Consider the following 53,519-nt stretch of genomic DNA (forward strand, 5'->3'; position numbering starts at 1 on the left):
GGTAGAGCAGGATGGCCCCGGACTCGAACAGCGAGAGCGGTTCGCCGCCGTCCGCCGGCTCGTTGTCGACGATGGCGGGGATGCGGTTGTTGGGGGCGATCTTGAGGAAATGCGGCTGGAACTGTTCGTCCTTGCCGATGTTGATGGGGTGGATCCGGTAGGGGAGGCCGGTCTCCTCGAGGAACAGGGTGATCTTGTGGCCGTTGGGGGTGGTCCAGTAATACAGGTCGATCATGGCGGGACTCCTCGGAACAGCGCTGGAATGGGGCGGTCAGCCTAAAGGAAACCCGGCAGATACGAAAAGGCCCGTACTAGACGGGCCTCCTTGTGCGGGTGCAGATCAGGCACCGTGGCACTTCTTGAACTTCTTCTGGCTGCCGCAGGGGCAGGGGTCGTTGCGGCCCACTTCCTTCAGCGGGTTGCGCACGGGCTCCTGGTGGCCGTGGTTGCAGTGCGGGCCGTGGACGTGGTGGTGATCGTGGTCATGGTCGTGGTTGCAGTCAGGACCATGGACGTGTTCGTGCTGGCTCATGGGGTGGATCACTCCGGGATGTAGTTGCCCGGGATTATCTCGCCATTGCGGGCGAGGTGCACGCTCTTGCCGAACATGAGGCCGGTCTTCACTTCGCCTTCGAGGCGGTAGCGGATGACCTCGTTGGGCTTCTCCAGCAGCTTGACGATGTACTTCATGTGGCGCCACAGGTTGGTGCGCACCGGCACTTCGAAGGTCTCGCGGCCCAGGGCGGGGACGGTGAACCAGGTGTCGGACTCGCCGGTGGCGAGCTTCACGTCGTTGAGGTAGACGGTGTAGGCCAGGCCACGGATGGGCAGGCTGACGTCGTTGGGGTTGTCCACGCGAAAGCGCAGCAGGAACTGTTGTTCGAGGAGACGGGCCTTGATCACGTCGACCTTGACCAGTTGCACGTCGGGATCGCGAAAGCCCCCGGTCAGCCAGGTGGAACAACCGGAAAGGCCTGAGGCAGAGAGGGTCAGCAAAACCAGTAGGCTGAGAATTCTTATCGTTTGCGCCTGATAAAACATCGCGATACTCCGAAGACGCTCAAGTGTAACAAGCAACTGCTCGGCTGCAACTTGTTGTTGGCAGAAAAAAACCTGCGCCATACTGCGGGCTGTTTTGGACAGGAGTGTGACCGATGAGCCGCTACGAGATCGCCTTCTCCGGCCAACTGGTTCCCGGTGCGGATGCCGACCAGGTGAAGGCCAACCTCGCCAGGCTGTTCCAGGCCGACGCACAGCGCATAGCCTTGCTGTTTTCCGGCCGGCGCATCGTGATCAAGAACAATCTTGATGCGGCCGGGGCGGAAAAATACCGGGTGACGCTGGAGCGGGCCGGGGCGCGGGTGGATGTGCGCGACATGGACGTGGAGATCGAGGAGGTGGAGCTGGCGCCCCCGCCACCCGCCGAGCCGGCGGCGCCTGGCGTGGCACCGGTGCCCGCTGCTGCGGCCCCCGCAGCCGCACCGGCCGGACGCCTCAAGGTGGCCCCGCGGGACGAGTACATGGCGGCCTTCATGGACGTCGACGCGCCGGACTTCGGCATCGCGCCGGTGGGGGCGGACCTGCAGGACGCCAAGGCCGAGCCGGTGGCGCCGAAGGTGGACCTCAGCCAGTTCAGCCTGGCGCCGGTGGGCAGTGACATGGGCCAGGCCAAGGCCGTGCCGGCTGGCCCGCCGCCGGACATCTCGCACCTGAAGCTGCAGGAATGAACGAAAGAGCCCGCCGACCTGGCGGGCTCTTTCGTTCCGGCCGTTGCGCCCTGCCTCAGCCTTGCGGGGCGGTGCAGGTCTGCTTGGCCTTGTCGGCGTCGTACTTGCGGATGGAGGTGTAGAACAGCTCGCAGGTCTGCACCTTGTTGGTCACCTGCCAGGTCTGCTTGCAGCTGGAAAGGGTGGTGGACGGGTCGGCGCCGGGGGTGCTGCCCAGCTTGGCCTGCCAGCAGGCAGCGCTGAGGTCCTGGCCCATCACCTTGAGGCCGGCGGCGTTCGCCTTGGCTTCGTCGCCGTCGTAGTTGTCCGGGTTGGCGGCGTACCAGATGTAGCTCGGGTGGTTGCTGCCCAGCACCGGGACCTTCTGGTCCTTGCCGAGATCGATCTGCCCGAGGCCGAGCACGCCGATGCTGACGTTGTACTGCTTCTTCACCCAGTCCCGGACCGGCTTGCCGAACGCCACCATGGGCAGGGCCGGCTTGCCGGCGGTGAGCTCCTGGACCATCCGCGTCTGGTAGGGGGTGAAGTAGTCGTAGACGGTTTCCAGGGTGCTGCCCGCGTCGGCCGGGGCGGCGATGGGGGCGATGTCGATGATGGTCTGGTAGCCCGGGGTCGCGTCGGCGGCCACGCCGTTGACCACCAGCAGGCTGGCCCAGCGATTGGTGGTGGAGGACTCGAGGTAGTCCTGCGCCTTGGTCAGGGAGTAGTCCGGCGGGAAGTGCAGCAGCTCGACGCTGCGGCGGTTTTCCAGGGCCATGCCCAGCGGCAGGAAGAAGTACCAGTTGTACTGCCACTGCTTGTCATGGTTCAGGCGCTTGGCGCCTTCGTAGGCGCTGTCGCCGGCATCCAGCAGCTTCATCAGCGGCTTGCCGTAGTCGGCCGGCACGCCGGAGAAGTTGGCGTAGACACCGTCCTTGTCGCGGTGGACCTTCACCGAGGCCTTGGCCAGGCCGTCGCGGGCCAGGCTCTGCTTGAGGTAGTGCTCGACCGTCTGCTCCAGGCTCCAGTCGCGGTAGCAGATGACGTTGCAGTTGTTGGGGTAGGCGAACAGGCGGGTGACCCGCTCGGCGCTGCCGAGTCCGAGATGGACTTCGGCGGCCTGGCTGGCGCAGGCCATGGCGGCGAGCAGGGGGATGAGCAAATGGCGCTTGGCCATGGGTGTCTCCTTCTTGGGTTGGCGTGGATTCCTTTCGCTGCGCAGCCGTGTCTAGAGATACCCCGCGCAGCATTTCTTGAATTTCTGCCCGCTGCCACAGATGCAGGGGTCGTTGCGGCCCGCCTTCACCGGCACGGTGGGGTCGATGAAGTACCAGCGCCCGTCACGTTGGACGAAGGACGAGCGCTCGCGATGGGCGTGCTCGCCCTGGCTGTCGTGCCAGCGGGCGGTGAAGGTGACGCGGGCGTGTTCGGGGGCGCCGCCGAGGACTTCGCTGGCCTCCACCTCCAGGCCCAGCCAGGTACTGCCCAGGCTCCAGGTCTTGATCGACTCCTGGTCCAGGCCCGCCTGCTGGCTCGGCAGGGTGGTGGCGACCAGGTAGTCCACCCGGCCCAGTACGTAGGCGCAGTAGCGCGAGCGCATCAGCGCCTCGGCGCTGGGGGCCGGCTGGCCGGCGTGGTAACGGCCGCAGCATTGGTCGAGGAGGTTGCCGCTGCCGCAGGCACAAGGGGTTGCGCTCATGGTCACCACCAGTACTTGCCGAAGTTTTCCGGGTTGGCCCAGAACTTGGCATTCAGCCAGTCGGGCACCTGCTTGTATTCGTGCAGGTCGTAGGTGAACAGGTGCAGCACCTGGCCTTCGCGCTGGAAGGTTTCTGTGGCCTGGAGGGCCAGGGCGAAGAAGTCGGTGTCCTGCCAGCCGCAGGCCGCGAGGTCCACCAGCACGGCGATGCGGCTGGCGTTCAGGTTGCGGATGCCGCCCAGCAGTTCCAGGCCGGTGCGCTTGGGCAGGTGCTCCAGGCAGTCGGCCAGCAGCGCCAGGTCATAGCGTTGGGCCGCCTGGGCGCTGGGCAGCGGGGCGGCGGGGGCGTGTTCCACCTGGCTGTCGGGGTGGGCGGCGGCAAAGGCTTCGGCCGCCGGCAGCGGGGTATTGCCCACCAGCAGCAGGCGGGCCGGGGCATAGCGGTCGAGCAGGGCGGCGACGGCCTGCTGCGGAGTGCGGGTGGAAAAGCTCTGGGTCATCGTGGTTCCTCGGACAGGTTTGCGAAGACTAGCTTGCCCGTGGGGCCAGGCCTAGTTGTGCCGGGTGCCTGGCTGGCAGTTTGCAGGGGCCGCGTCTTTACTCCCCAGGGATCGGCTTTCCGGGCCGACAACCACGAGGAGACAGGCATATGAGCATCACAAGGACAGCAATACCCTTGCTACTTGTGTCGACTCTGCTGACCGGCTGCGCCGGCCTGCAGAAGACCGACTGGCCCAAGTGCGCAGCAGTAGGCGGTGTAGGCGGTGCGGCGTTGGGTGCGATCGAGAGCAGTTCCTGGGCGGGTTGGGGGGCGTTGCTCGGTGGCGGCCTGGCGGCCGGCTACTGCTGGTCGCACGGCGACGGCGACGAGGATGGCGACGGCGTACCGGACAGCCGCGACAAGTGCCCCGGCACGCCGCGCGGTACCGTGGTGGACGCCAACGGCTGCCCGCCGGCGGCCCCGGTGGTGGAGCAGGTGGAAGAGGTGGTGGTGGTCAAGGAGGAGACCATCGTGGTCCGTGACCTGCTGTTCGCCTTCGATTCGGCCAAGCTCAACCCGGCCGACAAGGCCAAGCTGGACACCATCGTCGCGCGGCTGCGCAACGAGGCCCCCAGCGCTCGCCTGAGCGTGACCGGGCACACCGACAGCGTCGGCAGCGATGCGTACAACCTCAAGCTGTCGGAGAAGCGCGCCAAGTCGGTGGCGGACTACCTGGTGGCCTCGGGGATTCCGGCGGACAGCGTGCAGTCGGTCGGCGGGGCGGGCGAGAGCCAGCCTGTGGCCGACAACAAGACCGCTGAAGGCCGCGCGCTGAACCGCCGCGTGGAGATCGTCATCCACCGCTAGGCCACGGCCCGCGTGGCCTGCGGCTTGGCAAGCGCAGCGCCGGGGTCTTTACTCCTGTGTTGCCGGCATTCGGTCGGTGACACAGGAGAACTTCATCATGAGTACCTTTCCACGGGTGGCTCTCTTTCTTCTGGTCGGCAGTGTTCTTTCCGGTTGCGCCTCGACGTCCAGTACGGGCGACGCGCCGCTCAACCAGGGGAACTGGCCAATCTGCAGTGCGATCGGTGCCCTGGCCGGCGGTGGGCTGGGGGCGATCGAGAGTTCAGCCTGGGCTGGGGGCGGGGCCGTCGCGGGTGCGGTGGTCGGCGGCCTCATCTGCTATGCCCAGGACGGTGACGCGGACGGTGACGGTGTCTTCGACCGCCGCGATACCTGCCCCAACACCCCGGCCGGCATGAAGGTCAACCACAACGGTTGCCCGCAGCCGAGCTATCCCGACACGGTGCGCAACGAGCCGCCACCACCCCCGCCGCCCGCCGAGGACGAAGTCATCGTGCTGAGCGACCAGGGCAAGGTGTTGTTCGCCTTCGACTCGGCCGAGCTCACGGCGGCCGCCAAGCAGGAGCTGGCCACCATCGCGACCCGCCTGAACGGCGCCTCGATGGTGTCGGTGAAGGTGGTCGGGCATACCGACAGCGTGGGTGCCGATGGCTACAACCAGCGGCTTTCCGAGCGCCGGGCCCGCAGCGCGGCGGACTACCTGATCAGCCAGGGCGTGCCCTCGGGCAAGGTCACCACCGAAGGGTTCGGCGAAAGCCAGCCGGTGGCGGACAACGGCACCGACGCAGGACGTGCGCAGAATCGGCGGGTGGAGATCCACGTCGACCGTTGAAACATGTCAGACCATCGAAGGGGCCGGCAGGCCCCTTCTTTTTGCCTGTTATCAACCGTCGGCATCTGGCTTATGAAGGGAGGCGCAAAGGTCGCCAGGACAGGATGTCCGTCGCTGCAATTTTATTTCGACGGGGGTATTTGGCTGTGGCGACGTTAGGGGTAAGGTCGCCCCACTAGAAAAACAAAGGGGGTGACATGAAATTATTCCTGGGGGTGGGCAAGTCCGTTGCCCTGCTGTTCTGGCTGGCGGTGCTGGCCAATCTGTTCGAACCCTTCGCTCGACCCTTCTCCACACTGCTCAATGGCCTCGCCCTGCTGGTGCTCGGGCTGCACGTGCTGGAAGCGCTGCTCTACAACGCCCAGCTCCGGGCACGGCCGCACCCCTGGCGGGACCGCCTGCAACTGATGCTCTTCGGCGTGTTCCACCTGGCCGGACTGCCGAAGCAGGAGGCCAGCCATGCGTAGACTCTGTCTCCTCGCCCTGCTGGCCAGCCCGCTGGCCCTCGCTGAAACCAGCGTGACCGTCGACACCAACAGCTTCATCAAGCTGCCGGCCCTGACCGGCATCCTCAGCCTCGATCGCGTGGTGATTGCCGACCACGGCACCCTCGTGGTGCCCGCCAGCATCACCGAACTCAAGGTGGGCGAGTTGCGCATGGGGCGTGATGCGCGCATCGGCATTGCCTCGGCTGATCAGCCCTTCCGCCTGGAAGTCACCCAGGGTGAGATCGCCACCGGCGGCCACATCACCGCCTCCGGCGCAGCCGGCAGCATGAAGAAACCGGCCAGCGACGGCCGCGACCTGACCCTGCGCCTCGGCACTGTCGCCGTCGACGAACTCACCGTGGATGTACGCGGCGGCATTGGTGCGCCGGGCTACAGCGGCCTGGCCGGTGCCGATGGCAAGCCCGGTGGCTGCCTCTGGGGCCAGGCCAGCCGGGGCCACGATGGCCAGAACGGCGGCAACGGCGGGGAAGGGGGCAAGGGCGGGCACATTCGCCTGGAAGTGGCCCAGGACTTCCCGCTGGAGCAGGTACGGGCCCGTGTCGAGGGCGGTGCCGGCGGGCCGGCCGGTGAGGCCGGTGCCCCCGGCGCGGGTGGTGCCGCCAAGGGCTGCCTGGTCTACAGCACCGACCGTGGCCAGAAAGGCCGCGCCGGCCAGCCGGGGCAGGCAGGCCCGGCTGGCACGAACGGTCGCATGGACGTGGTGCGCTACTGACCTCAGAAGCTGGGGCGGGCGGCGGCGATGGCCACCAGCAGCAGCCCCAGCAGCAGGTTGATCCCCACCAGCCGACGGATGCGCCCCAGGGCCGCGCCGCCGGCTGGCCAGTCTTCCGCCGCCACGGCGCGCTTCAGTTCCGGTAGCTGCAGCAGGCTGACCCGCAGGAACAGCGCCAGCATCGCCAGGTACAGGCCCACCATGATGTGCACGTAGCGCGGCGAGCCGTCGAAGCCGGCGAAGCGCAGGTGCATCATTCCCACGCCGCTCAGCGGCAGCGCCAGCACGGCGACCCAGACCCAGACGAAGAACCGGCGGAACACCTCGATCCACAGCTTCAGGCGCTCTGGCGGTTGCAGCGTGGTCACGGCCGCCGGGCGCAGCACCATCCAGGCGAAGAACATGCCGCCGACCCACACCAGGGCGGCGAGGACGTGGGCAGCGTAGAGCGCGGCGAAGGGCGTCATCGGGTTTCTCCAGTCGGAAACAGGGCGCGGTATGATAGCCGCCCTGTTAAAGTACTGAAAATTTATCCAGCTCTCCGGCGTCCGCAACCTCCCCATGCTCAGCACCGAACTCAAGTCCCAGATCCAGGGGGCCTACTCCCGTTTCCTCGAAGCCAAGGGGCTCAAGGCCCGCTATGGGCAGCGCCTGATGATCGCCGAGGTGGCCAAGGTGCTCGGCGCCATCCCCCAGGATGACGAAGGGCATCGCCAGGGCGAGCCGGCGGTGGTGGCGGTGGAGGCCGGCACCGGTACCGGCAAGACCGTGGCCTACAGCCTGGCGGCGATTCCCTCGGCCAAGGCAGCGGGCAAGCGGCTGGTGATCGCCACGGCCACCGTGGCCCTGCAGGAGCAGATCGTCCACAAGGACCTGCCCGACCTGATCCGCAACAGCGGGCTGAATTTCAGCTTCGCCCTGGCCAAGGGGCGCGGTCGCTACCTGTGCCTGTCCAAGCTCGACATGCTGCTGCAGGACGGCCAGGCGCAGAGCGCCACCGCGCAGCTGTTCGCCGAGGAAGGCTTCCGCATCGACGTCGACGAGAGCAGCCAGAAGCTGCTCAACCAGATGATCGAGCGCCTGGCCGGCAACCGCTGGGACGGCGACCGTGACTCCTGGCCCGAGGCCATCGAGGACCAGGACTGGGCCCGCGTCACCACCGACCACAGCCAGTGCACCAAGCGCCATTGCCCCAACTTCCAGCAATGCGCCTTCTACAAGGCGCGCGAGGGCATGACCAAGGTGGACGTGATCGTCACCAACCACGACATGGTCCTGGCCGACCTCGCCCTGGGCGGTGGCGCCGTGTTGCCCGACCCGCGCGAAACCCTCTACGTGTTCGACGAGGGCCACCACCTGCCGGACAAGGCCATCGGCCACTTCGCCCACTACACCCGCCTGCGCTCCACCGCCGACTGGCTGGAGACGGTGGCCAAGAACCTCACCAAGCTGCTGGCCCAGCACCCACTGCCGGGGGACATGGGCCGCCTGATCGAGAACGTGCCCGAGCTGGCGCGGGAGATCCGGGCCCAGCAGCAATTCATGTTCACCGCTTGCGAAGAGCTGGCCGACTTCCGGGCCGGCGAAGACATGGAAGGCCGCGAGCGCCCGCGCCACCGCTTCGAGGGCGGCGTGGTGCCGGAGCACCTGGTGGAGATGGGCATCGAGCTGAAGAAAGGCTTCGCCAAGCTCAACGACCTGTTCACCCGCCTGGCCGAACTGCTCAAGGAAGCCATGGACGGGGAAGGTGCCAACGGCCTCTCCAGCCAGCAGGCCGAGGAGTGGTACCCGCTGTTCGGCAGCCTGCAGACCCGCGCCCAGAACAACTGGGAGCTGTGGACCGCCTTCACCACCGAGGACCCGGAGGAAAGCCCGCCCATGGCGCGCTGGCTGACCCTCGCCGAGTTCGGCGCGGCCTACGACATCGAGGTCAACGCCAGCCCGATCCTCGCCGCCGAGACCCTGCGGCGGAACCTGTGGAACGTCGCCCACGGCGCCCTGGTGACCTCGGCGACCCTCACCGCGCTCGGCACCTTCGACCGTTACCGCATGCGCGCCGGCCTGCCGCGGCAGTCGGTCACGGCCGTGGTGCCCAGCCCCTTCCACCATGCCGATGCCGGCCTGCTGCGGGTGCCGGACCTCAAGGCCGACCCCCGTGACGCCGCCGCCCACACCGCCGCCATCACCCGCGAGCTGCCACGCCTGGTGGAAGGCGCCCGGGGCACCCTGGTGCTGTTCGCCTCGCGCCGGCAGATGCAGGACGTGTTCGACGGGCTGGAGCGCGACTGGCGCAAGCGGGTGCTGATCCAGGGCAACCTGTCCAAGCAGGAGACCCTCAACAAGCACAAGGCTCGGGTGGACGACGGCGAGCCCAGCGTGCTGTTCGGCCTGGCGTCCTTCGCCGAGGGTGTGGACCTGCCGGGTGCCTACTGCGAGCACGTGGTGATCGCCAAGATCCCCTTCGCGGTGCCGGATGACCCGGTGGAAGCGGCCCTGGCCGAGTGGATCGAGGCCCGTGGCGGCAACCCCTTCATGGAGATCGCCGTGCCCGATGCCTCCCTGCGCCTGGTGCAGGCCTGTGGTCGTCTGCTGCGTACCGAAAGCGACCGCGGCACCATCACCCTGCTGGATCGCCGGGTGGTCACCCAGCGCTATGGCAAAGCCATCCTCAACGCGCTGCCCCCCTTCCGACGCGAGATCGAATGACCGGACGGTCCCCGGCGCTTGACGCCGGGCTTGCCTCTGCGATCATTGCCCGCTCGCGCGGACACGGATCGCTCGATCAGCGGCAACATTCGCCGGATCCGTTGTCTATGCACTGACTTTTCTTGGGGATCGGCTTGATGTTCTCGACACCTAAACCGGCACGCCTGCTGCCCATCGTGCTGGCCCTGGCCGGCATGAGCGCCTCCGTCCAGGCCGACACGCTGTTCAATTTCGTGCGTCCGCTGGACGCCGTCACCGTCACCACCCAGGACGCTGCCCTGCCCAGCGTCACCGCGGAAACCACGCCCGAGGGCGAGGTGCTGCGTCGCCTGACCTTCAACCCGGCCGAGAAGCCCAGCCTGCGCCTGGCGCCGCAGAACGGCACCTGGGACTGGAGCCAGGCCGGCGTCATGAGCCTGCGCCTGCAAAGCGCCCAGGACTGGGCCATCACCCTCGACGTCACCGTCGAAAGCGCCGATGGCAAGACCTTGCGCAGTCGCATCGCCCTGCCGGCCGGCCCTGCCCAGACCCTGCTGCTGCCCCTGGCCGCCACCTCGCCCCGTGCCCAGGGCATGCGCGCCGCGCCGCCCCAGCCCTGGGTGAAGGATGGCAAGCGCTACCTGCTGGCCACCGAGGTGGAAGGCGAGCTGGACCTGTCCAAGGTCACCGCCGTGACCCTTTCCCTGGAGCACCCGGACGCGGCGCAGAACATCCTCCTGGGCCGCTTCGGCACCGAGGACAAGAACCCCCAGGCTGATTTCTACGCCGGCCTGATCGATGCCTACGGCCAGTACACCCGCGCCGACTGGCCGGAGAAGGTCAAGAGCGACGAGCAGCTCAAGGCGGCCGCCGAGAAGGAGCGCAAGCAACTGGAGGAATGGAAGGCCAAGCTGCCCGAGCAGGACGCCTACGGCGGTTGGCTCGGTGGCCCGAGCTTCGAGGCCAGCGGGTTTTTCCGCACCGAGAAGCGTGACGGGCGCTGGTACCTGGTCTCTCCCGAAGGCCATCCGTTCTTCTCCCTGGGCGTCAACACCGTCACCCCGGACAACAGCCAGACCTACGTCGAAGGCCGCGAGGGCATGTTCACCGCGTTGCCCAAGGACGGCGAACCCCTCGCCAACTGGTACGGCAACGGCGACAGCCGCCGCGAGACCGGCTCCAACAAGGGCCGGGCCTTCGACCATGGCCGCTGGTACGACTTCTACCGTGCCAACCTGGAGCGCACTTACGGCCCGCAGGAGCCTGCGCGCTGGGTCGAACACAGCCTGGATCGCCTGAAAGCCTGGGGCTTCAACACCGTGGGCAACTGGAGCGCCGGCGAATTCGGCACCGCCCAACGCATGCCCTACACCCTGCCGCTGTCGATCCATGGCGATTTCGCCACCATCAGCACCGGCCTCGACTGGTGGGGTGGCATGCCCGACCCGTTCGACCCGCGCTTCGCCATGGCGGCCGAGCGGGCGATTGCCATTGCCGCCCGTGACCACCGCGACGACCCCTGGCTGATCGGCTACTTCGCCGACAACGAGCTGGCCTGGGCCGGCCCCGGCAGCGATCCCAAGTCCCGCTACGCCCTGGCCTACGGCACCCTGCGGCTGACCACCGACGTGCCGGCCAAGCGTGCCTTCCTCAAGCAGCTGCGCGACAAGTACCGCAACCAGCAGGGCCTGTCCCAGGCCTGGGGCATCGAGCTGCCGGCCTGGGAGCTGATGGAGGACCCGGGCTTCGAGGCACCGCTGCCCAATCCCGAGCACCCGGCCATCGAGGAAGACCTCAAGCGCTTCCAGCGCTTCTTCGCCGACACCTACTTCAAGACCATCGCCGAGTCGATGAAGTGGCACGCACCGAACCACCTGCTGCTGGGCGGACGCTTCGCCGCCACCGTGCCGGAGGCCGTGGAGTCATGCGCCCAGTATTGCGACGTGCTCAGCTTCAACTTCTACACCCGCGAGCCGCAGCAGGGGCATGACTTCGAGTTCCTGCACAAGCTGGACAAGCCGCTGCTGGTCACCGAGTTCCACTTCGGTTCCCGCGACCGGGGCCCGTTCTGGGGCGGTGTCTCCGAGGTCTACAAGGAAGAGGAGCGTGGCCCGGCCTACGCCAACTTCCTCAAGAAGGCCCTGGAGGAACCGCTGATCGTCGGTGCCCACTGGTTCCAGTACCTCGACCAGCCCGCCAGCGGTCGCCTGCTGGATGGCGAGAACGGCCACCTCGGCCTGGTGGCCATCACTGACCGCCCCTACGAGGGCTTCGTCAAGTCGGTGCGCAAGACCAACCTCGACATCGCCGCGCAACTGGCCGCTCCCGCTCCGGCAGCGAACGAGTCGGCCAAGCAGCCGGCCAGCGCACCGAAGGCAGCGCCCGCCAAGCCCGAGACGCCGAAGGCCCAGGCACCCAAGCCTGAAGCCGCCAAGCCGGAAGCCCCGAAGACCGAGCCGGCGAAGCCCGAGGCGCCGAAAGCCGAGGCACCCAAGGCCGAGCCTGAGGCCAGCGAAGCGCCGAAGCCTGAGGCGTCCAGCCCCGTGCCGGCCCAGCCTGCACCCGAGGCCAAGGATGCAGCGCCGGCACAACCCGCCGCGAACTGAGGCCACCCGCGCCGAACTTCAGCGGGGTTCACAGCAGACGGCGGCATCGCAACAATGCCGCCGTCGTCTTTTTTGAAGGAGAGTGATGGTGCAGATCCAGGGTTACTTCGACTTGCGTTTCGAAGCGGTGCGCGACCAGTTCGCCGCCCTGTTCGAGGGCTCCCAGGAGCGCGGGGCCGCGCTGTGCGTGCAGGTGGGCGGGGAGACCGTGCTCGACCTGTGGGCCGGCACCGCCGACAAGGACGGCCAGCAGGCCTGGCACAGCGACACCCTGCTGAACCTCTTCTCCTGCACCAAGACCTATGCCGCCGTCACCGCCCTGCAGCTGGTGGGGGAGGGCAAGCTCGACCTCGATGCACCGGTCGCCCGTCTGTGGCCGGAGTTCGCTGCCGCCGGCAAGGAGCGCATCACCCTGCGCCACCTGCTCAGCCATCGTGCCGGCTTGCCGGCGATCCGCGAGCCGTTGCCGGCCGAGGCGCTCTACGACTGGGACGCCATGACCACCGCCCTGGCCGCCGAGCAGCCCTGGTGGACGCCGGGCGAGGGCCATGGCTACGCGCCCATCACCTACGGCTGGCTGGTGGGCGAACTGATTCGCCGTGCCGATGGCCGTGGCCCCGGTGAATCCATCGTGGCCCGTGTGGCCCGGCCCCTGGGGCTGGACTTCCACGTCGGCCTGGACGATGCCGAATTCCACCGTGTCGCCCACATCGCCCGGGGCAAGGGCAACCTGGGGGATGCGGCGGCCCAGCGCCTGCTCAAGTGCATGATGAGCGAGCCCACCGCCCTCAGCACCCGCGCCTTCACCAATCCGCCGTCGATCATGACCAGCACCAACAAGCCCGAATGGCGGCGCATGCAGCAGCCGGCGGCCAACGGCCACGGCAATGCCCGCAGCCTGGCCGGCTTCTATGCCGGCCTGCTGGATGGCAGCCTGCTGGACTCGGCACTGCTGGCCGAGCTGACCCGCGAACACAGCCTGGGTGACGACCGCACCCTGCTGACCCAGACCCGTTTCGGCCTGGGTTGCATGCTGGAGCAGCCCGATGTGCCCAATGCCACCTACGGCATGGGGCGCCTGGCGTTCGGCCATCCGGGTGCGGGCGGTTCCATCGGTTTTGCCGATCCGGAGCGCGACGTGGCCTTCGGCTTCGTCACCAACACCCTCGGTCCCTATGTGCTGATGGACCCCCGCGCCCAGCACCTGGCACGTACCCTGGCGAGCTGCCTGTAGCGCCACTCGTCAGCTGGAACGAATATCCCTTTTCGGATTAATGGGTTGCGTCCAGAATTTCAGCCTGAATCTGAGATTGATGCGCCATCACGCGATGGCGCATCGGCTTTCTTCACCCCTCCTGTCACGGGTCCTTTCCATGAAGCTGTTCAAGTACTCCACCTTGATCCTCTGCATGACCGTTGCTGGTTGCAGCACCTTCAGCCATGACAAGCAGCCGGCGGAGGCCCAGGCGCAGAACAGCGGCACCCACCACTGGTGGTGGCCGTTCGGTGGGGGCGAACAGAAGGCCGAGCCGGCCAAGGTCGCCAAGATCGACACCCAGGCCACCCAGGCCTGGCTGGACCAGTACGAGCCGCGTCTGCGTGAGGCGGTGAAGGGCTCGCGCATGGAAGTGGAGCGCCGCGACAACGTGCTGGTGGTCACCGCGCCGGTGGACGGTTCCTTCAACCCGGACCGCCCGAGCATGCTGCTGCCGATCTCCCTCGGGCCGGTGTCCCGCGTTGCCAAGCTGGTGGAGGGCGATGCCAAGACCGGCGTGCTGGTGCTCGGCCATGCCGATCCGTCCGGCGACGACGCCAAGAACCGCCAGCTCAGCCAGGAACGGGCCCAGGCCGTGGCTGCCATCTTCCGCCTCAGCGGGCTGCAGCGTGACCGCCTGTCGCTGAAGGGCGTGGGCTCCGACATGCCGCGCGCCGCCAACGACAGCAAGGACGGCCGTGCCCTGAACCGCCGTGTGGAAATCGTCCTCACCCCGCAGGACACCCTGGTGGCCCTGCTGGCGCGTTACAACCAGCCGCCCAAGGTCGCCCAGCAGGCGGTTGCGGCAGATCAAGGCAAGTGAGCGATCCTCGGATAGGCTAGCGTTTTCCCTTTCCGGAGAGCCCCCATGACCCAGACCCTGGCCGATATGCGCCGCGACTACACCCGCGACGGACTCAGTGAGGAGCAGGCCCCCCAGGAGCCGCTCGCGCTGTTCCACCGCTGGTTCGACGAGGCGGTGAAGACCGAGCAATTGCCCGTCGAACCCAACGCCATGACCCTGGCCACGGTGGACGCCGATGGGCGCCCCCATTGCCGGGTGCTGCTGCTCAAGGGGCTGGATGAGCGTGGCTTCACCTTCTTCAGCAACTACGACAGTGCCAAGGGCGAGCAACTGGCGGCGCGGCCGTTCGCGGCCATGACCTTCTTCTGGCCCAGCCTGGAGCGCCAGGTGCGCATCGAGGGGCGCGTGGAGCGGGTGACTCCGGCGGAGTCTGACGCCTACTTCCAGGTCCGCCCGCTGGGCAGCCGCATCGGCGCCTGGGCCTCACCGCAGAGCCGGGTGATCGCCGATCGCGCCGAACTGGAGGCCTTGCTGGCCGACACCGAGCGGCGTTTCCTCAACCAGTCCCCCACCTGCCCGCCGCACTGGGGCGGCTACCGGCTGCTGCCGGAGCGCGTCGAGTTCTGGCAGGGGCGCCCCAGCCGGCTGCACGACCGCCTCAACTACCGCCTGGTAGATGGGCGCTGGCAGCGCGAGCGCCTCGCACCCTAGGACGCCTGGGGCGGCTGCGGGTAACGGCTGGCCGCCTGCTCCAGCCAGGCCTGCAGCGCCTTGCGCTTGATCCCCGCAGCCTTCGCCGCCTCCAGTTGCTCCAGCATGTAGGCGCGGCGCTGCGGGTCATCCCCCGCCATCGACAGGGCCAGGTCGCGGTCCACCCAGCGCTTGATGCGCACGTAGATCCACCAGTGGAAGTACAGGCCCGCGACGGTGGTGACGACGATGATGAAGTAATCCATGGACTAACCTTGCTGCTCGGCACCCTGGCGTCGTTTCGTTGTCCGATGGCCGTGGCTGTACGGAAACTGAACGAGTCTGCACTTTGGCCGAGCGTCGAGTGACAGTTGAAGGTGCCGCGCAGTCTAATGGAGGCGCATCCAATCTGGAGGAAAAATCATGCGTAAATCCGTTCTGCTGGCCGCTTCGTTCGCCTCGATGGCGATGGTTCTGAGCGGCTGTCAATCGAGCCTGACCGGAGACACCTACTCCCGCGCCGAGGCCCGCCAGGTGCAGACCGTGCGCATGGGGACCATCGAATCGCTGCGCCCGGTGAAGATCGAGGGCACCAAGACCCCTATCGGCGCTGGTGCCGGTGCGGTGGTAGGCGGTGTCGGTGGCAGCGCCATCGGCGGTGGCCGTGGCAGTGTGGTGGCCGCCGTGATCGGCGCCGTGGCCGGTGGCCTGCTGGGCGCCGCGACCGAAGAAGGCCTGACCCGCACCCAGGGCGTGGAGATCACCGTGCGCGAGGATGACGGTTCCATGCGCGCCTACGTGCAGGAAGTGCAGGAAAACGAGATCTTCCGTGTCGGCGAACGTGTTCGCATCATGACCGTCAATGGCACCAGCCGCGTGACCCACTGATCCATCCCCCCGCAACCGGCGGGCTTTCCGCCGGTTCGTCCCCTACGCTTCATCTCACCAGCCAACCGGCAGGCGATTCATGGCTCTGTAGAGCGGGTCGCCTGTTCCGGCTTGCTAGGTTTTGAAATAATTCATGCATGCGCGGTGATCGATAGTTCTGGATAATCGATCACCGCATCGCCATTGCCGTGCTCAGCGCTGGCAGGCCGAAAGAGGAGGATTTCGATGCTACTGGCGCTGATCGTCGCCCTGCCATTCCTGGGAACCCTGTTGCCGCTGCTGTTCGGCCGCCATTGCCGCACCCGTGCCGCGCTGGCAGCCGCCGTGGCGCCGGCCATCGGCCTTGGCCTGCTGCTCGCCCAGGCCGGCACCGTGCTGGGTGGGGAGGTCCTGAAACTGTCCATCCCCTGGTTGCCGCAGCTGGGGCTGAACTTCAGCCTGCGCCTGGATGGGCTGGGCTTCCTCTTCGCGCTGATGATCCTCGGCATCGGCCTGCTGGTGATCCTCTACGCCCGCTACTACCTCTCCGAGCGCGAGCCCTGTGGCCGCTTCTTCGCCTACCTGCTGCTGTTCATGGGCGCCATGCTCGGCGTAGTGCTGTCCGAGAACCTGCTGCTGATGCTGGTGTTCTGGGAGGCCACCAGCCTGTCGTCGTTCCTGCTGATCGGTTTCTGGGGGCACCGCTCCGACGCCCGCAAGGGCGCGCGCATGGCGCTGGCGGTCACCGGTGGCGGTGGCCTGGCGTTGCTGGCGGGCATCCTCCTGCTCGGGCAGATCGCCGGCAGCTTCGAGCTGACCGAGGTGCTGGCCCGGGGCGAGCTGATCCGCCAGCACAGCCTCTATCCGGTGATGCTGTGCCTGGTGCTGCTGGGGGCGCTGACCAAGTCGGCGCAGTTCCCCTTCCACTTCTGGCTGCCCCACGCCATGGCCGCGCCGACCCCGGTGTCCGCCTACCTGCACTCGGCGACCATGGTAAAGGCCGGTGTGTTCCTCCTGGCGCGGCTCTACCCGGCCCTGGCCGGCACCGACCTGTGGTTCTACCTGGTGGGCCTGAGCGGCCTGGCGACCCTGCTGCTGGGCGCCGGGATGGCGCTGTTCCAGCATGACCTCAAGGGCCTGCTGGCCTATTCCACCATCAGCCACCTGGGCCTGATCACCCTGCTGTTCGGCCTGGATACCCCGCTGTCCAACGTCGCGGCGGTGTTCCACATCATCAACCACGCCACCTTCAAGGCGTCGCTGTTCATGGCGGCCGGCATCATCGACCACGAGACCGGCAGCCGCGACATGCGGCAGATCAACGGCATGTGGCGCTACCTGCCGCACACCGCTGTGCTGGCGATGGTCGCCTCCCTGGCCATGGCCGGGGTGCCGTTGCTCAACGGCTTCCTCAGCAAGGAGATGTTCTTCAGCGAGACCCTCGGGCAGGACCTGCTGGGCAGCTTCAGCTGGCTGATCCCGGCCGGGGCGACCCTGGCGGGCGTGTTCTCGGTGGCCTATTCGCTGCGCTTCGTCCATGACGTGTTCTTCAACGGCGAGCCGCGCCAGTTGCCCAAGTTCCCGCCCCACGAGCCGCCGCGCTACATGAAGGTGCCGGTGGAAGTGCTCGTCGCCCTGTGCCTGCTGGTGGGCATGGCGCCCAACTTCAGCGTCGCGCCCCTGCTGGCGGCCGCGTCCTCGGTGAGCATGGGCGGCACGCTGCCGGAGTACAGCCTGGCGATCTGGCACGGGCTCAATCTGCCGCTGCTGATGAGTACCCTGGCACTGGTCGGCGGCGTGCTGATCTACATCGGCCGCAAGCCGCTGTTCCGCTGGTACGAAGGGCTGCCGGACGCGGACGCGAAGGAAATCTTCGAGGCAGCCGTCCAGCGGGTGATCGGCGTGGCTGCGCGCTTCATCGCCGCGCTGGAGAACGGCTCCCTGCAGCGCTACATGGCGGTGCTGCTGCTGGCGGCCATCGTCGTGGTGGTCGTGGCCCTGGCGCCGCTGACCTCGCTGACGGGCTCGCGGCCGCTCACCGGGCTGGATGGCGTGACGGCGGTGGGAATGCTGGTGCTGGCCGCCAGCGGTGTGCTGACGGCGTTGCTGCACCGCCAGCGCATGGTGGCGCTGCTGGTGCTGGGCGTCGGCGGCCTGCTGGTGGCCCTGGCCTTCGCCCGCTTCTCCGCGCCCGACCTGGCACTGACCCAGCTGACGGTGGAGGTGGTGACCCTGGTGCTGCTGATCCTCGCCATGTACTACCTGCCCTCGCGTACCCCGGCGGAAAGCTCCAGCCTGCGCATCCTCCGCGACCTCGGCCTGGCCGGCGCCGGCGGCACCCTGGTGGGCCTGCTGACCTACGCGGTGATGACCCGCCCGTACACCACCATCGCCGACTACTTCATCGCCAACGCCATCCCCGGCGGCGGCGGGCACAACGTGGTCAACGTCATCCTCGTGGACTTCCGCGGGTTCGACACCCTGGGCGAGATCACCGTGCTGGCGATCGCTGCGGTGGGCGTGCATGCGCTGCTGTCCGGGCTGTTGCTGCGCAACCCCACCTGCGATCCCCAGGGCCGCAACTGGGCACGGGCCAAGCACCCGCTGATCCTCGAAACCCTGTCGCGGCTGCTGCTGCCCCTGGCGCTGATGGTCTCGGCCTTCATCTTCCTGCGCGGGCACAACCTGCCGGGCGGCGGCTTCATCGCCGGCCTGATCACGGCCGTGGCCCTGGTGCTGCAGTACATCGCCAGTGGTTCGGCCTACGTCGAATCGCGGCTGCCGCTGCGCTACCAGCGCATGGCCGGCTGCGGCGTGCTGCTGGCCGGCCTTACCGGGCTGGGCAGCTGGGCCTTCGGCGCACCGTTCCTGAGCTCGGCCTTCGACCACTTCCACCTGCCGCTGGTGGGTGAGTTCGAACTGGCCACGGCACTGGCCTTCGACCTGGGCGTCTACCTCGCCGTGGTCGGCGCCGTGATGCTGATCCTCTCCGGGCTCGGCAAGCTGAGCCTGCACCCGCCCATGACCGAGGAGGTCCACTGATGGAAGCCCTGTTCGCCGTCACCCTCGGGCTGCTCACCGCCAGCGGCCTGTACCTGCTGCTCCGGGCGCGCACCTTCCCGGTCGTGCTCGGGCTGACGCTGTTGTCCTACGCGGTCAACCTGTTCCTCTTCGCCATGGGGCGCCTGGCAGGCGACGCCGCCGTGCTCGGCCAGGGCGGCACCCCGGCCGACCCGCTGCCCCAGGCGCTTGTGCTCACCGCCATCGTCATCGGCTTCGCCATGACCGCCTTCGTGGTGGCCCTGGCCCTGCGGGGCGTCGGCGAGCTGGGCAACGACCATGTCGATGGCCGCCGTGACGGGGAGGGCCGATGAACCACCTGCTCATCCTGCCGATCCTTCTGCCCCTGTTCGCCGGGGCGGCGCTGCTGATGCTGCCCTCGCTGGAGCGCATCAAGCGCACCCTGTCGATCCTTGCCTGCCTGGCGCTGATTCCCGTGGCCCTGTTGCTGATGCGGCAGGCGGCGGAAGGTGACCTGCAGGTGTACGCACTGGGCGGCTGGCAGGCACCGTTCGGCATCGTGCTGATGCTGGACCGCCTCAGCGCGCTGATGCTGCTGGTCACCGCCGTGCTCGGCACCGCCGTGGCGATCTATGCGGCCCGGGGTGATGACCGCCGGGGCATGCGCTTCCACGCGCTGCTGCAGTTCCAGCTGCTGGGCCTGAACGGTGCCTTCACTACCGGCGACCTGTTCAACCTCTTCGTGTTCTTCGAGGTGATGCTGATCGCCTCCTATGCGCTGCTGTTCCATGGTGGCGGTGCCGAACGGACCCGCGCCGGTTTGCACTACGTGGTGCTGAACCTGGTGGGCTCGGCGTTCTTCCTGATCGCCCTGGGCGTGTTCTACGGCATCACCGGCACCCTCAACATGGCCGACCTGTCGGTGAAGGTGGCCGCCGTGGCACCCGCCGATGCGCCGTTGCTGGCGGCTGCCGGGCTGCTCCTGCTGGTGGTGTTCGCCCTCAAGGCGGCGTTGCTGCCGCTGCACTTCTGGCTGCCGCGTGCCTATGCCGTGGCCAGTGCGCCGGTGGCGGCGCTGTTCGCGATCATGACCAAGGTGGGCGTCTACTCCATCGTGCGGGTCTACCTGCTGGTGTTCGGTGCCGGGGCGGGTGAGCTGGCCCACCTGGGCAACGACTGGCTGTGGCCGCTGGCGCTGCTGACCATGGCGGTGGCCGCACTCGGTGCCCTGGCTGCTGCCAGCCTGCAGGCGCTGGTGGCCTACCTGGTGCTGCTCTCCGCCGGCACCCTGCTGGCGGCCGTGGCCCTGGGCACGCCGGCCTCCCTGGGCGCGGCGCTGTACTACCTGGTGCACAGCACCTGGGCAGCGGCCGGGCTGTTCCTGCTGGCCGACCTCATCAGCCGCGAGCGTGGCGAACGCCGGGGCGCGCTGGTGCAGGGGCCGCTGCTGGAACACCCGGCCCTGCTGGGCGGCGCCTTCTTCTTCGCGGCCATCTCGGTGGCCGGCCTGCCGCCGTTGTCCGGCTTCATCGGCAAGCTGCTGCTGCTCAAGGCTGCGACGCCGGGCCTGCCGACGGCCTTGCTGTGGGGCGTGCTGCTGGGCGGCAGCCTGCTGTGCCTGGTGGCCCTGAGCCGGGCCGGCAGCACCCTGTTCTGGCGCACCACCGGGGCTGATGCGCCCGGCGGCGAGGGGCTCGACGGCGTGCGCCTGGCCGTCACCCTTGCGCTGCTGGGCCTGGCGGTGCTGCTGGTGGTGCTGGCCGGCCCGCTGATGGGCTACCTGGAGGCCACGGCCACCCAGCTGCACGATGTTGATCTCTACCGGCAGGCCGTCCTGCCAGGAGCGGGCGCATGATCCGTCGTCTCTTGCCCCATCCGGCCACCAGCCTGCTGCTGCTGGTCACCTGGCTGCTGCTGGTGGATTCCCTGTCCTTCGGCCAGTGGCTGCTGGGGGGCGCGCTGGCCGTGCTCATCCCGCTGCTGTGCAACCCGCTGATGCTGGAGCACCCGCGCGCCTGGCGCCCGGCCCGCCTGGCCCGGTTCATCCTGCTGGTGCTGTGGGACATCCTGGTGGCCAACTTCCTGGTGGCCCGCCAGACCCTCGGCCCGATCCGGCGCCTGCAGCCGGGGTTCGTCGAGGTGCCGATCGACCTGGACAACGAAATGGCCATCAGCCTGCTGGTGTGCGTGGTGTCCCTGACCCCGGGCTCGGTGTCCGCCGACCTCAGCGGCGACCGCCGCATCCTGCTGGTCCACGCCCTGGACGTGCCCGATGCCGACGCGCTGGTGGCGGAGATCAAGCAGCGCTACGAAGCGCCCCTCAAGGAGGTGTTCCCATGCTCGCGTACGTGATTCCCGTCTGCCTGGGGCTGCTGGTGGTGGCCATGCTGCTGACCCTGGCCCGCCTGGTGCGCGGGCCCTGCCTGCCCGACCGGGTGCTGGCGCTGGATACCCTCTACGTCAATGCCATCGCCATGCTGATCCTGCTGGGCATCTGGCAGGGCACCAACCTGTATTTCGAGGTGGCGCTGCTGATCGCCGTGCTGGGGTTCGTCGGCACGGTGGCGGTGGCCAAGTACATGCTGCGCGGAGACATCATCGAATGAACATCGCCGACCTGCCCCTGTGGGCCGAGATCCTGGTTTCCCTGCTGCTGCTGTTGGGTGCGCTGTTCGTGCTGATCGGTGCCATCGGCCTCTATCGCCTGCCGGATTTCTTCATGCGCCTGCACGGGCCGACCAAGGCCACCACCCTGGGTGTGGGCAGCCTGGTGATGGGGTCGCTGGTGTACTTCTCCTGGGTGTCCGGTACGCTCAGCTTCCACGAGCTGCTGATCAGCCTGTTCCTCTTCATCAGTGCCCCGGTCAGTGCCTACATGCTGGCCAAGGCCGCTGTGCTGCAGCAGCTGCCGCTCACGTCGCGGACCCGCGGCAAACCCTGGCAGCAGTAACAGTTTTGCCGGGCGGCTGTGCCTGTCGGGGGCGCCTGCCGCCCCCTAGACTGTCGATTTTTCCGGAGATGGGGCATGGCGCAGCAGGCTCGGTGGGTGGCAGTGGTCTGCCTGGTGCTGGCCATGGCGCTGTGGGGCAGCTCGTTCATCGCCCTCAAGTTCGCTTTCCGCGAGGTGCCGTCGATGTGGGTGATCTTCGCCCGCATGGCCCTCGGCAGCCTGGTGTTCCTGCTGGCCTGGCGCTGGCGGGGGAGGGCTGAACCCCGGCCCGGCGACTGGAAGTACTTCCTGGCCCTGGGCGCCTGCGAGCCCTGCCTCTATTTCATCTTCGAAGCCCTGGCGCTGGAGCACACCAGTGCCTCCCAGGCGGGGATGATCACGGCGCTGTTGCCGCTGCTGGTGGCGATGGGGGCCTACCTGTTCCTCCAGGAGCGCATCACCCGCACCACCCTGGCCGGCTTCCTGCTGGCGGTGCTCGGCGCTGTGTGGCTGAGCCTGGCCAGCGAGTCGGATGCCCATGCCCGCGCGCCCCTGCTGGGCAACTTCTATGAATTCCTCGCGATGCTCTGCGCCACCGGCTACACGCTGCTGCTCAAGCACCTGTCGTCGCGCTACTCGGCCTTCCACCTGACGGCCTTGCAGGCGTTCATCGGGGCCGGGTTCTTCCTGCCGGTGGCGCTGTTGGGCGAACCCTTGCCCGCCGTCATCAGCCCGCTGGCGCTGGGGTCGATGGTCTACCTCGGCATCGTGGTCACCGTCGGCGCCTATGGCCTCTACAATTTCGGCGTAGGGCGCCTGCCGGCCAGCCAGGCCACCGGCTTCATCAACCTGATCCCGGTGTTCACCCTGATCTTCGCCATGCTGCTGCTGGACGAACGCCTCAGCCCTGCCCAGTTCTGCGCCGCTGCCCTGGTGTTCGCCGGGGTGGCCCTCAGCCAGTGGCGCAGCGCCCCGCCGGCCCCGGCCGGCATCCTCGATTGAGTACACACCATGCCCGCTGATTTCCGCCGTTGGACCCGCGATGCCATCCGCCTCATCGAGGCCGACTTCCAGCGCAGCGCCGATACCCACCTGATCCCCCTCGCGCTGCCGGGCTTCCCGGGTGTCGACCTGTATTTCAAGGACGAGTCCAGCCACCCCACCGGCAGCCTCAAGCACCGCCTGGCCCGTTCGCTGTTCCTCTATGCCCTGTGCAACGGCTGGCTGAAGCCAGGAGCGCCGGTGATCGAGGCCTCCAGCGGCTCCACGGCGGTGTCCGAGGCCTACTTCGCGCGCCTGCTGGGGTTGCCGTTCATCGCCGTGATGCCGGCCAGCACTTCCCCGGAGAAGATCGCCCAGATCGCCTTCTATGGCGGCCGCAGCCACCTGGTGAGCGACCCGACGCAGATCTATGCCGAGTCCGAACGACTGGCGCGGGAGAGCGGCGGCCACTTCATGGACCAGTTCACCTACGCCGAGCGCGCCACCGACTGGCGGGCGAACAACAACATCGCCGAGTCGATCTTCCAGCAGATGCGCCACGAGCCGCACCCGGAGCCGAGCTGGCTGGTGTCCAGCCCCGGCACGGGCGGCACCCTGGCCACCCTCGGGCGCTACGTGCGCTACCGCCAGCACCCGACCCGGGTGCTGTGTGCCGACGCCGAGCGTTCGGTGTTCTTCGATGCCTATGTGAGTGGCGACCGCAACCTGACCCTGGGCTGCGGGTCGCGCATCGAGGGCATTGGCCGGCCTCGGGTCGAGGCGTCCTTCCTGCCCCAGGTGATCGATGCGATGGCCAAGGTGCCGGATGCGCTGTCCCTGGCGGCCATGCACTACCTGGCGCAGCGCCTGGGGCGGCGGGTCGGTGGCTCCAGCGGGACCAACCTGGTGGGGGCCTTGCGGGTGGCTGCAGACATGGCGGCCAAGGGCGAGCAGGGCTCGGTGGTGGCGATCCTCTGCGATGGCGGCGAGCGCTACGCGACCACCTACTACGATCCGGCCTGGCTGGCGAGCCAGGGGTTCGACCTCGAACCCCTGGTCGCGCAGATCGCCGCCTGCGCCGAGCAGGGCGCGCCCCTGCCGGATTCGCTGGCGGTGGCCGGGCTCTGACAGGCTGTTGAAACGCACACGGCGCTGCCGCAGCGCCGTGTGCGTCATTCAACGGCGTGCCGGGCCTCGCCCCCTCGCCAGGCGAGGGCCACATCCAGCATGCGGTGGGCGAAGGCCCACTCGTTGTCGTACCAGGCGAGCACCTTCACCAGCTCGTCCTGCACCCGCGTCTGGGTCAGGTCGGCGACGCAGGACACCGGGTAGCCGTTGAAGTCCACCGACACCAGCGGCAGCTCGTTGCAGCTCATCACCCCCTCCGGCAGGCGGAAGGCGCCTTCGCGCAGCGCGGCGTTGACCGCCTCGCGCGTGGTGGGGCGCTCGGCGATGAAGCTCAGGTCCACCAGCGAGACGTTGGGGGTCGGCACCCTGACCGCCAGGCCGTCGAGGCGCCCGGCCAGCTCCGGCAGCACCAGGCCGATGGCCCGTGCCGCGCCGGTGCTGGTGGGAATCATCGAGAGGGCGGCGGCCCGCGCGCGGTAGAGGTCGTCGTGGGTCTTGTCCAGCAGGTTCTGGTCGTTGGTGTAGGCGTGCACCGTGGTCACCAGGCCGCTGCGAATGCCCACGGCGGCATGCAGCACCTTGGCCAGGGGCGCCAGGCAGTTGGTGGTGCAGGAGGCGTTGGAGACGATGCGCTGGTCGCCCAACTGGTCGTGGTTGACCCCGTACACCACCGTCAGGTCGGCGCTGTCCAGCGGGTGGGAGAGCAGCACGTGGGAGGCCCCGGCGGCCAGGTGCCGTTCCACCTGTTCGCGCTTCTTCATCCGCCCCGAGCATTCCAGCACCAGGTCCACCCCCAGGTCCGCCCAGGGCAGGTTGCCGGGTTCCGGCTCGGCCAGCAGGCGGATCGCCTGGGTACCGACGTGCAGGTGGTCCTGGCGCAGTTCGAGGGGGCCGGCGAAGCGGCCGAAGGTGGAGTCGAAGCGGGTGAGGTGGGCGAGGGTGGCGAAATCGCCGAGGTCGTTGATGGCTTCGATCCGCACCTGCTGGTCGAGGCCCCGTTCGAACACGGCGCGGACAATGGCCCGGCCGATGCGTCCATACCCGTTCAATGCGATGCGCAGCATGACGTTCTCCTTCTTGCGTGTCCTGCCTGCAAGCTTAGGAGGTCATCGGCGAACGGGGGCCGCTCCGGCCCGGGGAACGGGCCGAGGCGGGGGAGGGAAACAACGGTTCAGTCGTTGCGGGCGCCGCCGAAAGCGGCACAGCCGCGCAGGGTCTTGCCGTCCAGGCGTAGTTCGGCGGAGAGGTGCTCGACGGCGCCACTCATGCTGTCGACGCAGCGTTTTGGGGCGATCCACAGCTCCACCCGGCGGCCGTTGGCTTCGCTGGTGAGGTTGAAGCGGCCGTCGGGCAGTTGTTCTTCCATGTAGGGGATGGCCAGCGGCGGCTGCTCCGGCTGTTCCAGCACCAGGCCGGCGTTGCTGACATTGACGTTCCAGGACGGCTCGTTGCCGCTGGCACGCAGCAGCAGGCGGCGGAAGTTCGGGTCGTCGCAGCCGTGGCCCTCGCGCTGCAGGCGGTACAGGCGGCGCACGTCCAGCTGGCCATCGGCACCGGCTTTGCTCGCACCTAGCTGGCCGCCGAGGTCGGCGAACAGCGGGCCCGGCCCGTCGTCCAGGAGGGTGGCAGCTTCCTGCAGGATGCCGGTGGCGCCCACGTCGGTAATCACGAAGCGGCGCTGCTCCTGGCAGGGGCGGAACACCAGGCGTCCATCGCTGGCCTCCAGTTCGCCCTGCATCCGCTGCTGCGGGAGTTGCGGTGCCTTCTCCGGGCCGGTGAACACCTGGCAGCCGGCGAACAGGGGGATCAGACTGAACAGCAGGGGACGAACGATGCGCATGGGGGCCTCCTTGGGAAGCGGCCACGTTACCGGGGCGCCTCGGCGAGCTCAAGGGCGAGGAGGACGGATGATCCAGTGCAAGCGGGTTTATGAACCCTGGGATGAAGGCGATGGCCAGCGGGTGCTGGTGGACCGGCTGTGGCCGCGCGGTTGCCGCAAGGAGGCGCTGGGGCTGGCGCTCTGGCAGAAGGCGGTGGCGCCTTCGGATGCGTTGCGCCGCGACTTCTGCCACGACCCCGAGCGCTTCGATGAATTCCGCCTGCGCTACCGGGGCGAGCTGGCGGCGCACCCGGAGCACTGGCAGGGGCTGCTGCAGATGGCGCGGGAAGGGACGCTGACTCTGCTCTACGCCGCCCGCGACGAGCAGGCCAACAACGCCCGTGTGCTGGCCGAGTTCCTCGAGGAGGAGCTGGACCGCGAAGGGCCGTCCAGCTCCCCGGTGTGCTACGCCGGCGAGGTGTAGCGGCTTACCAGACGCGGTACACCTGGCCGGTCTGGCCGCCTTCGGCGCTCTTGGCATAGGCCAGGGCTGCGACGGCTGCCGGCACGGCCTTGAAGCCGCGGAAGAACGGGCCGTAGGACGGCAGGGCTTCTTCGATCACCGTGGGGCTGACGCTGTTGATGCGCAGGCCGCGGGGCAGTTCGATGGCGGCGCTTTTCACGAAGCTGTCGATGGCGCCGTTGACCATGCTGGCCGAGGCGCCGGCGCGGATCGGGTCGTCGCTCAGCACCCCGGAGGTGAGGGTGAAGGAGCCGCCGTCGTTGATGAACTCACGGCCGATCAGCACCAGGTTCACCTGGCCCATCAGCTTGTCCGCCAGGCCCTTGGCGAATTCCGCTTCGCCCATTTCCGCCAGGGCGCCGAAGTGCACCTTGCCGGTGGCGCTGATCAGCGCGTCGAAGTGGCCGGTCTGTTCGAACAGGCGGCGGATCGAGGCGGCATCGCGGATGTCCACCTGGAAGTCGCCGCTGTTGTGGCCGACGCGGACGATCTCGTGGCGCTCCTTGAGCTCGTTGTCGATGGCTTGACCGATGGTGCCGCTGGCGCCGATGAGAAGGATCTTCATGAAGGGATTCCTGTGGCTGAGGGATGACGGAATCCAGTGTAGAGTCGCTTTTGTTTCCGATAAGCGGGGTAATCGGAAACCTTGGGTTTTCATTTGGAAACAGTGAGGGGCGCGTGAGCGAACTCGACGACCTGGCGGCGTTCGCCGTCTTGCTGGAAGCGGGCAGCTTTACCCGCGCGGCCGAACGGCTGGGGTGCAGCAAGGGGCAGTTGTCCAAGCGCATCCGTCATCTGGAGGAGGGGCTGGGCACGACGCTGTTGCACCGCACCACCCGGCGCCTGGATCTGACGGCGGCCGGCGCCGCGCTGTTGCCCCAGGCCCGCGCCCTGGTGGCCCAGGCGGAGGTGGCACGGCAGGCGGTGAAGCGCCTGCAGGAGGAAGTGTCCGGTCGGGTGCGGATCAGCGTGCCGGTCTCCCTGGGGGAGACCTTCTTCGATGCGCTGCTGCTGGACTTCACCCGCCAGTACCCGGCGGTGCGGGTGGAGCTGGACCTGAGCAATGCCTACCGCGACCTGATTGCCGAGGGCTTCGACCTGGGCGTGCGCAGCGGCCCGCATCAGGACGAGCGGCTGGTGGCCCGGCCGCTGTTCTCCCTGGAGGAGATCACCTGCGCCGCCCCGGACTACCTGGCCCGCCACGGTGAACCCCATGCCCCGGCGGAGCTGGCCGGCCACCAGTGCCTGCTGAACACCCACTACGCCGGCTACGAGGAGTGGCTCTACCACCGCCAGCACCAGCTGGAGCGGGTGCAGGTGGCGGGCAACCTCGCCAGCAACCACTACAGCCTGCTGAAGAAGGCCGCCATGGCCGGCGCCGGCATCGCCCGGCTGCCGTCCTACATGCTGCACGACGAACTGGCGGATGGCCGCCTGGTGTGGCTGCTGCGTGGGTACCGTACCCGGCAGTCGCCGGTGTTCCTCGTGCATCCCTACCAGAGCGGCCTGCCCCGCCGTACCCAGGTGCTGGTGGACTACCTGCTGGACTGGTTCGAGCGCAGCCGCCAGGCCCTCGACCGGCTGGAGCTTGGGGCGTAGGGCGGCGTCATCTGCAATGCCGTGGGTGCAGGCTCGGTGGTAGCTGCCCCGGTGTGATGCGCTTCGTGCCTCAGCCCATCCTACGAGCCGGCGTCGCCCGTAGGATGGGCTGAGCTGTGCGAAGCCCATCGTTTCCAGGCGATTGCCGGCTAAACGCTGCAGGGTGGACCGCGCTTCGTCGGTCCATCGTCGTGCGCCCAGCCAGGCATCGATGGTGGATGGGAAGAGCGCCATCCCACTACAACCCCGTGATGCGCTTCGTGCCTCAGCGCATCCTACGAGCCGGCGTCACCCGTAGGATGGGCTGAGCTGTGCGAAGCCCATCGTGTCCAGGCGATTGCCGGCTAAACGCCGCACGCTGGGCCGCGCTTCGTCGGTCCACCATCGTGCGTCCAGCCAGGCTCCGGGGCTCTGGCGACACAAACGAAAACGGCCCCTTCCGGGGCCGTTGTCGTGTCGCTGCGGGATCAGCCGCCCAGGTATGCGTCGCGCACCTTGGGGTCGGTGAGCAGGGCTTCACCGGTGCCCTGCATGACGATCCGTCCGTTCTCCAGCACGTAGCCGCGATCCGCCAGCTTGAGCGCCTGGTTGGCGTTCTGCTCGACGAGGAACACGGTCACGCCATCACGGCGCAGCTGTTCGATGATGTCGAAGATCTGCTGGATGATGATCGGCGCCAGGCCCAGGGACGGCTCGTCCAGCAGCAGCAGCTGGGGCTTGCTCATCAGCGCGCGGCCGATGGCGAGCATCTGCTGTTCGCCGCCGGACATGGTGCCGGCGCGCTGGGCATAGCGTTCCTTGAGGCGCGGGAACAGGTGCAGGATCTTGTCCAGCTGCTCCTGGTAGTCACCCTTGGGCGTGAAGAAACCGCCCATGGCCAGGTTCTCCTCGACGGTCAGGCGGGCGAACACACGGCGGCCTTCCGGCACCACCGCGATGCTCTTGCGCATGATGTCGCTGGACTCCTGACCCACCAGCTCCTCGCCGAGGTAGCGGATGCTGCCGCTGGCCGCACGCGGCGAGCCGCAGAGGGTCATCAGCAGGGTGGACTTGCCGGCGCCGTTGGCACCGATCAGGGTGACGATCTCGCCACGGCTGACTTCCATGCTGACGTCGTGCAGCGCCTGGACCTTGCCGTAGAAGGTGGAAACCTTGTCGAAACTCAGCATGACTCAGGCCTCCCCCAGATAGGCTTTGATCACATCCGGGTTGCTGCGGATCTGCTCCGGCGTACCGTCGGCCAGGGGCGTGCCCTGGTTGATCACGTAGATGTGGTCGGAAATGCTCATCACCAGGTGCATGTCGTGCTCGATCAGCAGCACGGTGACGTTGTGCTCGTTGCGCAGCAGGGCGATCAGCGCCTTCAGGTCCTCGGTCTCGCGCGGGTTCAGGCCGGCGGCGGGCTCGTCGAGCATGAGGATGCGCGGGCGCGTCATCATGCAGCGGGCAATCTCCAGCCGGCGCTGCTGGCCGTAGGCGAGGGTGCCGGCGGGGCGGTTGGCCACGTCGGTGAGGTTGACCTGCTCCAGCCAGTGCGCCGCCAGGTCCATGGCCTCGCGTTCGCTCTTGCGGAAGCCCGGGGTCTTGAACAGGCCGGCCAGGAAGTTGGTGTTGAGGTGGCGGTGCTGGGCGACCAGCAGGTTCTCCACCGCCGTCATTTCCTTGAACAGGCGGACGTTCTGGAAGGTGCGGACCACGCCCTTGCGGGCGATCTTGTGGCCCGGCAGGCCGGCGATCTGCTCGCCGTCCAGCAGGATGCTGCCCCCGGTCGGCTGGTAGAAGCCGGTGAGGCAGTTGAACACGGTGGTCTTGCCGGCGCCGTTGGGGCCGATCATCGAGACCACCTGCTTTTCTTTGACGTTCAGGGCCACACCATTGACGGCCAGCAGGCCGCCGAAGCGCATGGAGAGGCCGCTTACTTCGAGGATGGTGCGGCTCATTGCTTCAGCTCCAGGTGGGGACGCTGCATGGGCAGGAGGCCCTGCGGACGCCAGATCATCATCAGCACCATCAGGGCGCCGAACATCAGCATGCGGTACTCGTTGAATTCACGGGCGAGTTCCGGCAGCAGGATCATCACCACCGCAGCGAGGATCACCCCCAGCTGCGAGCCCATGCCGCCCAGCACCACGATGGCGAGAATGATCGCCGACTCGATGAAGGTGAAGGACTCAGGGGTCACCAGGCCCTGGCGCGCGGCGAAGAAGCTGCCGGCGAAACCGGCGAAGCAGGCGCCCAGGGTAAAGGCCGAGAGCTTGATCACGGTGGGGTTCATCCCCAGCGCGCGGCAGGCGATCTCGTCTTCGCGCAGCGCTTCCCAGGCACGGCCGATGGGCATGCGCAGGAGGCGGTTGATCACGAACAGGGTCAGCAGCACCAGCAGCAGCGCCACCAGGTAGAGGAACACCACCTTGTACTGGGAGTTGTAGGCAATCCCGAAGTACTCGTGGAAGGTCTGCATGCCCTCGGCCGCGCGACGCTCGAAGGTGAGGCCGAACAGGCTGGGCTTCTCGATGTTGCTGATGCCGTTGGGGCCGCCGGTGATCTCGGTGAGGTTGCGCAGCAGGATGCGGATGATCTCGCCGAAGCCGAGGGTCACGATGGCCAGGTAGTCACCGCGCAGGCGCAGCACCGGGAAGCCCAGCAGGAAGCCGAACAGCGCGGCCATCATGCCGGCGATCGGCAGGCACACCCAGAAGCCCAGGCCGTAGTAGTGCGACAGCAACGCGTAGCTGTAGGCGCCCACGGCGTAGAAGCCGACGTAGCCCAGGTCCAGCAGGCCGGCGAGGCCGACCACGATGTTCAGGCCGAGGCCGAGCATCACGTAGATCAGGATCAGCGTGGCGATGTCCACCGCACCGCGCGAGCCGAAGAACGGCCAGGCGAGGGCGACCACGATCAGGCCGAGGATGATCCAGCGCTGGGTGGAGGGCAGGGTGAGGAAGTTGGTGGCCTTGTCCGACAGCTTCGGCCGGCTCGGGGCCTTGCTCCAGGCTTCGGTCAGCTGGTTGCGGAACAGCTGCCAGAAGAACATGGCGATGGCACAGCCGGCGATGGTCCAGAGCACGGCGGGGCTTGCGCCCTGCACCTGCAGGTTGATGCCCACGGTGGTGAGCTTCAGGCCCAGCACCGGGTAGGCGACCGCGATGACCAGCAGGGCGCTGAAGAGAGCGGTCTTGAGGTTCTTGGCGGTGTTCATACCTTCTCCACCTCCGGACGACCGAGGATGCCGGTGGGGCGGAACAGCAGGACCAGGACCAGCAGGCTGAAGGACACCACGTCCTTGTACTGGTCACCGAACACATCGGCGCCGAAGGCTTCGGCCACGCCGAGCACCAGGCCGCCGAGCATGGCGCCGGGGATGCTGCCGATGCCGCCGAGTACCGCGGCGGTGAAGGCCTTGATGCCGGCGAGGAAGCCCAGGTGCGGGTTGATCACGCCGTATTGCATGCCCAGCAGCACCGCGGCGATGGCGGCCAGGGTGGCGCCGATGACGAAGGTGAGGGCGATGATGTTGTTGGTGTTGATCCCCAGCAGGTTGGCCATCTTGATGTCCTCGGCGCAGGCGCGGCAGGCGCGGCCCAGGCGGGAACGGGAGATGAACTGGGTGAGGCCGAACATGACCAGGAAGGTGACGACGAAGATCAGCACCTGCATGTACGAGATGGTGACCCCGTTCATGGTGCTTTCGCCGAACACGAAGTTGCCCGGCAGCAGGTTCGGGATCGCCTTGTCCTTGGAATCCTGGGCGAGCAGGACTTCGTTCTGCAGGAAGATCGACATGCCGATGGCGGAGATCAGCGGGATCAGGCGGTTGCTGCCGCGCAGCGGCCGATAGGCCACCCGTTCGATGCTGTAGCCGTAGGCACTGGCGACGATGATGCTGGCGCTGAAGGCCGCCACCATCAGGAGAGGCAGGCTGTCGAGACCGAGCATGGTGAGCCCGGCGATGGCGATGAAGGCTACGTACGAGCCGATCATGTAAACCTCGCCGTGGGCGAAGTTGATCATGCCGATGATGCCGTAGACCATGGTGTAGCCGATGGCGATCAGGGCATAGGTGCTGCCAACGGTCAGGCCGTTAACCAGCTGTTGCAGGTAGTGATAGAGATCAGGCATTCCCCAACTCCTCGGGCATCACGTAAAGCGGCGCTTGTGGCGCAGCGGAGCCCGTAAAACTCGGATAAACAAAGCCCACTGCGGATGCAGTGGGCTCTGGGCTTAAGGCGGGAAGCTTATTTGGCTTCGGTCTTGGTGCCGTCCTTGTGCCACTCGTACACCACGAAGCTGAAGTCCTTCAGATCGCCCTTCTTGTCGAAGGAGAGGGTGCCGGTCGGGGTTTCGAAAGTGTTGGAGCGCAGGGCTTCAGCCACCTTGGCGGTGTCGTCGCCAGCCTTCTTGATGCCTTCGGCAATGACTTGCACGGCGGCGTAGGCCGGGAACACGAACGGACCGGTGGGGTCTTCGTTCTTGGCCTTGAAGGCCTCTACCAGGGCCTGGTTCTTCGGATCCTGGTCGAAGGACTTCGGCAGGGTCACCAGCAGGCCTTCGGAAGCCGGGCCGGCGATGGCGGAGATTTCCTTGTTGCCGACGCCTTCCGGGCCCATGAAGCGAGCGCTCAGGCCTTTTTCGGAAGCCTGGCGCAGCAGCAGGCCCAGCTCGGGGTGGTAGCCGCCGTAGTAGACGAAGTCGACATTGGCCTGCTTCAGCTTGGCGATCAGGGCGGAGAAGTCCTTGTCGCCGGCGTTGATGCCTTCGAACAGGGCCACCTTGCCGCCCTTGGCTTCCAGGGTCTGCTTCACGGCCGTGGCGATGCCTTCGCCGTACTGCTGCTTGTCGTGGATGACGGCGACGTTTTTCGGCTTGATGTGGTCAGCGATGAAGTTGCCGGCGGTCGGGCCTTGCAGGCTGTCCAGGCCGATGGTGCGGAACACCAGCTGGTAGCCACGGGCGGTGATCTCGGGGCTGGTGGAGGCCGCGGTGATCATCAGGATGCCTTCGTCTTCGTAGATGTCGGACGCAGGCTGGGTGGAGCTGGAGCACAGGTGGCCAACGACGTACTTCACGCCATCGTTGACGATCTTGTTGGCCACGGCGACCGCTTGCTTCGGATCGCACGCGTCGTCGTAGACCACGCCTTCGAGTTGAGCGCCGTTCACCCCGCCGGCCTTGTTGATCTGCTCGATCGCCATCTTGGCGCCGATGAACTGCATTTCACCGTACTGGGCGACCGCACCGGTCACCGGGCCGGCCAGGGCGATCTTGATGGTGTCGGCCGCTACGGAGTAGCTGGCGGCACCGGCGAGGGCCATGGCGGCGAACAGTTTGGAAAGCTGCTTGGTAGCCTTGTTCATAGTGCTCCACTCGTATGTTTATCGTTGTTGTTGTCCTGGTTGCCTGAAAGCAGAGGACAGGGTCCTTTTTGTCACCCCGCCGAGTCCTGCGGCAACTGTACCGGTACAGTGTAGAGTGCCGATTTGCGGCTTGAAAAGCCGACAGGAGGGTGCGGAATGTTCCTATGTCGCCTAATCGCAACAAACGTATAGAAATACGGCGTGCCCTGAAGGACGCAGGAAGCGTCTGGCTGCACTTGTGAACAAGATGACGGGCGTTGGTTATCATTGCCCGCCCTGCAACCGTTACTTTCCCACTCAGAGCAAGCCATGAACGAATCCTCAAGCACCCTCTATGCCAAGCTGCTCGGCGAAACCGCCGCCATCACCTGGGAGGAGCTGCAGCCCTTCTTCGCCCGTGGGCAACTGCTCTGGGTCGAGGGTCAGGAGGATCTGGTCGGCGTCGCCCTGGCCGTGGCCGAGGACGACAAGCCCCAGGTCGCGGTGCTGCTGCAGGCCGGCAAGCTGGAGCGCGTGGAAGAGGCCCGGGCACGCGACCTGCTGGAGCGTGACCCCACCCTCTGGGCCGTGGTGGTGGCGCCCTGGGTGCTGGTGCAGGAGCGCCTGGAGGCACCGGCCCGTCACTGAGGGCTGCGGCCTGCCGGCAAAGGCCGTCTAGACTCCTTCCACCCCGATCGTCTCTCAAGGAGCTTCACCATGTTCGAACCCGGCCACCTGCACCGTGCCAGCATTCCCGGGCTGCCCAACCAGCCGGAGTTCTCCATCGACCTCTATTACGAGGTCCGGCGTGATGCGGAGGAAGGCACCATGCTGCACTTCCGCATGGTGGGCGTGATCAATGGCGTGAGCTTCGAGGAAACCTTCGAGTTGCACCGGGATACCGCCTTCAACTTCGCCAGCGTCGCCACCCGCATTGCCAACAAGCACGGGCTGCACACCAGCGTCGGGCCGATCGTGCACAACCACCAGGAGTTCGATGCGATGTTCGAGGACATCCGTCAGAAGCTGGGGGCGGAACCCGGCGAGCCGGTGAACCTGGATCACCTGCAGAAGGACGGCCTCTGACCCATATCGGTGCGCACTCCTGGTGCGCACCGTTACCTTTCGCACCGTTGAGGTGCATTTTTCCTGCTGGGTGACACACCGATTTCCGGGGCGGTGCACGGCCTGGGCAGCCGGTTAAGATAGGCGCTTCCGCCCGACTGGAGCTCAGCATGTCGTTACCCCGCATCGCCTTCGCCGGCATCGGCCTCATGGGCCTGCCGATGACCCGCCGCCTGCTGGCCGCCGGCTTCCCCCTCACGGTCTGGAACCGGACTCCCGACAAATGCACACCCCTGCTGGAACTCGGTGCACGCTGTGCCGAAACCCCGGCCGAGCTGTGTGCCGATGCCGACATCCTCATGCTCTGCCTGGCCGACACGGCCGTGGTGCGTGAGGTGGTGTTCGGGCTGGGGGGCGTGGTGGAAGGGGCGCGGGCCGGGCAGGTGCTGGTGGACTTCTCCAGCCTCGAACCGGCGGCGACCCGCGAGATGGCCGCCGAACTGGAGCGACGCACCGGTGTGCACTGGATCGATGCACCGGTTTCCGGTGGCACCCCGGGTGCCGAGGCCGGCACCCTGGCGATCATGGCCGGTGGCCGCGAGGAGGATGTGGAGCGGGTGCGCCCCGTGCTCGCGCACCTGGGGCAGCGTCTGACGCGCATGGGCGAGGTCGGTGCCGGCCAGGTGACCAAGGTCTGCAACCAGATGATCGTCGCCTGCAATGCCCTGGTGATTGCCGAGGTGGTGGCCCTGGCGGAGAAGGCCGGGGTCGATGCCAGCCTGCTGGCACCGGCACTGGCTGGCGGCTTCGCCGACTCGCGGCCCTTGCAGATCCTGGCGCCGCAGATGGCCGAAAGCTGCTTCGAGCCGGTCAAATGGCATGTCCGCACTTTGCTCAAGGACCTGGACACCGCCACCCGCCTGTCCCGCGAGGAGGGCAGCGCCACCCCCATGAGCGGGCTCGCCGCGCAGCTCATGCGCCTGCATGGCAGCCAGGGCAACCTGGAGCGCGACCCCGCGACCCTGATCGAACTCTACCGAGAGGAGCACCCATGAAGGTTTCCGCCAACCTGTCGCTGCTGTTCACCGAGCTGCCCCTGATCGAACGCATCGGCGCTGCCGCCGAGGCGGGTTTCGACGGCGTGGAGATCCAGTTCCCCTACGAGCTGCCTGCCGGCGAGCTGAAGGCCGCCCTGGACCAGGCCCGCCTGCCGCTGGTGCTCATCAACCTGCCCGCCGGCGACCTGATGCAGGGCGGCGCCGGGCTGGCTGCCGTGCCGGCCCACCAGGACGCCTTAGACGCCGCCCTGCGCCATGCCTACACCTACGCCGCGCTGGTGCAGCCGCAGTGCGTCAACGTACTGCCCGGGCGCCTGGCCAATGGCGTGTCGCGACCCGAGGCGCTGGCCACGCTGGTGGCCAACCTGCGCAAGGCCGCCGACACCTTCCACCCGCTGGGCATCCAGGTGCTGGCCGAGGCGATCAACCCCTTCGACATGCCGGGCTTCCTAATCAACACCCCCGAGCAGTTGCTGGAGCTGGTGCGCTCGGTGGAAAGCCCCAACTTCGCTGCCCAGCTGGACCTCTATCACCTGGCCCGCCAGCAACTGGACCCGGTCGCGGCAATCCGCCTGCTGGGCGACGCCATCGGCCATGTGCAGTTCGCCGACCACCCCGGACGCGGCGCCCCCGGCAGCGGTGAGCTGGATTTCGCCCCGGCGCTCGCCGCCCTGGCCGAGGCGGGATACGCCGGCTGGCTGGGCGCCGAGTATCGCCCCGGCGGGCCGACCCGCGACGGGCTCGACTGGTTGCCGCGCTTCAAGGCCGCGTGACCGAATGGGCCGGCCTCAGGCGAAGTTGAGGGCCGGCCCCTCGCCCCACTCCTCCAGCAGCGGACGCAGGTCCGCCAGCAATCGGGGGCGACTCAGCAGGTAGCCCTGGATGAAGTCGCAGCCCAGCCCGCGCAGCAACTCCAGCTGCGCCTCGCTTTCCACCCCTTCGGCCACCACCTGCAGGCGCAGGGTATGGGCCATGCCGATGATGGCCTGGACGATCTCCATGTCCGCGTGGGCGTGGGGCAGGTCCTGGATGAAGCAGCGGTCGATCTTCAGCGTGTCCAGTGGCAGGCGCTTGAGGTAGGCCAGGGACGAATAGCCGGTGCCGAAGTCGTCGATGGAGATGGCCACGCCTTGGTCGCGGATGCGATGCAGTAGGGTCAGGGCCTGGTTGATGTTGCTCATCAGCGCGTTCTCGGTCACCTCCAGTTCCAGCCGGTTGGCGGCCAGCCCCGACAAGGCCAGGGCCTCGGCCACGCGGTCTGCGAGTTCGTCCTGGCACAGGTTCAGGGCCGAGCAGTTGACCGCCACCCGCAGGCCGTCGTGCTCCAGCTCTGCCAGCTCGCGGCAGGCACGGCGCAGCACCCAGGCGTCCAGCTCGGTGATGAAGCCGTTGGCCTCGGCAATGCCGACGAACCGGTCCGGCGTCAGCAGGCCATGCTGCGGATGACGCCAGCGCACCAGGGCCTCCAGCTTGCCCAGGCGGTTGCCGGCCAGGGCGAGGATGGGCTGGTAATGCAGCTCCAGCTCACGGTCTTCGGCCAGGGCGCGGCGCAGCTCTTCCTCCAGCTGCAACTCGACGGTGGCCTTGTGCTTCAGGTGGCTGCTGAAGAAGTGCAGGTTGTTGCGGCCGCTGCCCTTGGATTGGTACAGCGCCAGGTCCGCGTGCTTGAGCAGTTCCTCGCAACTCTCGCCGTCCTCGGGGAACAGGCTGATGCCGATGCTGGTGGTCATCACCATCTTCCGCCCGGCCAGCTCGATGGGCTCCTTGAGCGCCTGCATCACTCGCTGGGCCAGCACCCGCGCCTCTTCCGGGCGGTGCAGGCCGGCGAGGATGCAGAACTCGTCGCCGCCCAGCCGGGCGATCAGGTCCTCGTCCCGCAGCATCGCTGCAATGCGCTCGGCCACGGCCTTGAGCAGGGCATCGCCGGCATCGTGGCCGAGGCTGTCGTTGATCCGCTTGAAGTGGTCGATGTCGAGGAACATCACCGCCAGCGACTGCCGGGTGCGGCCATGGATCGCCAGCCGCTCGGCGAACACCTCGTTGAAGGCCCGGCGGTTGGGCAGGTTGGTCAGCGGGTCGACATGGGCGACTTTCTGCAACACCGCCTTGGCCTGGTCCAGTTGCTTGAGCAGGCTGCCGACGCGCTCCAGGTCCTGGTCGCGGCGCTGCAACTGGCGATCGGCCCAGGCGGCGCCGAGACCGAAGAACAGGCTGAGGAAGGCGATCAGCCCGACGCTCACGGCCATCGCCAGGTTCTGCGCGGGGGGCTGCAGGTGCAGTTCGGTGCCGGGGGACACGGTCAGCTCCAGCGCCCACATGCCGGTGAAGTGCATGGAAACGATGGCCCCGCCCATCACCAGGCTGGCCGGGATGCGCAGGCGGTGGTTGAGGCTGTCGTCGCGGCCGCGGAAGAACACCGCCAGCATCAGCGCCACCAGGCTGGTGACCACGGCCACGTCGATGGAGAGCATGAACAGCTCGGGGCGGTAGGTCTGGGTGGCTTCCGAGCGGATCGCCGCCATGCCGGTGTAATGCATGCAGGCGATGCCCAGGCCCAGGGTCAGCGAGCCGGCCAGGTAGTGCCGGGGCCCCAGTTGCGGATGGCCCAGGGTGCGCATCGTCGCCAGGGAGACGCCGATCACCACCAGCAGGGAGAGGGCGGTCACCAGGGCGTCGTAATGCAGCGCCACCGGCGCTTCGAAGGCGAGCATGGAGATGAAGTGCATGGACCAGATGCCCCCGCCTAGGCACAGCGCGCCGATCCAGTACCAGCGTCGTCGGGCTGCCGGGTCGGCCACGTTGGCCACGCGCTCACCCATGCTCAGCGCGGTGTAGGCGGCGGCGCTGGCCACCAGGAAGGCCAGCAGCACCAGCCAGCCGTTGTGGGTGCAGTCCAGCAGGCGCACCTGTCCCTCGGGGAGTTCGTTGCTGATGCGCAACCCGAGCCATTCCATTGCCTGTTGCCTCCACGACGGGGCGTGCCGACCCGTTTGAGTATCGGCCAGCCCCATCCACCCGCCACGGCTGCCGGGTGCCGTACGACGAGCGGTCGGGAAGGGCGCCATCGTTCGCCATAACCAGCGCGAATGTTTGCAGACAGCCGCAAGGCGAGCCTCTAGATTCGGCCTTACAAGCCCGGCAGGCGGACTGCCGGGTCACCAACAACAAAGAGACCGACCCATGCAGCCTTCCCCGCAAGCGGCCAATGCCTGGCGCGTGCTGTTCCTGTTGTTCCTGGCCAACCTGTTCAACTTCTTCGATCGCACCATCCCCGCGATCATCATCGAGCCGGTGCGCCACGAGTGGAGCCTGAGCGACTTCCAGCTGGGGCTGATCGGCACCGCCTTCACCCTGGTCTACGCCGTGGCCGGCCTGCCCCTCGGGCGCATGGCCGACACCGGCTCGCGGAAGAAGATCATGGGCTGGGGCCTGGCGGTGTGGAGCGGGCTGACGGCGGTGAACGCCCTGGCGTGGAATTTCTGGAGCTTCCTGCTGATCCGCATGGGGATCGGCATCGGCGAAGCCAGTTATGCCCCGGCGGCCAACTCGCTGATCGGCGACCTGTTCCCGCCGAACAAGCGCGCCCGCGCCATGGGCCTGTTCATGCTCGGCCTGCCGCTGGGGCTGCTGCTGGCCTTCTTCACCATCGGCGCGATGGTGCAGGCCTTCGGCAGCTGGCGGGCGCCCTTCGTCATCGCGGCGATTCCGGGGCTGATCCTCGCGGTGTTCATGTTCTTCATCAAGGAGCCGCAGCGCGGCGCCGCCGACAACCGCACCCAGGACCAGACGCCGCTGGACCGCCCGCTGCGCCGGGTGCTGTCGATCCGCACCTTCTGGTGGCTGACCCTGGCGGGGCTGACCTTCAACTTTGCCACCTACGCCTGCAACTCGTTCATGGTGCCGATGCTGCAGCGCTACTTCCTGATGTCCCTGCAGGGGGCTGCCGTCGCCACCGGCATCATCGCCGGCCTCACCGGGCTGGTCGGCCTGACCCTGGGCGGCTGGCTGGCGGACAAGGCCCACGAGAAGTCCGAGCGCGGCCGCCTGCTGCTGGCCACCGGCAGCCTGCTGGTGGCGACCCTGGCCACCGGCTTCGCGCTGTTCTCCGGGCGCATCGAGGTGGTGGTGTTCGTGGGCGTGTTCAGCATCGGCTGGCTGTTCGCCTACACCTTCTACACCTGCGTCTACACCGCCATCCAGGACGTGGTGGAGCCGCGCCTGCGGGCCACGGCCATGGCGCTGTTCTTCGCTGGCCTCTACCTGCTGGGCGGTGGCCTGGGGCCGGTGGTGGTGGGGCTGCTGTCGGACCACTTCGCCCATGCGGCGATGTACGCCGCCGGTGCCAGCGAGATGACCGAGGCCTTCAAGGCCGTGGGCCTGCACGATGCCATGTACCTGATTCCGGTAGCCCTGGGGCTGACCACCCTGGCCCTGTTCCAGGCAGCGCGCTGCTTCGGGCGGGACGCCCGGCGCATGCGCGAGGGGCAGCAGCCGGCGGCGCAGGCCGCGCTGGCCTGATGCCGCAGAAACGAAAAAGCGCGCCGAGGCGCGCTTTTTCGTGGGCGGGGTTTGCTTAGCCGGCGACCAGTACCCGGATGGACTCCAGCCGCAGCGCGGCCTTCTCCATCAACGCCAGGCCTTCTTCGCGCTGGCGGCGCAGGGCTTCGATCTCGCTGTCGCGGACGCTGGGGTTGACCGCCTTGAGCGCTTCCAGGCGCGCCAGTTCTTCCTCCAGCTCGGCCGCGAGGCGCTTGGTGGCCTCGGCCACGCGGGCGTCGTGGCGCGGGCGGATCTTGGTCTCGGCGACCTGGATCTGCGCCGCGAGCACGTCGCGCTGGGCCTGGACGAACTTGTTGGCACTACCGCGCGGCACGCTTTCCAGCTGGTCGTTGAGGGTGTCGAAGGCCACCTTGGAGGCCAGGTCGTTGCCGTTGGCGTCCAGCAGGCAGCGCAGCGCGGCCGGCGGCAGGAAGCGGCTTAGCTGCAGGCTGCGCGGCGCCACCACCTCGCTCACGTAGAGCAGCTCCAGCAGCACGGTGCCGGGCTTGAGGGCCTTGTTCTTGATCAGCGCGACGGCGGTGTTGCCCATGGAGCCGGACAGCACCAGGTCCATGCCGCCCTGGACCATGGGGTGCTCCCAGGTGAGGAACTGCATGTCCTCGCGGGACAGGGCCTGGTTGCGGTCGTAGGTGATGGTCACGCCTTCGTCGTCGCCCAGGGGGAAGCCGGCGTCGAGCATCTTCTCGCCGGGCTTGAGCACCAGGGCGTTCTCGGAGTGGTCCTCACTGTCGATGCCGAAGGCGTCGAGCAGGGACTCCATGTAGATCGGCAGGGCGAACTCGTCGTCCTGCTCGAGGATGGCCTCGACCAGCGCACGGCCTTCACCACCGCCGTTGGAGTTCAGCTCAAGCAGGCGGTCGCGGCCGGAATGCATCTCGCTTTCCAGGCGTTTGCGCTCGGCCTCGGCTTCGCTCAGCAGCGCACCCCAGGTGTCTTCGTCAGCGTCTTCCAGCAGCGGCAGCAGGCGCGGGCCGAACTGGTGCTGCAGGGCGTTGCCTGTGGGGCAGGTGGCGAGGAAGGCGTTCAGCGCGCGGTCGTACCATTGGAACAGGCGCTCCTGGGGGCTGTTCTCCAGGTAGGGCACGTGCAGCTGGATGGTGTGCTTCTGGCCGATCCGGTCGAGGCGGCCGATGCGCTGTTCCAGCAGGTCCGGGTGGGCCGGCAGGTCGAACAGCACCAGGTGGTGGGCGAACTGGAAGTTGCGGCCTTCGGAGCCGATCTCGGAGCAGATCAGCACCTGGGCGCCGAATTCCTCATCGGCGAAGTAGGCTGCGGCGCGGTCGCGCTCGAGGATGCTCATGCCTTCGTGGAACACGGTGGCGGGGATGCCGGAGCGCACGCGCAGGGCGTCTTCCAGGTCGAGTGCGGTCTCGGCATGGGCGCAGATCACCAGCACCTTGAACTTCTTCAGCATCTTCAGGGTGTCGATCAGCCACTCGACACGGGGGTCGAAGCGCCACCAGCGCTCGCTGTCGTCGACCTCGCCCTGCTGGGCCTGGAAGCTGACCTCGGGGTACAGGTCCGGGTGGTCGCCCACCGGCAGCTCCATGTATTCGCTGGGGTTGGGCAGCGGGTAGGGGTGCAGCTGGCGCTCGGGGAAGCCCTGGACGGCGGCGCGGGTGTTGCGGAACAGCAGGCGGCCGGTGCCGTGGCGGTCCAGCAGCTCGCGCACCAGGCGCGCGGAGGCGTCGCTGTCGCCCTCGGCGACGGCGGCCAGCAGGGTTTCGCCTTCGCTGCCGAGGAAGTTGGCGATGGTGGCCCGCGCTTCGGCGGACAGGCGGCCCTCGTCCAGCAGCTCCTGCACCGCTTCGGCGATGGGGCGATAGTGGGCGCTCTCGGCACGGAAGGCTTCCAGGTCATGGAAGCGGTTGCGGTCCAGCAGGCGCAGGCGCGCGAAGTGGCTTTCCTGGCCCAGTTGCTCCGGGGTCGCGGTCAGCAGCAGGACGCCGGGGATGACCTCGGCCAGTTGCTCCACCAGGCGGTACTCGTCGCTGGCGTGCTCGGGGTGCCAGACCAGGTGGTGGGCTTCGTCCACCACCAGCAGGTCCCAGCCGGCGGCGAAGGCGGCATCCTGGGCGCGCTCGCTGTCCTTCAGCCACTCCAGGGACACCAGGGCGAGCTGGGCATCCTCGAAGGGGTTGCTGGCATCGCTCTCGGCGAAGCGTTCGGCGTCGAACAGCGCGACCTGCAGGTTGAAGCGGCGGCGCATCTCCACCAGCCATTGGTGCTGGAGGTTCTCCGGCACCAGGATCAGCACCCGGCTGGCGCGACCGGAGAGCAGCTGGCGGTGGATGACCAGGCCGGCCTCGATGGTCTTGCCCAGGCCCACTTCGTCGGCCAGCAGGACGCGGGGCGCGATGCGGTCGGCCACTTCACGGGCGATGTGCAACTGGTGGGCAATGGGCTGGGCGCGGGCGCCGGACAGGCCCCACAGCGAGGATTGCAGCAGGCGGCTCTGGTGTTGCAGGGTGTGGTAGCGCAGACCGAACCAGTTCAGCGGGTCGATCTGCCCGGCGAACAGGCGGTCGCTGGCCAGGCGGAACTGGATGAAGTTGGAGAGCTGGGTTTCCGGCAGGGTGCGGGCTTCGTTCTGGGCCGTGATGCCGTGGTAGACCAGCAGGCCGTCGACGTCGTCGACTTCCTGCACGGTGAGCTTCCAGCCCTCGAAGTGGGTGATCTCGTCACCCGGGGCGAAGCGCACGCGGGTCAGCGGAGCGTTGCGCAGGGCATACTGGCGCGTCTCGCCGGTCGCCGGGTAGAGCACGGTGAGCAGCCGCCCGTCGGATGTCAGGATGGTTCCGAGGCCCAGTTCAGCCTCGCTGTCACTGATCCAGCGTTGCCCCGGTTCATACTGCTGCGCCATGCGTGTCTCCCGCCATGCAAAAAAGCCGGCTAGTTTAGCGGAACGCGTGGCCAAGAGCGACGGAACTTGCGTTCCCGTTTGCGGTAGAAGTGTAGCGAGGCCGCTAAAGGTGTGGCCTGTGTTGCCGACAGGTTGAATGACAGAGGGTCTGACCATGTTGCCGCCGATCCCCCACAGCCTGGTTCCCGTGACCGCCCAGCAGGACGTGGCCAAGCCACGCCCCGACATTCCCCCCGTGGCGCCAGCCCAGGAAAGCCAGCACGAAAGCGAAGTGGGGCTGGACCGCCGTCACCCGCAGGAGGCCGAGGAGATGCTCCGCGAGGAGCAGCGCCGCCGCCAGCGCCGGGGCTACACCCCCGAGCAACTGGCCGAGGGCGAGGTGAAACCGGCGGACGAGGAGGTGATCGACACCCTCCCGCGCCAGGGCCTCTGGGTGGACGTCGAGGTCTGATGTCGTGGGAGAATGCGTCCCCCTGTTTGCGCACTCGGTCATCCCATGAGCCTGTTCGACGACCTGCCCCTTGAGCTGCCGGACGCCTGCCTGCGCCACGAGCGCCACTGGCTGGCGGTGGAGGAAGCCGACGAATGGCTGGCCGGGCTGCTGGCGGAGACGCCCTGGGAGCAGCCGGTCGTGCACCTGCACGGCCAGGACTACCGGGTGCCCCGGCAGGTGGCCTGGTACGGCGACCCCGAAGCGAGCTACCGCTATTCCGGCCTGGTGCACCGCCCGCTGCCCTGGACGCCCCTGCTGGCGAAAATCCGCCAGCGCGTGCAGGAAGAAGTGGGGCAGCCCTTCAACGGCGTGCTGCTGAACCTCTACCGGGACGGCCGGGACTCCATGGGCTGGCACAGCGACGACGAGCCGGAACTGGGACCCGATCCCACCGTGGCGTCGGTGAACCTCGGTGGCACCCGCCGCTTCGACCTGCGCCGCAAGGGCAGCGGGCGCATCGAGCATTCGCTGGAACTGGCACACGGTGCGCTGCTGGTCATGAGCGGGCCGACGCAGCATCATTGGCAACACCAGGTGGCCAAGACCCGCGCCGCCTGCCAGCCACGCCTCAACCTCACCTTCCGCTGGATCCGCCCATGAGCAATGACGACAAGCTGATCGATTTCGGCGCCGAGCGCGACAAGCGCATCCATGACCTGCACGAGAAACGGCTGGTGGACATGCGCCAGGCCTTCGAAAAGGCACTGCCGCTGGGCAAGGCGAAGAAGAACCGCAGCAAACCGAAGAAGCGCTGAACGCCAACCTGAACGGCCCGTCACGGGCTGCGGTCAGAGTGTCGCCCGGTGCCGGCTGGGGTATTTTCGACGGACGAAAAAAAGGGCGACCGAAGTCGCCCGAGGTGCCTTGCGTGCCTGTGTACCTGGAGAACTCGACTTACGCTTTCTTGTCGCGCTTGTGAGAGTCCTTCCAGATGAAGTATCCGACGCCACCGAAGAAGGCGAGCATCAGGCCAACAGTGCCGATACCGGCTAGAACCACAACATCGACGAACATAAGGGCCTCCTGCGTCTGGCGTCTTGTTTCGATGGGTCAAAGGTAGACCCGGGCCAGGGGGCCGAAATTGATCTGGATCAATGGCCGCAGGGCCCGTCCCGCAAGGTCTGCGGGTAACTGATCCAGGTCAATTTTCCAGGGGGTCCCCTGCGCCGGATGGGGCATTTCAGAGCCTTTCGACAGGGAAGGAGAGGGGGGAGATGATCAGACGAATCCAGGGCCGTGCCGTACAGGCGGGCGGCCGCCTATGCTTGCCGCACTTCTTCCAAGGTTCCCGACGTGCGTGAAACCCTGAAGGCCTTCCTCGCCCCCGACCTCCCGGCCCTGCAGTTCGCCATCAAGACATTGCTCGGGGGCGGCCTGGCGCTCTGGTGCGCGCTGCGCTTCGGCCTGGAGCAGCCGCAATGGGCGCTGATGACCGCCTTCATCGTGGCCCAGCCGCTGTCCGGGATGGTGGTGCAGAAGGGCCTGGCGCGGCTGCTCGGCACCCTGGTGGGGACCACCATGGCCGTGGTGATCATGGCGCTGTTCGCCCAGACGCCCTGGCTGTTCCTCTTCGTCCTCGCCACCTGGCTGGCGCTGTGCACGGCGGCCTCCACCATGCTGCGCAGTGCCTGGTCGTACGCCTTCGTCCTGGCCGGCTACACGGTGGCCATCATCGGCCTGCCGGCCATCGCCCATCCGCTCAACGTATTCGACCAGGCCGTGGCCCGCTGCACCGAGATCTGCCTCGGCATCCTCTGTGCCACCGCCACCAGCGCGCTGATCTGGCCACAGCGTGTGGAGCGCCAGCTGGTGCGCCAGGCCACCGAGGCCTGGGAGAGCGGCATCCGTGCGGCCCGCTCGGCCCTGGACGGTGCGCCCTACGAACGCCAGGGGCTGCTGGGCGTCCTGGGGCGCCTGGTGGCCGTGGATGCCCAGCGCGAGCACGCCTGGTTCGAAGGCGCGCGCGGCCGGCGCCGCGCCGCCGCCTTGCGGGTGCTCAGCCGCGACCTGCTCAGCGTGCTGCGGCTGGCGCGTGGGGTGGCACGCCAGTGGCGGCAGCTGTCGGACGACGAGGCCGAGCGCCTGGCTCCCTGGCTGGAGGCCGTGCGACAGGCGCTGGAGTCACCCGATCCGGCACGCCTCGAAGCCCTGGGGCAGCGCCTGCTGGAGGCGGCCGAATCCCCCGAACTGAGCGTGGTGCAGCAATACTGCCTGGGGCGCCTGGCGGTCACCCTCCGCCAGGTACGGGCCGCCGCCGCAGCGCTGGAGGCCGTGGAGCGTGGCGCTCCCACCGAGGACAGTTCGGCGCCCCTGTCCTGGCACCACGACCTGCCCACGGCCTTGCTCTACGGCTCCCGCAGCGGGCTGGCCTTCCTTGGGCTGGCGACCTTCTGGATGGCCACCGCCTGGACCTCCTCCATCGGCGCGCTGACCCTCACCTGCGTGGTCTGCAGCCTCTTTGCCAGCCGCGAGAACGCTGCGCAGATCGGCCTGATGTTCCTGCGTGGCATCCTCTATGCGCTGCCGGTGGCCTTCTTCATCGGCCAGGTGGTACTGCCCCAGTTCAGTGGCTTCCCGCTGCTCTGCATGGCCCTCGGCGTGCCGCTTTTCTTCGGCACCCTGGGCATGGCGCGGCCGGCCCTGAGCGGCACGGCTACCTCGTTCTGCCTGCACTTCATCGTGCTGTGCGCACCGCAGAACACCATGCACTTCGACGTTGCGGTGTTCCTCAACGAAGCCCTGTCCATCCTGCTGGGGGTCGGTTTCGCCGTGCTGGTGTTCCGCCTCATCGTGCTGACCCACCCCGGCTGGCATGGCCGGCGGCTGCTGCGCGCCACCTTCAGCGACCTGGGCCGGCTCACCCACCGCACCCTGGCAGGGGCGGAGAACTGGTTCGGTGGGCGCATGGCTGACCGCCTGCTGCAGCTGGCCCGCCACTACCCGGCGCTGCCCAGCCAGTCCCGCAACCGTTGGGACGACGGCATCACCAGCCTCGACATCGGTGACGAACTGCTGCACCTGCGCCGTTGCCTGGCGGTGGGGGAACGCTCCCTTGGCGCCTCCGAGGCGCGCTTTCTCGAACGGATCGAGCCACTGCTGGAGCAGGGGCCGGCGCCGGAGCGGGCGGATGCGATGGACGCGCCGTCCGAACAACTGATCCAGGCCCTGCGCGAGGCCGGCAACAGCATCGACCGGCGGCTGGCCCTGGCGGCCTTGCTGCAGTTGCGGCAGAGCTGGCGGCAGTGGTGCGAACAACAGGAGGCGAGCCATGGGCTTGCGTGAATGGTCACTGGGCGGCGTATTGCTCAGCCCGCTGCTGATCTACGCCCTGGCGGCGCTGCTGGTGACCGGCGTACTGCGCCTGGCGCTGCAGCAGCTGGGCCTGGCGCGCTGGATCTGGCACGAGGCGCTGTTCGATACCGCCCTCTATGTCTGTGTACTGTCGGTGCTGGTCGCCGTCTTCGGGCACTGGTGAAGGAGAAAACCATGGGCTCCACCTTGCGTGTCGTTGTCACCCTGGCGCTGGTCGCCGCAGCCGTTGTGGGGGGCTACAGCCTCTGGCAGCACTACATGCTCGCGCCCTGGACGCGGGACGCGCGCATCCGCGCCGACGTGGTGGTGATAGCACCGGACGTGTCCGGCTGGGTGGTGGACCTGAAGGTCCGCGACAACCAGCAGGTGAAGGCCGGGGACCTGCTGATGACCATCGACCGCGACCGCTACGAGGCCGCCCTGGAAAAGGCCCGCGCCGTCGCCGAAACCCGCCAGCAGCAACTGCGACTGCGTGAGCACGAGGCCTCGCGCCGCGCCAGCCTCGGCCCCCAGGCCATCAGCGCGGAGCTGCGGGAGAACGCCCAGATCACCGCCGACATCGCCCGGGGCGAATACCGCCAGGCCCAGGCCGATGTGAAGGTCGCCGAGTTGAACCTGGCCCGCAGCGAAGTGCGTGCCCCGCGCAGCGGCCAGGTCACCAACCTGCGCCTGGCCCAGGGCAACTACGCCAGCGCCGGGCAGCCGGTGATGGCACTGGTGGACGACCAGTCCTTCTACGTGCAGGCGTACTTCGAGGAAACCAAGCTGCCCGGCATCCGTGTCGGCGCACCGGTGGACATCTGGCTGATGAGCGCCGGCCAGCCGCTCAAGGGCACGGTGGAAAGCGTTAGCCGCGGCATCACCGACCGCAACGCCAGCCCGGACGGGCAACTGCTCGCCAACGTCGAACCCACGTTCAACTGGGTACGCCTGGCCCAGCGCATCCCGGTGCGGATCAAGCTCGACCAAATACCGGATGACATACAGCTCAGTGCGGGGATGACCGCCAGCGTCACGGTCGGGGATCAGCCGCAGGCGCAGGACTAGCCGGAAGCTTCCCGGAACGAAAAAGCCCGGCGATTGCCGGGCTTCCTTCATCAGGGCTGCGGGGTTCAGCCGATGGTGATCGGCGGCAGCTCCGGCAGCTCGATGGCGAGCGATTGCTTGGGCGCCAGTACCTCGGCCTCGCCGTCCACCACCTGCTCGGCGTTCTGGTTGAACACGCGGGTGGCGATGCGCACGCGGTTCTTCGGCAGCTTCTCGAGGATCTCCAGTTCCACGGTCAGGCTGTCGCCCAGCTTCACCGGGCGGGTGAACTTCAGTTGCTGGCCCAGGTAGATGGTGCCCGGCCCGGGCAGCTCGCAGGCGATGGCCGCGCTGATCAGGGCGCCGCTGAACATGCCGTGGGCGATGCGTTCCTTGAAGAGCGTGCCGGCCGCGTACTCGGCATCCAGGTGCACCGGGTTGCGGTCGCCGGACAGGGCGGCGAACAACTGGATGTCACGCTCCTCCACCTGCTTCGCGTAGCTGGCCTTCTGGCCGACTTCGAGGGCGTCGTAGGTGAAGTTGGTTACCTGGCTCATGGCGTCTCCTTGTTCGGTTGGCAGGCTCGACCCTGGGCGAGGGCGTGCCCCAGCCAGTCGAGCAGATGATTCGTCACCTCGTCGCGGTTGGTCTCGTTGAACAACTCGTGGCGGGCGTCGGGGTAGATCCTCAGTTGCACGTCGCGCACACCGGCCGAGCGCAGGGCATTGGCCAGGTCCTCCAGGCGCTTGCCGTCGCTGACCGGGTCGCATGCGCCGCCGATCACCAGCAGGGGCAGGTCCGGGTCGATCTGCGCCAGGTGGCCGATGGGCGTGATGTTCTGAAGCCCGCCGAGCAGGTCGAGCCACAACTGGTTGGTGCAGCGGAAGCCGCAGAGGCTGTCGTTGACGTACTTGTCCACCTCGTCCGGGTCGCGGCTGAGCCAGTCGAAGGGCGTGCGGTTGGGTTTGAAGGCCTTGTTGAACGAGCCGAAGGAGAGGAACTCGATCAGCGCGCTGCGGCCGTTCGGGCCCTGGCGCCAGCGTTCCAGCCGTGCCACCACGGCAGCCGCGCGGTACAGCCCCACCGGCTGGTAGTTGGAGCCGGAAAGGATGGCCCCCTGCAAGCTGCAGCTGTGGCGCATCAGGTAGCCCTGGGCGATGTAGCTGCCCATGCTGTGGCCGAGCAGGATGATCGGCGTCTGCGGGTGTTGCTGGCGGATGTGGTGATTGAGGGCCGCGAGGTCGGCGATCACCTTGTTCCAGCCGTCGTGCTCGGCGTACAGGCCGAGGATGCCGTGCTGGGCGGTACGCCCGTGGCCGCGCTGGTCGTGGGCGTAGACCTCGACGCCCGCCGCCACCAGCGCCGCTGCCAGCCGCGCGTAGCGGCCGCTGTGCTCGGCCATGCCGTGGGCGATCATCACCACCGCCCGGGGTGGCTCCTCGCCGCTCCAGCGGTTCACGTAGAGCGGGGCGGCATCGCTGGCGGTGAGCCAGAAAGCGTCGTGGCGCATGGCCAATCCTTTTGGCGGGAGTGGAGTGATCGGCGCATTGTGCACGGGGGCCGGGGCGGCGCAAAGGGGCTGCGCTACGTGACCGGTCGGTCCTGCGCGGACCGTTTCGACAGCCTTTGTCCAGCCGCTCAGGCACGGGCTGTTGCGGCGAGATTCACGGGATCAATGAGAGCGCTTGGCGTATTTGCGCACGCGGGTGGACCTGCTACTTTCCGGGCAGTCCCGCAGCGCGGGCCAGACACATTCAGGGCAAATGAGGACAACAACAATGCAACCTGATTTCTGGAGCGACAAACGCCCTGCCGGCGTACCGGACCAGATCGACCTGGCGGCCTACCGTTCCGTGGTCGAGGTGTTCGAGCGTTCCTGCAAGAAATTCGCCGACCGCCCGGCCTTCCACAACCTGGGCGTGACCCTGACCTACGCCGAGCTGGACCGCCTGTCCGCCGCCTTCGCCGCCTACCTGCAGAAGCACACGGACCTCAAGCCCGGCGACCGCATCGCCGTGCAGATGCCCAACGTCCTGCAGTACCCCATCGCCGTGTTCGGCGCCCTGCGCGCCGGCCTGGTGGTGGTCAACACCAACCCCCTCTACACCGCCCGCGAGATGCGCCACCAGTTCAAGGACGCCGGCGTGCGGGCCCTGGTGTACATCAACCTGTTCGGCAAGCTGGTGCAGGAAGTGCTGCCCGACACCGAGATCGAGCACCTGATCGAGGCGCGCATGGGTGACATGCTGCCCAGCCTCAAGGGCTGGCTGGTCAACACCGTGGTGAAGAAGGTCAAGAAGATGGTGCCGGATTACCACCTGCCCCAGGCCGTCTCCTTCAAGGACGCCCTGCGCCAGGGCCGGGGCCATGGCCTCAAGCCGGTCAGCGTCGGCCTGGAAGACCTCGCCGTGCTGCAGTACACCGGCGGCACCACGGGTGTGGCCAAGGGCGCGATGCTCACCCACGGCAACCTCGTGGCCAACATGCAGCAGGTCAACGCCTGCCTGTCGCAGCTGGGGCCGGATGGCCAGCCGCTGATGAAGCAGGGCCAGGAGATCATGATCGCGCCGCTGCCGCTCTATCACATCTACGCCTTCACCGCGAACTGCATGTGCATGATGGTCAACGGCAACCTCAACGTGCTGATCACCAACCCGCGCGACATCCCCGGCTTCGTCAAGGAACTGAAGAAGTGGCGCTTCTCCGCGCTGCTGGGCCTCAACACGCTGTTCGTCGCGTTGATGGACAACCCCGACTTCAAGGACCTGGACTTCTCCAACCTCAAGGTCACCAACTCCGGCGGCACCGCCCTGGTCAAGGCCACCGCCGAGCGCTGGCAGGCCGTCACCGGCTGCACCGTGGTGGAGGGCTACGGCCTCACCGAGACCTCCCCGGTGGCCAGCGCCAACCCCTACGGCGCCCAGGCCCGCCTGGGCACCGTCGGCATCCCGGTGCCCGGCACCGCCTTCAAGGTGATCGACGACGACGGTAACGAGCTGCCCCTGGGCGAGCGCGGCGAGCTGTGCATCCAGGGCCCGCAGGTGATGAAGGGCTACTGGAACCGCCCCGAAGCCACCGCCGAGGTGCTGGACGCCGAGGGCTGGCTGAAGACCGGCGACATCGCCGTAATCGACCCGGACGGCTACGTGCGCATCGTCGACCGCAAGAAGGACCTGATCATCGTCTCCGGCTTCAACGTCTACCCCAACGAGATCGAGGACGTGGTCATGGCCCACCCGAAGGTGGCCAGCTGCGCCGCCATCGGCGTGCCCGACGAGAAGTCCGGCGAGGCGGTGAAGCTGTTCGTCGTCCCCCGCGAGGGTGGCGTTTCCGTCGAGGAGCTGAAGGCCTACTGCAAGGAAAACTTCACCGGCTACAAGGTGCCCAAGCACATCGTCCTCAAGGACGCCCTGCCCATGACGCCGGTCGGCAAGATCCTCCGTCGCGAGCTGCGCGACATCGCCTGATCCACCCCCTTCGACCCTCGCACCTGCCGCCCGGCAGTGTGCGAGGGTTCACAAACCGCCCTGGGACGCGCTTTCTACGCCAGTTAGGTGGTTTGCTCTAAAGGTGACTGATTGGTTTTATCTGGTCATTTTTTTGACTGGAAAGGGTCTATTTGGCTCTGGTCGCCTTTTTTCAAAGCTGATAATCTCGGCGCGCTTTTCGCCCTGGGAAGGGCCTGAAACCGCACAGACCACAAAAAACAACTGCCTCGTGCAGTGAAGATCAGCTGTTGCTCAGGAGTGGGCTTTCCATGACCGATAACTTCTGGACGGACAAGTATCCAGCAGGCGTTCCTGCGGAAATCAATGCCGACGCTTACCCCAACATTCAGGCGGTATTGAAAGAGTCCTGCCAACGCTTTGCCGACAAGCCCGCATTCAGCAACCTGGGCAAGACCCTCACCTACGGTGAGCTCTACGCACTCTCCGGTGCCTTCGCCGCCTACCTGCAGAACCACACCGACCTGCAGCCCGGCGACCGTATCGCCGTGCAACTGCCCAACGTCCTGCAGTACCCCGTCGTGGTCTTCGGCGCCCTGCGCGCCGGCCTGGTGGTGGTGAACACCAACCCGCTGTACACCGCGCGGGAGATGGAGCACCAGTTCAACGACTCCGGCGCCAAGGCCCTGGTGTGCCTGGCCAACATGGCCCACCTGGCCGAGAGCGTGCTGCCCAAGACCGGCATCCGCCATGTGGTGGTGACCGAAGTGGGCGACCTGCTGCCGCCGCTCAAGCGCCTGCTGGTGAACAGCGTCATCAAGTACGTGAAGAAGATGGTGCCGGCTTTCCACCTGCCCCAGGCCGTCAAGCTCAACCACGCACTGGCCAAGGGCCAGGGCAAGGCCGTGCGCGAAGCCTCGCCGGCCGCTAACGACGTTGCCGTGCTGCAGTACACCGGCGGCACCACCGGCGTGGCCAAGGGCGCGATGCTCACCCATCGCAACCTCATCGCCAACATGCTGCAGTGCAAGGCGCTGATGGGCGCCAACCTCAATGAAGGGTGCGAGGTGCTCATCACCCCGCTGCCGCTCTATCACATCTACGCCTTCACCTTCCATTGCATGGCGATGATGCTGACCGGCAACCACAACATCCTGATCAGCAACCCGCGCGACCTGCCAGCGATGGTCAAGGAACTGGGCAACTGGAAGTTCACCGGCTTCGTCGGCCTCAACACCCTGTTCGTTGCCCTGTGCAACAACGAGGACTTCCGCAAGCTCGACTTCTCCGCCCTCAAGCTCACCCTGTCCGGCGGCATGGCCCTGCAACTGGCTGCGGCCGAGCGCTGGAAAGAGGTCACCGGCTGCGCCATCTGCGAAGGTTTCGGCATGACCGAGACCAGCCCCGTGGTGTCGGTGAACCCGTTCCAGAGCATCCAGATCGGCACCATCGGCATCCCGGTCCCCTCGACCCAGTGCAAGGTGGTGGACGACGAGGGCAACGACCTCGCCATCGGCGCCATCGGCGAGCTGTGCGTCAAGGGCCCGCAGGTGATGAAGGGCTACTGGCAGCGCCAGGACGCCACCGACGAGATCCTCTCGGCGGACGGCTGGCTGAAGACCGGCGACATCGGCCTGATCCAGGAAGACGGCTACATGCGCATCGTCGACCGCAAGAAGGACATGATCCTGGTCTCCGGTTTCAACGTGTACCCGAACGAGCTGGAAGACGTGCTCGCCACCCTGCCGGGCGTCCTGCAATGCGCCGCCATCGGCATCCCGGACGAGAAGTCCGGCGAGGCGATCAAGGTCTTCGTGGTGGTCAAGCCGGGTGCCAGCCTGACCAAGGACGAGGTGATGCAGCACATGCGCGCCAACGTCACCGGCTACAAGGTCCCGCGCTCCGTCGAGTTCCGCGACAGCCTGCCGACCACCAACGTCGGCAAGATCCTGCGCCGTGAACTGCGTGACCAGGAACTGAAGAAGCTCAAGGGCTGACCCGTCCCGGCATGAACGAGCCCCGCACCTGCGGGGCTTTTTCTTTGCCTCGCCCGATGCAGTCACCCCCGGCAGGCGTAGCCCGGGCTTCAGCCCGGGAGCGCCCCGTGCCTCCAGCCGCTTCGCCAGCTCTACCGAACGGTATGACCTCCCGTCACCCCCGCCCGTTGCCAGCATTGCGACAGCGGTGGATTCGCATAACCTGCGCCGGTCCGCGGGCCCGTGGCCCGCACCGTTATGCTTCCTGGGGGACCTCCATGCGTATGAACGTGCGTCGAATCCTCCTGGCCTGGATGCTGGGAGTTGTCGTCGTCGGCCCGAGCGTGGCCGCTGAAAACCCGTCCGCGAAACCGGTGATCGGTTCCGCCTCGCCACAGGCCGTGCCGGGCCGCCCGCTCAGCGTGCTGTTCGTGGGCAACAGCTACACCTTCTACAACGACCTGCCGCGCATGGTCCGGCAGATGTCGCTCGACGCCGCCCAGCCGCGCCCGCTGGACGTGCGCGACATCACCTTCGGCGGCGCCAGCCTGGAGGCCCACTGGAACCGTGGCGTGGTGCAGCAGGTGCTGGCCAGCCAGCACTGGGACTACGTGGTGATCCAGGACTTCAGCACCATGCCGGTGGACAACCCCGAGAAGACCCGCACCTACGT

The 53,519-nt window shown here is 67.6% G+C and carries 55 protein-coding genes and 1 pseudogene (2 of these 56 only partly in view); 35 read left to right on the forward strand and 21 right to left on the reverse strand.

Going from position 1 to position 53,519, the window contains the following annotated elements:
• The 3 genes from RTK35_RS12870 to RTK35_RS12880 form a co-directional block, all read right to left on the reverse strand.
• Nucleotides 1-235: the beginning of a glutathione binding-like protein gene (locus tag RTK35_RS12870; protein WP_044413323.1), read on the reverse strand. Its footprint begins 419 nt before the window's first position; 235 of the gene's 654 nt are visible here — the first part of the coding sequence; the start codon lies at nucleotides 233-235; its stop codon lies beyond the left edge, outside the window.
• Nucleotides 236-340: 105 nt separating this feature from the next.
• The gene (locus tag RTK35_RS12875) at nucleotides 341-532 is read right to left on the reverse strand and encodes an SEC-C metal-binding domain-containing protein (RefSeq protein ID WP_069562382.1); all 192 of its coding nucleotides are present in this window, start codon (nucleotides 530-532) and stop codon (nucleotides 341-343) included.
• An 8-nt stretch (nucleotides 533-540) separates the two neighbouring features.
• Nucleotides 541-1,041 carry an LEA type 2 family protein gene (locus RTK35_RS12880; protein ID WP_044413328.1) on the reverse strand — a complete coding sequence of 167 codons (501 nt, stop codon included), beginning with the start codon at nucleotides 1,039-1,041 and terminating at the stop codon, nucleotides 541-543.
• A gap of 113 nt (nucleotides 1,042-1,154) precedes the next feature.
• Here RTK35_RS12880 and RTK35_RS12885 point away from each other — a divergent pair, with 113 nt between their 5' ends.
• A complete protein-coding gene (locus RTK35_RS12885; RefSeq protein WP_222901287.1) occupies nucleotides 1,155-1,727 on the forward strand; it encodes a hypothetical protein in 573 nt (190 codons plus the stop codon).
• A gap of 55 nt (nucleotides 1,728-1,782) precedes the next feature.
• Here the strand turns inward: RTK35_RS12885 and RTK35_RS12890 are convergent, their stop codons facing one another.
• From RTK35_RS12890 to RTK35_RS12900, 3 genes are read right to left on the reverse strand one after another with little or no spacing between them, the layout of a single operon-like run.
• Nucleotides 1,783-2,883, reverse strand: coding sequence for a hypothetical protein (locus tag RTK35_RS12890; RefSeq protein ID WP_107331085.1), 1,101 nt, complete (start codon nucleotides 2,881-2,883; stop codon nucleotides 1,783-1,785).
• Nucleotides 2,884-2,934: 51 nt separating this feature from the next.
• A complete protein-coding gene (locus RTK35_RS12895; protein ID WP_182852063.1) occupies nucleotides 2,935-3,405 on the reverse strand; it encodes a YchJ family protein in 471 nt (156 codons plus the stop codon).
• Between the two features lie 2 nt (nucleotides 3,406-3,407).
• Nucleotides 3,408-3,905 (reverse strand): DUF6231 family protein, encoded by a 498-nt coding sequence (locus tag RTK35_RS12900; RefSeq protein ID WP_044413338.1) that lies wholly within the window; start codon nucleotides 3,903-3,905, stop codon nucleotides 3,408-3,410.
• Nucleotides 3,906-4,054: 149 nt separating this feature from the next.
• On the opposite strand from RTK35_RS12900, the gene RTK35_RS12905 reads away from it, so the two are divergent.
• From RTK35_RS12905 to RTK35_RS12920, 4 genes are all read left to right on the forward strand, one after another.
• Nucleotides 4,055-4,753 carry an OmpA family protein gene (locus RTK35_RS12905; protein WP_316908179.1) on the forward strand — a complete coding sequence of 233 codons (699 nt, stop codon included), beginning with the start codon at nucleotides 4,055-4,057 and terminating at the stop codon, nucleotides 4,751-4,753.
• Between the two features lie 97 nt (nucleotides 4,754-4,850).
• Nucleotides 4,851-5,585, forward strand: a complete 735-nt coding sequence (locus RTK35_RS12910) for an OmpA family protein (protein ID WP_074969179.1) — start codon at nucleotides 4,851-4,853, stop codon at nucleotides 5,583-5,585.
• A gap of 197 nt (nucleotides 5,586-5,782) precedes the next feature.
• Nucleotides 5,783-6,052, forward strand: a complete 270-nt coding sequence (locus RTK35_RS12915) for a DUF1145 domain-containing protein (protein ID WP_074969177.1) — start codon at nucleotides 5,783-5,785, stop codon at nucleotides 6,050-6,052.
• Nucleotides 6,045-6,806 (forward strand): collagen-like protein, encoded by a 762-nt coding sequence (locus RTK35_RS12920; RefSeq protein WP_316908180.1) that lies wholly within the window; start codon nucleotides 6,045-6,047, stop codon nucleotides 6,804-6,806. Before RTK35_RS12915 ends, RTK35_RS12920 begins: the two co-directional genes overlap by 8 nt.
• Before the next feature lie 2 nt (nucleotides 6,807-6,808).
• On the opposite strand, the gene RTK35_RS12925 is transcribed toward RTK35_RS12920, so the two are convergent.
• Complete coding sequence (locus tag RTK35_RS12925; protein ID WP_044413353.1) at nucleotides 6,809-7,273, reverse strand: CopD family protein; 465 nt, start codon at nucleotides 7,271-7,273, stop codon at nucleotides 6,809-6,811.
• Between the two features lie 94 nt (nucleotides 7,274-7,367).
• Here RTK35_RS12925 and dinG point away from each other — a divergent pair, with 94 nt between their 5' ends.
• From dinG to pdxH, 5 genes and pseudogenes are all read left to right on the forward strand, one after another.
• Nucleotides 7,368-9,512: an ATP-dependent DNA helicase DinG gene (gene dinG, locus RTK35_RS12930; RefSeq protein WP_044413355.1), complete on the forward strand. Its 2,145-nt coding sequence runs from the start codon at nucleotides 7,368-7,370 to the stop codon at nucleotides 9,510-9,512.
• 137 nt (nucleotides 9,513-9,649) lie between these two features.
• Nucleotides 9,650-12,097, forward strand: a complete 2,448-nt coding sequence (locus RTK35_RS12935; RefSeq protein WP_410478661.1) for a beta-agarase — start codon at nucleotides 9,650-9,652, stop codon at nucleotides 12,095-12,097.
• Between the two features lie 88 nt (nucleotides 12,098-12,185).
• Nucleotides 12,186-13,331: a serine hydrolase domain-containing protein gene (locus RTK35_RS12940; protein WP_074969257.1), complete on the forward strand. Its 1,146-nt coding sequence runs from the start codon at nucleotides 12,186-12,188 to the stop codon at nucleotides 13,329-13,331.
• Between the two features lie 139 nt (nucleotides 13,332-13,470).
• Nucleotides 13,471-14,172: pseudogene (locus tag RTK35_RS12945) on the forward strand (OmpA family protein); the annotation flags it as partial.
• Nucleotides 14,173-14,220: 48 nt separating this feature from the next.
• Nucleotides 14,221-14,868 (forward strand): pyridoxamine 5'-phosphate oxidase, encoded by a 648-nt coding sequence (gene pdxH / locus RTK35_RS12950; protein ID WP_044413361.1) that lies wholly within the window; start codon nucleotides 14,221-14,223, stop codon nucleotides 14,866-14,868.
• Here pdxH and RTK35_RS12955 read toward each other — a convergent pair.
• Complete coding sequence (locus RTK35_RS12955) at nucleotides 14,865-15,113, reverse strand: hypothetical protein (RefSeq protein ID WP_044413363.1); 249 nt, start codon at nucleotides 15,111-15,113, stop codon at nucleotides 14,865-14,867. The genes pdxH and RTK35_RS12955 overlap by 4 nt on opposite strands.
• A 157-nt stretch (nucleotides 15,114-15,270) precedes the next feature.
• Here RTK35_RS12955 and RTK35_RS12960 point away from each other — a divergent pair, with 157 nt between their 5' ends.
• From RTK35_RS12960 to RTK35_RS13000, 9 genes are all read left to right on the forward strand, one after another.
• Entirely contained in the window at nucleotides 15,271-15,735 is a 465-nt protein-coding gene (locus tag RTK35_RS12960; protein WP_074969173.1) for a glycine zipper 2TM domain-containing protein, read from the forward strand.
• Nucleotides 15,736-15,960: 225 nt separating this feature from the next.
• Nucleotides 15,961-18,756 carry a monovalent cation/H+ antiporter subunit A gene (locus RTK35_RS12965; protein WP_316908181.1) on the forward strand — a complete coding sequence of 932 codons (2,796 nt, stop codon included), beginning with the start codon at nucleotides 15,961-15,963 and terminating at the stop codon, nucleotides 18,754-18,756.
• Nucleotides 18,756-19,088, forward strand: a complete 333-nt coding sequence (locus RTK35_RS12970) for a Na+/H+ antiporter subunit C (protein ID WP_044413370.1) — start codon at nucleotides 18,756-18,758, stop codon at nucleotides 19,086-19,088. Before RTK35_RS12965 ends, RTK35_RS12970 begins: the two co-directional genes overlap by 1 nt.
• Nucleotides 19,085-20,590 (forward strand): monovalent cation/H+ antiporter subunit D, encoded by a 1,506-nt coding sequence (locus RTK35_RS12975; RefSeq protein ID WP_160482718.1) that lies wholly within the window; start codon nucleotides 19,085-19,087, stop codon nucleotides 20,588-20,590. The genes RTK35_RS12970 and RTK35_RS12975 overlap by 4 nt, the downstream gene beginning before the upstream one ends.
• The gene (locus RTK35_RS12980; protein ID WP_044413375.1) at nucleotides 20,587-21,087 is read left to right on the forward strand and encodes a Na+/H+ antiporter subunit E; all 501 of its coding nucleotides are present in this window, start codon (nucleotides 20,587-20,589) and stop codon (nucleotides 21,085-21,087) included. The genes RTK35_RS12975 and RTK35_RS12980 overlap by 4 nt, the downstream gene beginning before the upstream one ends.
• Nucleotides 21,072-21,341, forward strand: a complete 270-nt coding sequence (locus RTK35_RS12985) for a K+/H+ antiporter subunit F (RefSeq protein WP_044413378.1) — start codon at nucleotides 21,072-21,074, stop codon at nucleotides 21,339-21,341. Before RTK35_RS12980 ends, RTK35_RS12985 begins: the two co-directional genes overlap by 16 nt.
• Nucleotides 21,338-21,685 (forward strand): Na+/H+ antiporter subunit G, encoded by a 348-nt coding sequence (locus tag RTK35_RS12990; protein ID WP_082078339.1) that lies wholly within the window; start codon nucleotides 21,338-21,340, stop codon nucleotides 21,683-21,685. The genes RTK35_RS12985 and RTK35_RS12990 overlap by 4 nt, the downstream gene beginning before the upstream one ends.
• 75 nt (nucleotides 21,686-21,760) lie before the next feature.
• On the forward strand, nucleotides 21,761-22,666 hold the full coding sequence (locus RTK35_RS12995; RefSeq protein WP_316908182.1) for a DMT family transporter: 906 nt from the start codon (nucleotides 21,761-21,763) through the stop codon (nucleotides 22,664-22,666).
• Between the two features lie 9 nt (nucleotides 22,667-22,675).
• Nucleotides 22,676-23,773 carry a PLP-dependent cysteine synthase family protein gene (locus RTK35_RS13000; RefSeq protein WP_142011442.1) on the forward strand — a complete coding sequence of 366 codons (1,098 nt, stop codon included), beginning with the start codon at nucleotides 22,676-22,678 and terminating at the stop codon, nucleotides 23,771-23,773.
• A 44-nt stretch (nucleotides 23,774-23,817) separates the two neighbouring features.
• Here RTK35_RS13000 and gap read toward each other — a convergent pair whose 3' ends face one another.
• Together gap and RTK35_RS13010 are read right to left on the reverse strand one after the other, a co-directional pair.
• The gene (gene gap / locus RTK35_RS13005; RefSeq protein WP_044413387.1) at nucleotides 23,818-24,837 is read right to left on the reverse strand and encodes a type I glyceraldehyde-3-phosphate dehydrogenase; all 1,020 of its coding nucleotides are present in this window, start codon (nucleotides 24,835-24,837) and stop codon (nucleotides 23,818-23,820) included.
• 107 nt (nucleotides 24,838-24,944) lie between these two features.
• On the reverse strand, nucleotides 24,945-25,613 hold the full coding sequence (locus RTK35_RS13010) for a COG3650 family protein (protein WP_142011436.1): 669 nt from the start codon (nucleotides 25,611-25,613) through the stop codon (nucleotides 24,945-24,947).
• A gap of 67 nt (nucleotides 25,614-25,680) precedes the next feature.
• Between RTK35_RS13010 and RTK35_RS13015 the strand changes: the two genes are divergently transcribed.
• The gene (locus RTK35_RS13015) at nucleotides 25,681-26,076 is read left to right on the forward strand and encodes a DUF488 domain-containing protein (RefSeq protein WP_316908183.1); all 396 of its coding nucleotides are present in this window, start codon (nucleotides 25,681-25,683) and stop codon (nucleotides 26,074-26,076) included.
• Nucleotides 26,077-26,080: 4 nt separating this feature from the next.
• Here RTK35_RS13015 and RTK35_RS13020 read toward each other — a convergent pair whose 3' ends face one another.
• Nucleotides 26,081-26,680 carry a short chain dehydrogenase gene (locus RTK35_RS13020; protein WP_316908184.1) on the reverse strand — a complete coding sequence of 200 codons (600 nt, stop codon included), beginning with the start codon at nucleotides 26,678-26,680 and terminating at the stop codon, nucleotides 26,081-26,083.
• A gap of 113 nt (nucleotides 26,681-26,793) precedes the next feature.
• Here RTK35_RS13020 and RTK35_RS13025 point away from each other — a divergent pair, with 113 nt between their 5' ends.
• Nucleotides 26,794-27,714: a LysR family transcriptional regulator gene (locus RTK35_RS13025; RefSeq protein ID WP_316908185.1), complete on the forward strand. Its 921-nt coding sequence runs from the start codon at nucleotides 26,794-26,796 to the stop codon at nucleotides 27,712-27,714.
• A gap of 467 nt (nucleotides 27,715-28,181) precedes the next feature.
• On the opposite strand, the gene RTK35_RS13030 is transcribed toward RTK35_RS13025, so the two are convergent.
• From RTK35_RS13030 to RTK35_RS13050, 5 genes are all read right to left on the reverse strand, one after another.
• Nucleotides 28,182-28,883 (reverse strand): ABC transporter ATP-binding protein, encoded by a 702-nt coding sequence (locus RTK35_RS13030; RefSeq protein ID WP_044413400.1) that lies wholly within the window; start codon nucleotides 28,881-28,883, stop codon nucleotides 28,182-28,184.
• Between the two features lie 3 nt (nucleotides 28,884-28,886).
• Nucleotides 28,887-29,654: a high-affinity branched-chain amino acid ABC transporter ATP-binding protein LivG gene (gene livG, locus RTK35_RS13035; protein WP_074969155.1), complete on the reverse strand. Its 768-nt coding sequence runs from the start codon at nucleotides 29,652-29,654 to the stop codon at nucleotides 28,887-28,889.
• On the reverse strand, nucleotides 29,651-30,913 hold the full coding sequence (locus RTK35_RS13040) for a high-affinity branched-chain amino acid ABC transporter permease LivM (protein ID WP_142011425.1): 1,263 nt from the start codon (nucleotides 30,911-30,913) through the stop codon (nucleotides 29,651-29,653). The genes livG and RTK35_RS13040 overlap by 4 nt, the downstream gene beginning before the upstream one ends.
• Nucleotides 30,910-31,833 carry a high-affinity branched-chain amino acid ABC transporter permease LivH gene (gene livH, locus RTK35_RS13045; protein ID WP_044413408.1) on the reverse strand — a complete coding sequence of 308 codons (924 nt, stop codon included), beginning with the start codon at nucleotides 31,831-31,833 and terminating at the stop codon, nucleotides 30,910-30,912. The genes RTK35_RS13040 and livH overlap by 4 nt, the downstream gene beginning before the upstream one ends.
• Before the next feature lie 116 nt (nucleotides 31,834-31,949).
• On the reverse strand, nucleotides 31,950-33,068 hold the full coding sequence (locus RTK35_RS13050) for a branched-chain amino acid ABC transporter substrate-binding protein (RefSeq protein ID WP_172432912.1): 1,119 nt from the start codon (nucleotides 33,066-33,068) through the stop codon (nucleotides 31,950-31,952).
• Nucleotides 33,069-33,377: 309 nt separating this feature from the next.
• On the opposite strand from RTK35_RS13050, the gene RTK35_RS13055 reads away from it, so the two are divergent.
• The 4 genes from RTK35_RS13055 (at nucleotide 33,378) to RTK35_RS13070 (ending at nucleotide 35,943) form a co-directional block, all read left to right on the forward strand.
• Complete coding sequence (locus tag RTK35_RS13055; RefSeq protein ID WP_316908186.1) at nucleotides 33,378-33,695, forward strand: DUF2288 domain-containing protein; 318 nt, start codon at nucleotides 33,378-33,380, stop codon at nucleotides 33,693-33,695.
• A gap of 69 nt (nucleotides 33,696-33,764) precedes the next feature.
• On the forward strand, nucleotides 33,765-34,133 hold the full coding sequence (locus RTK35_RS13060) for a DUF5064 family protein (protein WP_044413417.1): 369 nt from the start codon (nucleotides 33,765-33,767) through the stop codon (nucleotides 34,131-34,133).
• Between the two features lie 149 nt (nucleotides 34,134-34,282).
• On the forward strand, nucleotides 34,283-35,167 hold the full coding sequence (locus tag RTK35_RS13065) for an NAD(P)-dependent oxidoreductase (RefSeq protein WP_142011418.1): 885 nt from the start codon (nucleotides 34,283-34,285) through the stop codon (nucleotides 35,165-35,167).
• Nucleotides 35,164-35,943, forward strand: a complete 780-nt coding sequence (locus tag RTK35_RS13070) for a hydroxypyruvate isomerase family protein (protein ID WP_316908187.1) — start codon at nucleotides 35,164-35,166, stop codon at nucleotides 35,941-35,943. Before RTK35_RS13065 ends, RTK35_RS13070 begins: the two co-directional genes overlap by 4 nt.
• Nucleotides 35,944-35,958: 15 nt before the next feature.
• Here RTK35_RS13070 and RTK35_RS13075 read toward each other — a convergent pair whose 3' ends face one another.
• A complete protein-coding gene (locus tag RTK35_RS13075; RefSeq protein WP_316908188.1) occupies nucleotides 35,959-38,124 on the reverse strand; it encodes a bifunctional diguanylate cyclase/phosphodiesterase in 2,166 nt (721 codons plus the stop codon).
• 226 nt (nucleotides 38,125-38,350) lie between these two features.
• On the opposite strand from RTK35_RS13075, the gene RTK35_RS13080 reads away from it, so the two are divergent.
• Nucleotides 38,351-39,688, forward strand: a complete 1,338-nt coding sequence (locus RTK35_RS13080) for a spinster family MFS transporter (protein WP_208275044.1) — start codon at nucleotides 38,351-38,353, stop codon at nucleotides 39,686-39,688.
• Between the two features lie 55 nt (nucleotides 39,689-39,743).
• Here the strand turns inward: RTK35_RS13080 and rapA are convergent, their stop codons facing one another.
• Nucleotides 39,744-42,593: an RNA polymerase-associated protein RapA gene (rapA, locus tag RTK35_RS13085; RefSeq protein WP_044413428.1), complete on the reverse strand. Its 2,850-nt coding sequence runs from the start codon at nucleotides 42,591-42,593 to the stop codon at nucleotides 39,744-39,746.
• 154 nt (nucleotides 42,594-42,747) lie between these two features.
• On the opposite strand from rapA, the gene RTK35_RS13090 reads away from it, so the two are divergent.
• From RTK35_RS13090 to RTK35_RS13100, 3 genes are read left to right on the forward strand one after another with little or no spacing between them, the layout of a single operon-like run.
• Nucleotides 42,748-43,044, forward strand: a complete 297-nt coding sequence (locus RTK35_RS13090; RefSeq protein WP_074969141.1) for an aspartate-semialdehyde dehydrogenase — start codon at nucleotides 42,748-42,750, stop codon at nucleotides 43,042-43,044.
• A gap of 45 nt (nucleotides 43,045-43,089) precedes the next feature.
• Entirely contained in the window at nucleotides 43,090-43,686 is a 597-nt protein-coding gene (locus RTK35_RS13095; protein ID WP_316908189.1) for an alpha-ketoglutarate-dependent dioxygenase AlkB, read from the forward strand.
• Entirely contained in the window at nucleotides 43,683-43,841 is a 159-nt protein-coding gene (locus tag RTK35_RS13100) for a hypothetical protein (RefSeq protein ID WP_164707288.1), read from the forward strand. The genes RTK35_RS13095 and RTK35_RS13100 overlap by 4 nt, the downstream gene beginning before the upstream one ends.
• Nucleotides 43,842-43,980: 139 nt before the next feature.
• Here RTK35_RS13100 and ccoM read toward each other — a convergent pair whose 3' ends face one another.
• Entirely contained in the window at nucleotides 43,981-44,100 is a 120-nt protein-coding gene (ccoM, locus tag RTK35_RS13105) for a cytochrome c oxidase subunit CcoM (RefSeq protein ID WP_044413434.1), read from the reverse strand.
• Nucleotides 44,101-44,379: 279 nt separating this feature from the next.
• On the opposite strand from ccoM, the gene RTK35_RS13110 reads away from it, so the two are divergent.
• From RTK35_RS13110 to RTK35_RS13120, 3 genes are read left to right on the forward strand one after another with little or no spacing between them, the layout of a single operon-like run.
• The gene (locus tag RTK35_RS13110) at nucleotides 44,380-46,368 is read left to right on the forward strand and encodes an FUSC family protein (RefSeq protein ID WP_172432917.1); all 1,989 of its coding nucleotides are present in this window, start codon (nucleotides 44,380-44,382) and stop codon (nucleotides 46,366-46,368) included.
• Nucleotides 46,355-46,561 (forward strand): DUF1656 domain-containing protein, encoded by a 207-nt coding sequence (locus RTK35_RS13115; RefSeq protein ID WP_316908190.1) that lies wholly within the window; start codon nucleotides 46,355-46,357, stop codon nucleotides 46,559-46,561. Before RTK35_RS13110 ends, RTK35_RS13115 begins: the two co-directional genes overlap by 14 nt.
• A gap of 11 nt (nucleotides 46,562-46,572) precedes the next feature.
• The gene (locus RTK35_RS13120) at nucleotides 46,573-47,445 is read left to right on the forward strand and encodes an HlyD family secretion protein (RefSeq protein ID WP_044413442.1); all 873 of its coding nucleotides are present in this window, start codon (nucleotides 46,573-46,575) and stop codon (nucleotides 47,443-47,445) included.
• Nucleotides 47,446-47,510: 65 nt separating this feature from the next.
• Here the strand turns inward: RTK35_RS13120 and RTK35_RS13125 are convergent, their stop codons facing one another.
• Together RTK35_RS13125 and RTK35_RS13130 are read right to left on the reverse strand one after the other, a co-directional pair.
• Nucleotides 47,511-47,981: a MaoC family dehydratase gene (locus tag RTK35_RS13125; protein ID WP_044413444.1), complete on the reverse strand. Its 471-nt coding sequence runs from the start codon at nucleotides 47,979-47,981 to the stop codon at nucleotides 47,511-47,513.
• Nucleotides 47,978-48,934, reverse strand: a complete 957-nt coding sequence (locus RTK35_RS13130; RefSeq protein ID WP_074969129.1) for an alpha/beta hydrolase — start codon at nucleotides 48,932-48,934, stop codon at nucleotides 47,978-47,980. The genes RTK35_RS13125 and RTK35_RS13130 overlap by 4 nt, the downstream gene beginning before the upstream one ends.
• A gap of 268 nt (nucleotides 48,935-49,202) precedes the next feature.
• Here RTK35_RS13130 and fadD2 point away from each other — a divergent pair, with 268 nt between their 5' ends.
• The 3 genes from fadD2 to RTK35_RS13145 form a co-directional block, all read left to right on the forward strand.
• Entirely contained in the window at nucleotides 49,203-50,891 is a 1,689-nt protein-coding gene (gene fadD2, locus RTK35_RS13135) for a long-chain-fatty-acid--CoA ligase FadD2 (protein ID WP_044413450.1), read from the forward strand.
• A gap of 290 nt (nucleotides 50,892-51,181) precedes the next feature.
• Nucleotides 51,182-52,867 carry a long-chain-fatty-acid--CoA ligase FadD1 gene (fadD1, locus tag RTK35_RS13140; protein ID WP_044413452.1) on the forward strand — a complete coding sequence of 562 codons (1,686 nt, stop codon included), beginning with the start codon at nucleotides 51,182-51,184 and terminating at the stop codon, nucleotides 52,865-52,867.
• Nucleotides 52,868-53,130: 263 nt separating this feature from the next.
• Nucleotides 53,131-53,519, forward strand: the 5' end (the start) of a protein-coding gene (locus tag RTK35_RS13145) for an SGNH/GDSL hydrolase family protein (protein WP_316908191.1). Its footprint extends 439 nt past the window's final position; the window shows 389 of its 828 coding nt (coding positions 1-389); its start codon is at nucleotides 53,131-53,133; its stop codon lies off the right edge, out of view.

This window comes from Pseudomonas sp. zfem003, from assembly GCF_032621675.1.
Taxonomy (GTDB): domain Bacteria; phylum Pseudomonadota; class Gammaproteobacteria; order Pseudomonadales; family Pseudomonadaceae; genus Metapseudomonas; species Metapseudomonas otitidis.

Excerpts from the sequence above, each read along its gene's own strand:
- RTK35_RS13075 (WP_316908188.1), bottom strand. The coding sequence starts at position 38,124 with ATGGAATGGCTCGGGTTGCGCATCAGCAACGAACTCCCCGAGGGACAG.
- fadD2 (WP_044413450.1), top strand. The coding sequence starts at position 49,203 with ATGCAACCTGATTTCTGGAGCGACAAACGCCCTGCCGGCGTACCGGAC.
- RTK35_RS13125 (WP_044413444.1), bottom strand. The coding sequence starts at position 47,981 with ATGAGCCAGGTAACCAACTTCACCTACGACGCCCTCGAAGTCGGCCAG.
- RTK35_RS13130 (WP_074969129.1), bottom strand. The coding sequence starts at position 48,934 with ATGCGCCACGACGCTTTCTGGCTCACCGCCAGCGATGCCGCCCCGCTC.
- RTK35_RS13015 (WP_316908183.1), top strand. The coding sequence starts at position 25,681 with ATGATCCAGTGCAAGCGGGTTTATGAACCCTGGGATGAAGGCGATGGC.
- livG (WP_074969155.1), bottom strand. The coding sequence starts at position 29,654 with ATGAGCCGCACCATCCTCGAAGTAAGCGGCCTCTCCATGCGCTTCGGC.
- RTK35_RS12895 (WP_182852063.1), bottom strand. The coding sequence starts at position 3,405 with ATGAGCGCAACCCCTTGTGCCTGCGGCAGCGGCAACCTCCTCGACCAA.
- RTK35_RS13120 (WP_044413442.1), top strand. The coding sequence starts at position 46,573 with ATGGGCTCCACCTTGCGTGTCGTTGTCACCCTGGCGCTGGTCGCCGCA.
- RTK35_RS12885 (WP_222901287.1), top strand. The coding sequence starts at position 1,155 with ATGAGCCGCTACGAGATCGCCTTCTCCGGCCAACTGGTTCCCGGTGCG.
- rapA (WP_044413428.1), bottom strand. The coding sequence starts at position 42,593 with ATGGCGCAGCAGTATGAACCGGGGCAACGCTGGATCAGTGACAGCGAG.
- RTK35_RS13065 (WP_142011418.1), top strand. The coding sequence starts at position 34,283 with ATGTCGTTACCCCGCATCGCCTTCGCCGGCATCGGCCTCATGGGCCTG.
- RTK35_RS12905 (WP_316908179.1), top strand. The coding sequence starts at position 4,055 with ATGAGCATCACAAGGACAGCAATACCCTTGCTACTTGTGTCGACTCTG.
- RTK35_RS13100 (WP_164707288.1), top strand. The coding sequence starts at position 43,683 with ATGAGCAATGACGACAAGCTGATCGATTTCGGCGCCGAGCGCGACAAG.
- RTK35_RS12955 (WP_044413363.1), bottom strand. The coding sequence starts at position 15,113 with ATGGATTACTTCATCATCGTCGTCACCACCGTCGCGGGCCTGTACTTC.
- RTK35_RS13070 (WP_316908187.1), top strand. The coding sequence starts at position 35,164 with ATGAAGGTTTCCGCCAACCTGTCGCTGCTGTTCACCGAGCTGCCCCTG.
- pdxH (WP_044413361.1), top strand. The coding sequence starts at position 14,221 with ATGACCCAGACCCTGGCCGATATGCGCCGCGACTACACCCGCGACGGA.
- RTK35_RS12995 (WP_316908182.1), top strand. The coding sequence starts at position 21,761 with ATGGCGCAGCAGGCTCGGTGGGTGGCAGTGGTCTGCCTGGTGCTGGCC.
- RTK35_RS13040 (WP_142011425.1), bottom strand. The coding sequence starts at position 30,913 with ATGAACACCGCCAAGAACCTCAAGACCGCTCTCTTCAGCGCCCTGCTG.
- RTK35_RS12880 (WP_044413328.1), bottom strand. The coding sequence starts at position 1,041 with ATGTTTTATCAGGCGCAAACGATAAGAATTCTCAGCCTACTGGTTTTG.
- RTK35_RS13020 (WP_316908184.1), bottom strand. The coding sequence starts at position 26,680 with ATGAAGATCCTTCTCATCGGCGCCAGCGGCACCATCGGTCAAGCCATC.
- RTK35_RS13090 (WP_074969141.1), top strand. The coding sequence starts at position 42,748 with ATGTTGCCGCCGATCCCCCACAGCCTGGTTCCCGTGACCGCCCAGCAG.
- fadD1 (WP_044413452.1), top strand. The coding sequence starts at position 51,182 with ATGACCGATAACTTCTGGACGGACAAGTATCCAGCAGGCGTTCCTGCG.
- RTK35_RS12980 (WP_044413375.1), top strand. The coding sequence starts at position 20,587 with ATGATCCGTCGTCTCTTGCCCCATCCGGCCACCAGCCTGCTGCTGCTG.
- RTK35_RS13010 (WP_142011436.1), bottom strand. The coding sequence starts at position 25,613 with ATGCGCATCGTTCGTCCCCTGCTGTTCAGTCTGATCCCCCTGTTCGCC.
- RTK35_RS12960 (WP_074969173.1), top strand. The coding sequence starts at position 15,271 with ATGCGTAAATCCGTTCTGCTGGCCGCTTCGTTCGCCTCGATGGCGATG.
- RTK35_RS13000 (WP_142011442.1), top strand. The coding sequence starts at position 22,676 with ATGCCCGCTGATTTCCGCCGTTGGACCCGCGATGCCATCCGCCTCATC.
- ccoM (WP_044413434.1), bottom strand. The coding sequence starts at position 44,100 with ATGTTCGTCGATGTTGTGGTTCTAGCCGGTATCGGCACTGTTGGCCTG.
- RTK35_RS12970 (WP_044413370.1), top strand. The coding sequence starts at position 18,756 with ATGGAAGCCCTGTTCGCCGTCACCCTCGGGCTGCTCACCGCCAGCGGC.
- gap (WP_044413387.1), bottom strand. The coding sequence starts at position 24,837 with ATGCTGCGCATCGCATTGAACGGGTATGGACGCATCGGCCGGGCCATT.
- dinG (WP_044413355.1), top strand. The coding sequence starts at position 7,368 with ATGCTCAGCACCGAACTCAAGTCCCAGATCCAGGGGGCCTACTCCCGT.
- RTK35_RS13115 (WP_316908190.1), top strand. The coding sequence starts at position 46,355 with ATGGGCTTGCGTGAATGGTCACTGGGCGGCGTATTGCTCAGCCCGCTG.
- RTK35_RS13080 (WP_208275044.1), top strand. The coding sequence starts at position 38,351 with ATGCAGCCTTCCCCGCAAGCGGCCAATGCCTGGCGCGTGCTGTTCCTG.
- RTK35_RS12890 (WP_107331085.1), bottom strand. The coding sequence starts at position 2,883 with ATGGCCAAGCGCCATTTGCTCATCCCCCTGCTCGCCGCCATGGCCTGC.
- livH (WP_044413408.1), bottom strand. The coding sequence starts at position 31,833 with ATGCCTGATCTCTATCACTACCTGCAACAGCTGGTTAACGGCCTGACC.
- RTK35_RS12985 (WP_044413378.1), top strand. The coding sequence starts at position 21,072 with ATGCTCGCGTACGTGATTCCCGTCTGCCTGGGGCTGCTGGTGGTGGCC.
- RTK35_RS12900 (WP_044413338.1), bottom strand. The coding sequence starts at position 3,905 with ATGACCCAGAGCTTTTCCACCCGCACTCCGCAGCAGGCCGTCGCCGCC.
- RTK35_RS12925 (WP_044413353.1), bottom strand. The coding sequence starts at position 7,273 with ATGACGCCCTTCGCCGCGCTCTACGCTGCCCACGTCCTCGCCGCCCTG.
- RTK35_RS13030 (WP_044413400.1), bottom strand. The coding sequence starts at position 28,883 with ATGCTGAGTTTCGACAAGGTTTCCACCTTCTACGGCAAGGTCCAGGCG.
- RTK35_RS12915 (WP_074969177.1), top strand. The coding sequence starts at position 5,783 with ATGAAATTATTCCTGGGGGTGGGCAAGTCCGTTGCCCTGCTGTTCTGG.
- RTK35_RS12990 (WP_082078339.1), top strand. The coding sequence starts at position 21,338 with ATGAACATCGCCGACCTGCCCCTGTGGGCCGAGATCCTGGTTTCCCTG.
- RTK35_RS13095 (WP_316908189.1), top strand. The coding sequence starts at position 43,090 with ATGAGCCTGTTCGACGACCTGCCCCTTGAGCTGCCGGACGCCTGCCTG.
- RTK35_RS12875 (WP_069562382.1), bottom strand. The coding sequence starts at position 532 with ATGAGCCAGCACGAACACGTCCATGGTCCTGACTGCAACCACGACCAT.
- RTK35_RS12920 (WP_316908180.1), top strand. The coding sequence starts at position 6,045 with ATGCGTAGACTCTGTCTCCTCGCCCTGCTGGCCAGCCCGCTGGCCCTC.
- RTK35_RS12935 (WP_410478661.1), top strand. The coding sequence starts at position 9,650 with ATGTTCTCGACACCTAAACCGGCACGCCTGCTGCCCATCGTGCTGGCC.
- RTK35_RS12910 (WP_074969179.1), top strand. The coding sequence starts at position 4,851 with ATGAGTACCTTTCCACGGGTGGCTCTCTTTCTTCTGGTCGGCAGTGTT.
- RTK35_RS13055 (WP_316908186.1), top strand. The coding sequence starts at position 33,378 with ATGAACGAATCCTCAAGCACCCTCTATGCCAAGCTGCTCGGCGAAACC.
- RTK35_RS13060 (WP_044413417.1), top strand. The coding sequence starts at position 33,765 with ATGTTCGAACCCGGCCACCTGCACCGTGCCAGCATTCCCGGGCTGCCC.
- RTK35_RS12965 (WP_316908181.1), top strand. The coding sequence starts at position 15,961 with ATGCTACTGGCGCTGATCGTCGCCCTGCCATTCCTGGGAACCCTGTTG.
- RTK35_RS13050 (WP_172432912.1), bottom strand. The coding sequence starts at position 33,068 with ATGAACAAGGCTACCAAGCAGCTTTCCAAACTGTTCGCCGCCATGGCC.
- RTK35_RS12975 (WP_160482718.1), top strand. The coding sequence starts at position 19,085 with ATGAACCACCTGCTCATCCTGCCGATCCTTCTGCCCCTGTTCGCCGGG.